The 57,671-nt window shown below is 67.9% G+C and carries 50 protein-coding genes (2 of these 50 only partly in view); 18 read left to right on the top strand and 32 right to left on the bottom strand.

Annotated features, from left to right (window positions below):
- A protein-coding gene (locus AWC31_RS32640; RefSeq protein ID WP_085149337.1) for an MFS transporter crosses the window boundary here: on the top strand, positions 1 to 357 show its 3' end. It extends 879 nt beyond the left edge of the window; 357 of the gene's 1,236 nt are visible here — the last part of the coding sequence; its start codon lies beyond the left edge, outside the window; the stop codon is at positions 355 to 357.
- 392 nt (positions 358 to 749) lie between these two features.
- Here AWC31_RS32640 and AWC31_RS32635 read toward each other — a convergent pair whose 3' ends face one another.
- Together AWC31_RS32635 and AWC31_RS32630 are read right to left on the bottom strand one after the other, a co-directional pair.
- The gene (locus AWC31_RS32635) at positions 750 to 2,084 is read right to left on the bottom strand and encodes a serine-threonine protein kinase (protein WP_234817069.1); all 1,335 of its coding nucleotides are present in this window, start codon (positions 2,082 to 2,084) and stop codon (positions 750 to 752) included.
- Between the two features lie 16 nt (positions 2,085 to 2,100).
- On the bottom strand, positions 2,101 to 3,921 hold the full coding sequence (locus AWC31_RS32630; RefSeq protein ID WP_234817067.1) for a S8 family serine peptidase: 1,821 nt from the start codon (positions 3,919 to 3,921) through the stop codon (positions 2,101 to 2,103).
- A gap of 557 nt (positions 3,922 to 4,478) precedes the next feature.
- Here AWC31_RS32630 and AWC31_RS32625 point away from each other — a divergent pair.
- The 3 genes from AWC31_RS32625 to AWC31_RS32615 all read left to right on the top strand — a co-directional run bounded on the left by AWC31_RS32625 (position 4,479) and on the right by AWC31_RS32615 (position 10,173).
- Positions 4,479 to 6,254 carry a peroxidase family protein gene (locus tag AWC31_RS32625; protein WP_085149334.1) on the top strand — a complete coding sequence of 592 codons (1,776 nt, stop codon included), beginning with the start codon at positions 4,479 to 4,481 and terminating at the stop codon, positions 6,252 to 6,254.
- A 45-nt stretch (positions 6,255 to 6,299) separates the two neighbouring features.
- Entirely contained in the window at positions 6,300 to 7,409 is a 1,110-nt protein-coding gene (locus AWC31_RS32620; protein ID WP_085149331.1) for a catalase family protein, read from the top strand.
- 121 nt (positions 7,410 to 7,530) lie between these two features.
- Entirely contained in the window at positions 7,531 to 10,173 is a 2,643-nt protein-coding gene (locus tag AWC31_RS32615) for a LuxR C-terminal-related transcriptional regulator (protein WP_085149328.1), read from the top strand.
- Between the two features lie 2 nt (positions 10,174 to 10,175).
- Here AWC31_RS32615 and AWC31_RS32610 read toward each other — a convergent pair whose 3' ends face one another.
- Positions 10,176 to 14,213 carry a bifunctional nitrate reductase/sulfite reductase flavoprotein subunit alpha gene (locus AWC31_RS32610; RefSeq protein ID WP_085149325.1) on the bottom strand — a complete coding sequence of 1,346 codons (4,038 nt, stop codon included), beginning with the start codon at positions 14,211 to 14,213 and terminating at the stop codon, positions 10,176 to 10,178.
- 212 nt (positions 14,214 to 14,425) lie between these two features.
- Between AWC31_RS32610 and AWC31_RS32605 the strand changes: the two genes are divergently transcribed.
- From AWC31_RS32605 to AWC31_RS32590, 4 genes are all read left to right on the top strand, one after another.
- Positions 14,426 to 14,782 carry a molybdopterin oxidoreductase gene (locus tag AWC31_RS32605; RefSeq protein WP_067858906.1) on the top strand — a complete coding sequence of 119 codons (357 nt, stop codon included), beginning with the start codon at positions 14,426 to 14,428 and terminating at the stop codon, positions 14,780 to 14,782.
- Positions 14,779 to 17,241, top strand: coding sequence for a nitrite reductase large subunit NirB (gene nirB, locus AWC31_RS32600; RefSeq protein ID WP_085149322.1), 2,463 nt, complete (start codon positions 14,779 to 14,781; stop codon positions 17,239 to 17,241). The genes AWC31_RS32605 and nirB overlap by 4 nt, the downstream gene beginning before the upstream one ends.
- Positions 17,238 to 17,534, top strand: a complete 297-nt coding sequence (locus AWC31_RS32595; RefSeq protein WP_067858912.1) for a Rieske (2Fe-2S) protein — start codon at positions 17,238 to 17,240, stop codon at positions 17,532 to 17,534. Before nirB ends, AWC31_RS32595 begins: the two co-directional genes overlap by 4 nt.
- A 66-nt stretch (positions 17,535 to 17,600) precedes the next feature.
- The gene (locus AWC31_RS32590; RefSeq protein WP_374214049.1) at positions 17,601 to 18,257 is read left to right on the top strand and encodes an NADPH-dependent F420 reductase; all 657 of its coding nucleotides are present in this window, start codon (positions 17,601 to 17,603) and stop codon (positions 18,255 to 18,257) included.
- A 14-nt stretch (positions 18,258 to 18,271) separates the two neighbouring features.
- Here the strand turns inward: AWC31_RS32590 and AWC31_RS32585 are convergent, their stop codons facing one another.
- The 4 genes from AWC31_RS32585 to AWC31_RS32570 are packed head-to-tail and all read right to left on the bottom strand — an operon-like array spanning position 18,272 to position 21,641.
- Positions 18,272 to 18,664: a universal stress protein gene (locus tag AWC31_RS32585; protein ID WP_085149316.1), complete on the bottom strand. Its 393-nt coding sequence runs from the start codon at positions 18,662 to 18,664 to the stop codon at positions 18,272 to 18,274.
- A complete protein-coding gene (locus AWC31_RS32580; RefSeq protein ID WP_067858921.1) occupies positions 18,661 to 20,205 on the bottom strand; it encodes a tripartite tricarboxylate transporter permease in 1,545 nt (514 codons plus the stop codon). The genes AWC31_RS32585 and AWC31_RS32580 overlap by 4 nt, the downstream gene beginning before the upstream one ends.
- Entirely contained in the window at positions 20,206 to 20,691 is a 486-nt protein-coding gene (locus AWC31_RS32575; protein ID WP_207626464.1) for a tripartite tricarboxylate transporter TctB family protein, read from the bottom strand.
- Positions 20,688 to 21,641 carry a Bug family tripartite tricarboxylate transporter substrate binding protein gene (locus AWC31_RS32570; protein ID WP_085149313.1) on the bottom strand — a complete coding sequence of 318 codons (954 nt, stop codon included), beginning with the start codon at positions 21,639 to 21,641 and terminating at the stop codon, positions 20,688 to 20,690. The genes AWC31_RS32575 and AWC31_RS32570 overlap by 4 nt, the downstream gene beginning before the upstream one ends.
- Before the next feature lie 124 nt (positions 21,642 to 21,765).
- Here AWC31_RS32570 and AWC31_RS32565 point away from each other — a divergent pair, with 124 nt between their 5' ends.
- On the top strand, positions 21,766 to 23,400 hold the full coding sequence (locus AWC31_RS32565) for a sensor histidine kinase (RefSeq protein WP_085149310.1): 1,635 nt from the start codon (positions 21,766 to 21,768) through the stop codon (positions 23,398 to 23,400).
- Positions 23,393 to 24,052, top strand: a complete 660-nt coding sequence (locus AWC31_RS32560) for a response regulator (protein WP_085149307.1) — start codon at positions 23,393 to 23,395, stop codon at positions 24,050 to 24,052. Before AWC31_RS32565 ends, AWC31_RS32560 begins: the two co-directional genes overlap by 8 nt.
- Here the strand turns inward: AWC31_RS32560 and AWC31_RS32555 are convergent.
- Positions 24,049 to 25,332, bottom strand: coding sequence for an HNH endonuclease (locus AWC31_RS32555; RefSeq protein ID WP_085149930.1), 1,284 nt, complete (start codon positions 25,330 to 25,332; stop codon positions 24,049 to 24,051). The genes AWC31_RS32560 and AWC31_RS32555 overlap by 4 nt on opposite strands.
- A gap of 68 nt (positions 25,333 to 25,400) precedes the next feature.
- On the opposite strand from AWC31_RS32555, the gene AWC31_RS32550 reads away from it, so the two are divergent.
- Both AWC31_RS32550 and AWC31_RS32545 read left to right on the top strand, forming a co-directional pair.
- Positions 25,401 to 26,123 carry a type 1 glutamine amidotransferase gene (locus AWC31_RS32550; RefSeq protein WP_085149305.1) on the top strand — a complete coding sequence of 241 codons (723 nt, stop codon included), beginning with the start codon at positions 25,401 to 25,403 and terminating at the stop codon, positions 26,121 to 26,123.
- 44 nt (positions 26,124 to 26,167) lie between these two features.
- A complete protein-coding gene (locus tag AWC31_RS32545) occupies positions 26,168 to 26,836 on the top strand; it encodes a phosphoribosyltransferase (protein ID WP_085149302.1) in 669 nt (222 codons plus the stop codon).
- Here the strand turns inward: AWC31_RS32545 and AWC31_RS32540 are convergent.
- From AWC31_RS32540 to AWC31_RS32445, 20 genes are all read right to left on the bottom strand, one after another.
- Positions 26,833 to 27,150: a tumor necrosis factor receptor family protein gene (locus AWC31_RS32540; RefSeq protein WP_085149299.1), complete on the bottom strand. Its 318-nt coding sequence runs from the start codon at positions 27,148 to 27,150 to the stop codon at positions 26,833 to 26,835. The genes AWC31_RS32545 and AWC31_RS32540 overlap by 4 nt on opposite strands.
- A gap of 61 nt (positions 27,151 to 27,211) precedes the next feature.
- Positions 27,212 to 28,021, bottom strand: coding sequence for a DivIVA-like cell division protein Wag31 (gene wag31, locus AWC31_RS32535; RefSeq protein WP_067855520.1), 810 nt, complete (start codon positions 28,019 to 28,021; stop codon positions 27,212 to 27,214).
- A gap of 207 nt (positions 28,022 to 28,228) precedes the next feature.
- A complete protein-coding gene (locus AWC31_RS32530; protein WP_067855595.1) occupies positions 28,229 to 28,519 on the bottom strand; it encodes a YggT family protein in 291 nt (96 codons plus the stop codon).
- Between the two features lie 148 nt (positions 28,520 to 28,667).
- Positions 28,668 to 29,297: a cell division protein SepF gene (locus AWC31_RS32525; protein ID WP_085149295.1), complete on the bottom strand. Its 630-nt coding sequence runs from the start codon at positions 29,295 to 29,297 to the stop codon at positions 28,668 to 28,670.
- A complete protein-coding gene (locus AWC31_RS32520) occupies positions 29,294 to 30,127 on the bottom strand; it encodes a YggS family pyridoxal phosphate-dependent enzyme (protein WP_085149292.1) in 834 nt (277 codons plus the stop codon). Before AWC31_RS32520 ends, AWC31_RS32525 begins: the two co-directional genes overlap by 4 nt.
- Complete coding sequence (gene pgeF / locus AWC31_RS32515; protein ID WP_110775360.1) at positions 30,124 to 30,837, bottom strand: peptidoglycan editing factor PgeF; 714 nt, start codon at positions 30,835 to 30,837, stop codon at positions 30,124 to 30,126. Before pgeF ends, AWC31_RS32520 begins: the two co-directional genes overlap by 4 nt.
- A gap of 35 nt (positions 30,838 to 30,872) precedes the next feature.
- Positions 30,873 to 32,036 (bottom strand): cell division protein FtsZ, encoded by a 1,164-nt coding sequence (gene ftsZ, locus AWC31_RS32510; protein WP_067855507.1) that lies wholly within the window; start codon positions 32,034 to 32,036, stop codon positions 30,873 to 30,875.
- Between the two features lie 188 nt (positions 32,037 to 32,224).
- Entirely contained in the window at positions 32,225 to 33,154 is a 930-nt protein-coding gene (locus AWC31_RS32505; RefSeq protein ID WP_110775358.1) for a cell division protein FtsQ/DivIB, read from the bottom strand.
- Complete coding sequence (gene murC / locus AWC31_RS32500) at positions 33,151 to 34,608, bottom strand: UDP-N-acetylmuramate--L-alanine ligase (RefSeq protein WP_067855501.1); 1,458 nt, start codon at positions 34,606 to 34,608, stop codon at positions 33,151 to 33,153. The genes AWC31_RS32505 and murC overlap by 4 nt, the downstream gene beginning before the upstream one ends.
- Positions 34,605 to 35,819 (bottom strand): undecaprenyldiphospho-muramoylpentapeptide beta-N-acetylglucosaminyltransferase, encoded by a 1,215-nt coding sequence (gene murG, locus AWC31_RS32495; protein WP_165766101.1) that lies wholly within the window; start codon positions 35,817 to 35,819, stop codon positions 34,605 to 34,607. Before murG ends, murC begins: the two co-directional genes overlap by 4 nt.
- Positions 35,741 to 37,336, bottom strand: a complete 1,596-nt coding sequence (ftsW, locus tag AWC31_RS32490; protein ID WP_085149284.1) for a putative lipid II flippase FtsW — start codon at positions 37,334 to 37,336, stop codon at positions 35,741 to 35,743. Before ftsW ends, murG begins: the two co-directional genes overlap by 79 nt.
- Before the next feature lie 2 nt (positions 37,337 to 37,338).
- Positions 37,339 to 38,814 (bottom strand): UDP-N-acetylmuramoyl-L-alanine--D-glutamate ligase, encoded by a 1,476-nt coding sequence (murD, locus tag AWC31_RS32485; RefSeq protein ID WP_110775357.1) that lies wholly within the window; start codon positions 38,812 to 38,814, stop codon positions 37,339 to 37,341.
- 1 nt (position 38,815) lies between these two features.
- A complete protein-coding gene (gene mraY / locus AWC31_RS32480) occupies positions 38,816 to 39,895 on the bottom strand; it encodes a phospho-N-acetylmuramoyl-pentapeptide-transferase (RefSeq protein ID WP_067855488.1) in 1,080 nt (359 codons plus the stop codon).
- Positions 39,892 to 41,403 carry a UDP-N-acetylmuramoyl-tripeptide--D-alanyl-D-alanine ligase gene (locus tag AWC31_RS32475; protein WP_085149281.1) on the bottom strand — a complete coding sequence of 504 codons (1,512 nt, stop codon included), beginning with the start codon at positions 41,401 to 41,403 and terminating at the stop codon, positions 39,892 to 39,894. Before AWC31_RS32475 ends, mraY begins: the two co-directional genes overlap by 4 nt.
- Positions 41,400 to 42,938, bottom strand: a complete 1,539-nt coding sequence (locus AWC31_RS32470; protein WP_085149278.1) for a UDP-N-acetylmuramoyl-L-alanyl-D-glutamate--2,6-diaminopimelate ligase — start codon at positions 42,936 to 42,938, stop codon at positions 41,400 to 41,402. Before AWC31_RS32470 ends, AWC31_RS32475 begins: the two co-directional genes overlap by 4 nt.
- 64 nt (positions 42,939 to 43,002) lie before the next feature.
- The gene (locus AWC31_RS32465) at positions 43,003 to 44,919 is read right to left on the bottom strand and encodes a peptidoglycan D,D-transpeptidase FtsI family protein (protein ID WP_085149275.1); all 1,917 of its coding nucleotides are present in this window, start codon (positions 44,917 to 44,919) and stop codon (positions 43,003 to 43,005) included.
- The gene (gene ftsL, locus AWC31_RS32460) at positions 44,916 to 45,953 is read right to left on the bottom strand and encodes a cell division protein FtsL (protein ID WP_085149271.1); all 1,038 of its coding nucleotides are present in this window, start codon (positions 45,951 to 45,953) and stop codon (positions 44,916 to 44,918) included. The genes AWC31_RS32465 and ftsL overlap by 4 nt, the downstream gene beginning before the upstream one ends.
- Complete coding sequence (gene rsmH / locus AWC31_RS32455) at positions 45,950 to 47,128, bottom strand: 16S rRNA (cytosine(1402)-N(4))-methyltransferase RsmH (RefSeq protein WP_234817066.1); 1,179 nt, start codon at positions 47,126 to 47,128, stop codon at positions 45,950 to 45,952. Before rsmH ends, ftsL begins: the two co-directional genes overlap by 4 nt.
- On the bottom strand, positions 47,103 to 47,534 hold the full coding sequence (mraZ, locus tag AWC31_RS32450) for a division/cell wall cluster transcriptional repressor MraZ (RefSeq protein ID WP_067855592.1): 432 nt from the start codon (positions 47,532 to 47,534) through the stop codon (positions 47,103 to 47,105). The genes rsmH and mraZ overlap by 26 nt, the downstream gene beginning before the upstream one ends.
- Positions 47,535 to 47,948: 414 nt before the next feature.
- Complete coding sequence (locus AWC31_RS32445; RefSeq protein WP_067855471.1) at positions 47,949 to 48,347, bottom strand: SCO2097 family morphological protein; 399 nt, start codon at positions 48,345 to 48,347, stop codon at positions 47,949 to 47,951.
- 234 nt (positions 48,348 to 48,581) lie between these two features.
- On the opposite strand from AWC31_RS32445, the gene AWC31_RS32440 reads away from it, so the two are divergent.
- From AWC31_RS32440 to AWC31_RS32425, 4 genes are all read left to right on the top strand, one after another.
- Positions 48,582 to 49,178 carry a GNAT family N-acetyltransferase gene (locus tag AWC31_RS32440; RefSeq protein WP_085149924.1) on the top strand — a complete coding sequence of 199 codons (597 nt, stop codon included), beginning with the start codon at positions 48,582 to 48,584 and terminating at the stop codon, positions 49,176 to 49,178.
- 35 nt (positions 49,179 to 49,213) lie between these two features.
- Positions 49,214 to 49,918, top strand: coding sequence for an LppM family (lipo)protein (locus AWC31_RS32435; RefSeq protein WP_067855468.1), 705 nt, complete (start codon positions 49,214 to 49,216; stop codon positions 49,916 to 49,918).
- A 118-nt stretch (positions 49,919 to 50,036) separates the two neighbouring features.
- Positions 50,037 to 51,125 (top strand): bifunctional (2E,6E)-farnesyl/geranyl diphosphate synthase, encoded by a 1,089-nt coding sequence (gene idsA2 / locus AWC31_RS32430; RefSeq protein ID WP_085149263.1) that lies wholly within the window; start codon positions 50,037 to 50,039, stop codon positions 51,123 to 51,125.
- An 18-nt stretch (positions 51,126 to 51,143) separates the two neighbouring features.
- Positions 51,144 to 52,667 carry an alpha-(1->6)-mannopyranosyltransferase A gene (locus AWC31_RS32425; RefSeq protein ID WP_085149260.1) on the top strand — a complete coding sequence of 508 codons (1,524 nt, stop codon included), beginning with the start codon at positions 51,144 to 51,146 and terminating at the stop codon, positions 52,665 to 52,667.
- Here AWC31_RS32425 and AWC31_RS32420 read toward each other — a convergent pair.
- Positions 52,654 to 53,058 (bottom strand): Rv2175c family DNA-binding protein, encoded by a 405-nt coding sequence (locus AWC31_RS32420; protein WP_067855457.1) that lies wholly within the window; start codon positions 53,056 to 53,058, stop codon positions 52,654 to 52,656. The genes AWC31_RS32425 and AWC31_RS32420 overlap by 14 nt on opposite strands.
- 36 nt (positions 53,059 to 53,094) lie before the next feature.
- On the opposite strand from AWC31_RS32420, the gene AWC31_RS32415 reads away from it, so the two are divergent.
- On the top strand, positions 53,095 to 54,315 hold the full coding sequence (locus AWC31_RS32415) for a protein kinase domain-containing protein (protein ID WP_085149257.1): 1,221 nt from the start codon (positions 53,095 to 53,097) through the stop codon (positions 54,313 to 54,315).
- A 7-nt stretch (positions 54,316 to 54,322) separates the two neighbouring features.
- On the opposite strand, the gene AWC31_RS32410 is transcribed toward AWC31_RS32415, so the two are convergent.
- The 3 genes from AWC31_RS32410 to AWC31_RS32400 are packed head-to-tail and all read right to left on the bottom strand — an operon-like array spanning position 54,323 to position 57,117.
- Positions 54,323 to 55,714 carry a class II 3-deoxy-7-phosphoheptulonate synthase gene (locus AWC31_RS32410; RefSeq protein WP_067855451.1) on the bottom strand — a complete coding sequence of 464 codons (1,392 nt, stop codon included), beginning with the start codon at positions 55,712 to 55,714 and terminating at the stop codon, positions 54,323 to 54,325.
- A 33-nt stretch (positions 55,715 to 55,747) separates the two neighbouring features.
- A complete protein-coding gene (locus tag AWC31_RS32405; protein ID WP_085149255.1) occupies positions 55,748 to 56,260 on the bottom strand; it encodes a polyadenylate-specific 3'-exoribonuclease AS in 513 nt (170 codons plus the stop codon).
- Positions 56,260 to 57,117 (bottom strand): hypothetical protein, encoded by an 858-nt coding sequence (locus AWC31_RS32400; RefSeq protein ID WP_067855443.1) that lies wholly within the window; start codon positions 57,115 to 57,117, stop codon positions 56,260 to 56,262. Before AWC31_RS32400 ends, AWC31_RS32405 begins: the two co-directional genes overlap by 1 nt.
- Before the next feature lie 81 nt (positions 57,118 to 57,198).
- Between AWC31_RS32400 and AWC31_RS32395 the strand changes: the two genes are divergently transcribed.
- Positions 57,199 to 57,671 carry the beginning of a glycosyltransferase 87 family protein gene (locus tag AWC31_RS32395; RefSeq protein ID WP_085149252.1) on the top strand. 817 nt of this gene lie beyond the right edge of the window, so only the first 473 of its 1,290 coding nucleotides appear in the window; the start codon lies at positions 57,199 to 57,201; its stop codon lies off the right edge, out of view.

Below are 57,671 nucleotides of genomic sequence, written 5' to 3'. Positions count from 1 at the left end.
GGCATGATGGCCTTGACGGCGGCGTTGGTCACCACTTCACCCGTCGGACTTGTCGTCGCCGCCATCATTTCCGGTGCAGGACAAGGCGTCAGCTTCAGCCGCGGCCTGGCCGCCGTCATCGAGGCCACGCCAGCCGATCGGAGCGCCGAAGTCAGCTCAACACTCTTCGTGGTCGCCTACATCGCCATCTCCCTACCCGTCATCGGCGAAGGCTTGGTCGCCGACCGCTGGGGGCTACGCAGCGCCGGCATCGGCTTCGCCGTCACCGTCGGTGTACTCGCCGCCGGTTGCCTCATCGCGCTACTAACCCGGCAGCCGCGCCGCCAGCAGCCAGGCCGCGCACGAAGCTGGTGTTGACATCGCACCCTTCGCCGATGGCCGCGGAAGCCGAAGTGGGCTTCGTCAACGTTCAAGATCGACATGTCAGAGGTATCCGGCGCAAGGTTGTGATGCGTTCGCCGCCTCAATTACAGCAACGCAACCCGTGTCGTAGGTGGACAACTCCCCTCCGGACACACTTTCTTTCTTGCACCGACAGGTGTTATGCCGAGTTAGCCAATTTTTCCGTCGGACATGTTCCTCGATACCGATTCTGCGGAAGCGCGGATCGAGGCGGCGGCAACTGCATGGCCGGATAGATGTGGCGAGATAGGTTTTGACGACCGGCAAACAGAGCGCCTTGCACAATTGCTGCGCACCAGGCTCGACAGTTTGAAGTGATCTTTCAGCACACACCCGACTCCGGCGCTTCACCTCGCCAGGCCGCCTGCCGCGGCCACCACCCAGGTCAGCTCCTTGTGGAAGATGTCACTGTGCGCACCGGACGGCCCGTCGTCCTTGGCGACCACGCCGGACGCATCGAGGTTCAGAATCTGGCCGGTTTGAAACGGGTACACCGCACCGTCGGCACCGAGGCTCTGCGTCGGCGAGTTGAACGCGCCGTGTGATCCCATCGCGCGCCACCGGAACAGCGGATCGGCCGCGGCGGCCGAATCGTCACCCGCGGCGGCCGACGCGAGCGGGTAGAACGTCCCCAAGGCCCGGTCATGGCTCGAGAAGCAGACCGTCAGCGGGCCGTCGATCCGGCTGAGCATGCCGAACAGGGCACCCGAGCCCTTCCGGAACGGCAGCTTCTCGGTGAACGCGAAGCGCGAGTACGCCCCTTGCAGGAGCGTGACCGATTTGACCGGTGAGGGCTGCGCGGCGGTCATCCCGGCCAACGCGTAGGACACCACCCGCGCTCCGAAGCTGTGCCCGACCAGGTGGATGCGCAGACCCGGGAACTTCGCGGTGAATCGGTCGATCACCGGGCCGAGCCCGTCCTTGCCCACCACGCCGGCCCGGTTCTTCATCTTCCAATAGCTGAGCTGGCGCAGCGCCTCCTTGGCGCCGTGCCACAGCTTGGCCGCGAAATCGCCGAGACCCGCCGCACCGCCGCCGTCGTCGCGGAACTCCACCCCGGCGGCCAGCAACTGGTCGGCGAACGTGTTGAACAACTCCGACGGATCCTGGTCGTCGGCGACCATTCCGGGCCCGGCATCGGGTGCGTCGGCCTCACCGTCGCTGAACCCGTCGGGCGTCGCGGCGTTGAACGCCTGCAGCGCCTCGAACAGGTCGGGAATCGCATCCATCGTCGGCGGCGCCGCAAGCAGTTGCGCAAGGGTGTCCAATTCCGCTGTGCCGCTTGGGAACATGTTCTTCAGATCGGCGAGTTCGGCGGGGTCGAGCGAGGGGTCGCCGGCGGCGACGACCCGCTCCTGGCCCAGCGCGGCCGCGCCGCCGCCACCGCCGGCCACCGCTGGCTCGAAGTCGGGTATCGGCTCGTCGCGCCACAGTTGCGACGGCCAGCGCACGCCGACGAATCCGACCGAGCGCGCCGGATCCAGTTGCTTCGCCAGTAGCCGAAACCAGCGGTCGTACAACGACTTCGCGGCCGCCTCGTCGTTGTTCCAGCCGTGCGAGAAGATCACCAGATCACTGAGACCTTCGGCGCGGTCGCCGAGTTCGGTCACAGCCGCGTTGTCGGAGTGCCCCTCCTCGTCGAACACCAGGCGCCAGATCCGGTCGGTCACATCATCGGCCATGGGAAGTCCCTTCGGGTCATACGGATTGCAGTGCGCGCATGAGGTCGACGAGGCCGCTGCCCTGGAATGCGGGGTCGCGCCCCAACGAGGTGGCCGAGTCGACGAAGATGCGCTTGATCGCCTCGGGCTTGCTGATGAACTCGCGCTGTACCGAGAGGAACGCCGCGATCGCGCCGGACACGTGGGGCGCGGCCATGCTCGTTCCGCTCTCTTCGAGGTAGACCGGGACGTCGTCGTCGACATCGATCTGGTTCGTCACGCTGTCGCGCCGGGCTCCCGCCGCGGCCGACGTGATGCGCTCGCCTGGCGCGACCAGATCGGGCTTGCGCCGCCCGTCGCCGGTCGGTCCGCGCGAGGAGAAGTACGAGACCCCGAAGGTGTGCGGGGAGCTGCGGTGGGTCGATCCGACCGTGATGGCGCTCTCGGTGTTGCCTGGATCGTTGATCGTCATGTCGACGGTGAACTTCTGCGAATCCTTGCTGGAAGACGTGCTCAGCGAGACGTATCCGGAGTTTCCGGCCGCGACGACCACCACGACTCCCGAGCGCACGGTCTTGTCGACCTCCACGCACATCGGGCTCTGGCCGCACGCGTACCACTCCGCGTTGAACATATAGCCCAGGCTCAGGTTCACGCCGTGGATACGCGGCGCCCGTTCGCTCCCGGCGTTGAGCTCGCGGACATAGGCGAGGGCCTGCATCACGCGGCTCACCCGCGACACGTCGTCACCGGGGCCGAGCACCTTGAGACTCACGAGCTTCGCCTTCGGCGCCATCCCGGCGAGCCGGCCGGGTTCACTGACATCGCGCGGCTGCATGATGGGGTCGCCGCCACGCTCGGGATCGTTGAGCCGCTTCTCGGCCACCACGAGTTTCTTGTCCGCCCAGTCCACGAGCCCGCCGGCGATGATGCCCGCGACGTGCGTGCCGTGCCCGTCGGTGTCGGTCAGCGGCGCGTCGCCTCCGGTGAAATCCTTGTGCAGCGCGGACACCAGCGGGTCGGTGACGGTGTGGTGGTGCGCGAAGTGCGGATGGGTCTGCTCGATGCCGGAATCCACGACTGCCCAGACGATCTTGTCGCCATAGCTGTCGAAGGAGCGCTGTGCGGCGACGGCCTTGATGGTGTTCGACGACGCGTCGATCTGCGGGGTGACTTCGAAATCGGGCCAGATCCGGTAGATGGCGCGATGCGGCCAGCTCTGCGGCACCGCGTCGGCCGACACCAGCTGCTTGACCTGGGCGGCCGTCAGATCGCCGATCATGAACTGATCGGCCAGCGGCTGCGGCGTGCCCGCGGCGCCGACGAGCTGCCACAGGTCACGGACCCGGTTCATCGCGTCGGCCACCGATGGCTGGAAGCCCAGGTTCAGTTCGATCATGATCGGCATCGGGGACTCGGCAATGGCACCTGCCCTCATCTGCTCACGCAGCGGCGGCGTGATGACGCCGGCCAAAACCGGATCGCGCCTTGGCTTTTCGTCGGGTGGTGGCGCCACGGCGACGCCCTTTGGTGCGGCGGCGGCCGGAACCGTTGCCGTGGCCGCCGCACATGCCCGCTCGACGTCACGCCGCCCGGCCGCCGTCAACGTGAACTCACCGGTGCGGGACCGGCTGACCAAGCGCCGCTTGCGCAGGCTTGCGACGGCATCCTCGACACGGTTGTGCCAGTACGGCTTGTCCTTCTCGTACTGCCGATCCCGTTCGACGAACTCGGAGGCGAATCGCGCCGCCACCGCTTCGGTCACCGCGGCGATGTCGGCGGGCTTGTCCAGGGCCGCGAGGTCGGCAAGCGCGCACTGCACCCGATCGGACCAGATTCGACTCTCGGCTGAGCTCACCGCGCTCCCTCGGCATCGTCGTCGACCCGGCGGGTCCACCCACTCAATGGTGCTATGAGCGGCGGGCGCCCGTCCCGATTTCTCGGTTCCCCGGCGCCGGCGTTTCGCGGCGGCCCGGCCGGCAAATTCGGGTTGTTGGACTAGGGAAATACATTCATGGATAACGTCAATCGGCCAGGTGCCGGTTGTAATCACGGCGTTCGAGCCAGCGTTGCAGGTCGTATACGCCGAACGCGGCGAAGATCAGCGGCAGCGCGGCCAGCCAGCCAGTCACAACCGCTCCTGGTGTTCAGCGGATTTTGTGAACATTTCCGGCACTCCTGACGTTTGATCCACCGATAATCCCGGTGATGCTCGAACCGTACGACCGGAGGACCGCCAATTCACGAGTGGAGCGCTACCTGTATTCGGCGTGCAGTCGCCGGATCGCGCGACCGCGCGCGGCGGCGAGTCGGGCATGTCGCGCCTCGATCGAGTAGCCGACTACTCGTGTCAACTCGCCGCACTCCCCCGAGAATCGTTCTGGGCGGGTCAACGGGCAGGGTCGGGAGGACACGATGAGGATCGCGGCTCTGGCGGCGTGGCTGGCCGAGCGGCTGGACCGGTCCGTCGGGTGGTCCCGCCTGCCCAAGGTGATCGGGCTCGGCGTACTCATCGGCTTGCGCCATCAACTGCGGACCGCGAACCTCTACGACTCCGGCAGCGTCCCCGCCGACACCCCGCGCCCCGCCGACTGCCTGGTCGCGCGCACACGCGACGGCACGTACAACGACCTCGCCAACCCTCAGATGGGGGCCATCGGCTGCCGGTTCGGCCGCAACGTCCCGCCCGCGCACGCCTATCCCGAGACCGGCAGTCGACTGCTCGACCCGAACCCCCGGTTGATCAGCCGGAAACTCCTGACACGCGAGACCTTCGAGCCCGCGACAACACTCAATCTGCTTGCCGCGGCTTGGATCCAGTTCGAGGTACACGACTGGTTCAGCCACGGATCCGTGACGTCGGAGCCGTTTGTGGTGCCGCTGCAGGACGACGATCCGTGGCCGGACCGCCCGATGCGGGTCGAACGCACCGCACCCGATCCCAACCCCGATCCGACCGGTCCCGCCACGTTCACCACACAGGATTCGCATTGGTGGGATGCCTCCCAGATCTACGGCACCACAGCGGAGTTCGTGTCCGCGCTACGCGCACCGGACAAGGGCAAACTGCGCATCGACGACGCGGGCCTGCCGCCGCCGGACGTCGAGGCGCTTCTCGATCTGAACAGCACCGCGGGCAACTTCTGGGTCGGTCTGGCGCTGCTGCACTCACTGTTCATGCGCGAGCACAACGCGATCTGCACCCATCTCGCCGGACACCATCCGCACCTGTCCGACCAACAGCTCTACGACAAGGCGCGTCTGGTCAATGCGGCGCTGATGGCCAAGATCCACACCGTCGACTGGACCCCGGCGATCATCGCGCACCCCACCACGGTGTATGCCATGCGGGCCAATTGGTTCGGACTTCTCGGGGAGCAGATCGGCCGCAGATTCGGGCGGCGGCCCACGCGCAGCGCCCTGCTGCACGGGATTCCCGGCTCACGCACCCGGCACCACGAGGTGCCGTACTCGCTGACCGAGGAGTTCGTCGCCGTGTACCGGATGCATCCCCTCATCCCCGACGAGTTCGCGTTCCGCTCGCTGCGCGACGACCGCGTCACCGCACGCCACGAGTTACCCGACCTGTCGGTGCTCAACGTGCGTGCCCGCCTCGCCGAGACGCCCATGGCCGACCTGTTCTATTCGTTCGGCCGGGCCCATCCGGGCGCCATATCGCTGCACAACTTCCCGCGCCATCTACAGGAGATGCGCCGCGTCGACGGGACACCGGTCGATCTCGCCACTATCGATCTCATCCGGTCCAGAGAGCGGGGCGTGCCACGCTACAACGAGTTCCGCACGCTGTTCCGGCTCAAGCCGGCGGCCACGTTCGAGGAGCTGACCGGCGAGACCACACTGGCGGCAGAACTCCGCGACATCTATGACGACATCGACCTCGTCGACCTGATGATCGGGCTCTATGCCGAGCCGAAGCCACGAGGATTCGGCTTCAGCGACACCGCTTTTCGGGTCTTCATTCTGATGGCGACGCGCCGGCTGGAGAGCGATCGCTTCTTCACCGCCGACTTCCGCGACGAGGTCTACACCACCGCAGGCATGGATTGGATCCGTGACAACGACATGCGTTCGGTGCTCCTGCGTCATTTCCCGGAGCTCGCACCCGCCCTTGCCGGCGTCGCCAACCCGTTCGCACCGTGGCGGGCGGTGGACCAGAAGACGCCGACGTAGTTCACGATTCCTCAACCGAATTCGACAAGGAAAGGCCTCCCGCGCATGACCGAAGCAATCGACAAGATCTGGACCACCCCGCCCATCCCCTACCGTCCCGAACTCGAAAATCCGCCGGCTGACGAAGAGCAACTGATCAACAAGATCATGGCGAAACTGCTCAAGAACAATCAGCGCGCCTACGAGAAGTACAAGCACGGCCTGCGCGATGCGCACGCCAAGAGCCACGCGATTCTGCGCGGCGAGCTCATCGTGAACGACGACCTCAGACCCGAGCTGGCCCAGGGCATCTTCGCCGAACCTCGCCGCTACCCGGTGATCGCCCGGATCTCCAGCACGTCGGGGGTGCTGCGCGGCGACAAGATGCGCGGTGTACGCGGTCTCGGCATCAAGGCGATCGGGGTGGACGGCGAACGCCTGCCGGAGGACGAACCGAGCACGACCCAGGACTTCGTCCTGGTGACCCACGAAGACTTCCTGTTCGCCGACGCCCGCGCCTACGCGGGTTTGGGCATGTTCACGGCAAGTCTGCTCGCGCGGCTTCCCGACACCGCCCTGTGGGCGGGCAGTGAACTCCTCAGCGGGCTCGACAAGCTGGGCCTGCACATACCGGCGAATCTGAAGGTGTTCATCGCGCCGAACCGGCCGATCCTGGGTGAGACGTTCTTCTCGTCGGCTCCCATCCGCTACGGCGACTACGTCGCGAAGTTCAGGTACGCACCGTCGTCGGAGAACGTGAAAGCCCTTGCCGGCGAACTCCTTCCGCGCAATCCGAGCCAAGATGCCCACCGCGATCTGATCATGGAGTTCTTCGAGAACAACACCGCCGAATACGAGTTCGGCGTGCAGCTGTGCATCGACGAGAAGACGATGCCGATCGAGGATGCCAGCGTCAATTGGGACCAGAAGAAGTCCCCGTATCTTCCGGTCGCGAAAATCGTTTTTCCGCCACAGAACCCGTACAGTCCGCTGCGGCGCGCCTACGGCGACGACGTGTTGTCGTTCAACTCGTGGCGCGGTCTGAAGGCACACCAGCCGCTGGGTTCGATCAACCGCCTGAAGAAGCTGGTCTATGAGTCGTCCAGCAATTTCCGCCACGACGTCAACCGGGTTCCCCGGCACGAGCCGTCCGACATCTCGGAGCTGCCCGACTGATGATGGCAAACTCAGAAAGATTTGCTGCATGCCCACGAAAATCCGTCAGAAACGGCGACTTCACGTCGCTGACACCATATTCGGCAGCGATGTCAGCCTACGACACTTAGACTCTGAATCCATGCCTGGTAAATGGCAGTTGCTGGACCGGCCCACGGAGTACGAGGCGATCCGCTCGGCGCTCAGCAGCGAAGACAGTTGCGGCGTCGTCCTCGTCGGTGCGGCCGGTGTCGGCAAGACGACCCTGGCCCGCACCGTCACATCGTCGTTGCGCAAGAAGGTCCACTGGGCCGCATGCACGGAGTCCTCGCGCAGCATCCCGCTCGGGGCCTTCGCGCACTGGGTGCGGCCGTCGGCTTCCCGCGATCCGATCGCACTCATCGGATCCGCACGGGAATCGCTTGTCGCCGACGGTGATCCCGTGGTGGGCATCGACGACGCCCACCTGCTGGACCAGTTGTCGGCGACGTTGCTGCACCAGATCGCGGTGGAGCGCGCGGGGCATGTGGTGGCGACCGTGCGCAGCGGTGAACCGGTGCCGGACGCCGTCACGTCGCTGTGGAAAGACGGCTACCTGCAACGGTTCGAGCTGCAGCCGTTCACGAAGCAGCAGAGCATCGCGCTGATCGAGACCGTGCTCGGCGGCACGCTCGAGGGGCTCAGCGCCGACGTGATGTGGGAATCCTCGGGCGGCAACCCGCTGTTTCTGCGCAACATGGTTGAGGGCGCGGTCGACGCCGGGGCCCTCGCCGAGGTCAACGGCGTGTGGCAGTTCCGCGGACCGGCCGTGATCCCGTCCGGGCTCGTCGAGCTGCTCGACGAGCGGCTGGCGCACGCCGGTGAGGATGTGCTGCACGCACTGAAGCTGCTGTCGCTGTGCGAACCGCTCGACATCGACGCGTTCTCCGAGCTCGCCGGCGAGGAGGCGGTCGACGCGGCCGAGATGCGCGGCCTGATCCGCATCGTCGCCGACGATTCGGACGGTCAGATCACCGCCCGGTTCAGCCATCCGTTGTTCGGCGAGGTGGTGCGCCGGCGGGTCGGGACCGCCTCGGCGCGCAAGCTGCGCGGCCGCATCGCCCAGATCCTGCGCGAACGCGACCTGACGTCGGCCGCCAGCCGTATCCGGTTGGCGCAGCTGTGTGTCCAGAGTGATCGGGGCGCCGAGATCGACTTGTTGATCACCGCGGCGAAAGACGCCGTGTTCCTGTCGAACCTGCCGCTCGGCGAGCAGCTGGCGCGCGCGGCGTTCGATCACGGCGGCGGCCTCGGTGCGGCGGCGCTGCTCTCCCGGGCACTGCTGTGGCAAGGCCACCCGGCACAGGCCGACAGCATCCTGGCCCGCTTCTCACCCGACCACATGGACGAGATGGAGCTCGTGCAGTGGGGGGTTCCGCGGTTGTCGATCCTGTTCTGGTCGATGGGTGACGTCGCACGCGCCAACCAGGTGCTGGAGCTGCTGAACTCGCGGGTGACCCATCCGATCCTCAAGTTGATCGTCGACGCCACCGGCGCCGGAATGGCCATCCACGAGAACAGGATCGCCGAGGGCCTGGAAACCGCCGAACGGGTGCTGGCCAATCCCGAGGCGCCGCGGCAGGCCGTGGATTTCGCCGCGTTCAGCGCCGGCCTCGCGATGCCGGTGGCGGGCCGCGGCAAGGACTTCCTGCCGATCGCGTCGCGGTGCCGGGCACAACGCAAGACCACCGACGGCATGATCCGGATCATGGTGTTCTACGGCGAGGTCCTTGCGCTCGCCTACACCGGCCAGCTCGAGCTGGCCGAGCGGCGGGCCGCCGAGTACGCCGAGTTCTCCTCGGCCGGGCAGTTCGCCGGCTGGGCCATCGCCAAGATCATGGCCGGCGCGGCCGCGACCCACAGCGGCAGGTTCCAGGACGCGATCTCGGCGATCGAGCAGGCGCTGGCGGCGCTCAACGCCGAGAATTCGCTGCCGTGGCAGCTGCCGGGCCGTCTCCTGCTGGCGCGGGCATACGCGGCGGTGGGCAACCCGGCCGATGCCGAGCGGGTGCTGGAGGACGCCAAAGAACACTCGGGCGCGTTCATGGCACTGCACGAGCCGCAGCGGATGCTGGCCAAGGCCTGCGTGGCGGCCGCCAAGGGCGGGCACCGTTCGGCGATCGACCTGTCGCGGGCGGCAGCCGATGCCGCGCGTTCGGCGGGCCAGTACGCGGTCGAAGCCGAAGCCCTGCACCACGCCGCCCGCTTCGGTGACCGCACGGTCGTGCGTCGGCTCCAGGGGCTCGTCGACCGCGTGGACGGCCCGCTGGCCGCCCTTTACGCGCGGCACGCGGCAGCAGTGGCGGCGGCCGACCCCAAGGAACTCGACGAGGTCTCGACGGCCTTCGAGGAGGCGGGCCTGTTGCTGTCGGCGGCCGACGCGGCCGCACAGGCGGTCCCCTTGCACGACAAAGCCGGTCAGCGCCGGCGCAGTACCGAGTCCGCTGCGCACGCACTGCAATTGGCGTCCAAGTGTGGCGGCGCGGCAACGCCGGCCATCCGCTCGGCGGCCCGCCCACTGCCGGTCACGTCACGTGAGCGTGAGGTGGCCGGTCTGGTGGCTCAGGGATTGTCGAATCGCGAGATCGCCGAGCGGTTGACGGTGTCGGTGCGCACCGTGGAGGGACACATCTACCGGGCCGGCATCAAACTCGGTGTGGCCGACCGTGACGACCTCGCCAAGATCGTGTGGAACGACTTGGGGAAGAACGGGCGCAGCAACGGCAACAAGAACGGCAACCCGTAGCGTCAGTACACGTCTCGGACGTAACGCTTCTCGGCCACGAGTTCGCGCTTGTAGTCGCGCGCGCGTTCCTCGGACATCCCGCCGTGCGTGCGGATGATCGTCGTGAGGGCGGCGTCGACGTCCTTGGCCATCCGGCCGGCGTCCCCGCACACGTAGAAATGCGCGCCGTCGTCGAGCCAGCGCCAGACGTCGGCGCCATAGTCGAGCATCTTGTGCTGGACGTACACCCGCTTGGCCTGATCGCGCGAGAACGCGAGATCCAGCCGGTTCAGAAAACCGTCGTGAACCATGTCCTCGAGATCGTCGCGATAGTAGAAGTTCTCGTTGCGATGCTGGTCACCGAAGAACAGCCAGTTACGGCCGGTGTGGCCCAACGCCCGGCGTTCCTGCAGGAATCCCCGGAACGGGGCGATCCCGGTGCCGGGGCCCACCATGATCATGGGTGTGGCGGCGTCCTCAGGCGGCCGGAAGTGCGGGGATCGCTGCAGGAACACCGGTGCGGCGGCGGCACGATCGGCGAGAAAGGTCGAGCACACGCCGCCCCGCACGCCGCCCTGCGCACCGGGGTAGCGCACGACCGACACGGTTAACTGCACCTCATGCGGGCTCACGAGCGGGCTCGACGATATCGAGTAATTACGCGGTGTCAGCCGCACCAGTACCTCTTGCCACTGCTCGGGCTCGGCGTGTACGCCGAACTCGGTCACGATGTCGAGGGCGTTGCGGTTGCGCAGCCACTTCTTCAGCCGTTCACCGGATCCGCGCAGTACCTTCGCCGATCGATCGGTGCACGAATCGGCGACGAACCGCAGCAGATTCGGTGTCACGCGGCAGATGTCGTAGGACGAGATGAGTGCGTCGCGCAGGGACTGCTCGGTGCCGTCGACCTCGACGACGGCGTCCCCGTCGAGCGCGGTCGCCGCGAGCCAGGCATCCACCACGGCCGGATCGTTGGTGGCATACACCCCCAACGAGTCGCCGGCAGCGTAGCTGACGTCGTAGTCCGAGATGTCGAATCCGAACTGCCGCACCTCTTTTGCCGAACCCGGCGCGGTGAGCACCGTGTTACGGCTGAGGGTCGCGAGAATCGGCTTGGCCCTGGTGAATTCGTCGGGTTCGGTTCGGATGACGGTGCTGCCGCCCACCGGTCTGCCGGGCGGCTCGGTGGGTTGACCGGTGAGCAGTTCGGTGACGGTGTCGGCCCACTGTTGCATGGGCCCGTCGTCGTAGACCTCGCATTCGGTGCGATCGAGTAGCTTGGTGGCGCCCAGATCGGCGAGCCGGCGATCCAGCGACTTGGCGTGACCGCAGAAGTTGTCATAGGCCCGGTCTCCGATACCGAGCACGGCATAACGCATTCCGTGCAGTTCGGGTGCGTCGGGCGCTTCGAGGCGACTCCAGAAGTCGGCACCGTTGTCCGGTGGCCCGCCGTCGCCGAATGTGCTGGTGACGACGAGTACGTCGCGTGCGGCGGCAAGCTCCCCCAGCGCCAGCTCATCCATGTTCACCAGCGTCGCCCCGTCGAGCCGGGTGGCGAGTTTCGCGGCGAACTCCTCGGCGTTGCCGGTCTGCGATGCCCACAGCACCAGCGGTCCCGTTGGCACCGATCGCTCCGCGACGCTGGTCCGGGAATAGCGGCCCGCGAGCACACCGTCCACCCACAACCGCACCTTGGGACTCACCGGCGCGGAGCCCGGGAGCACCGGAACACCGGCCGGGCTGTCCGGCAGTCCGGTGAAAAACCCGGCCAAATAGGTCTTCTCGGCCTCGCTGAGACCGGGTTTGAGGTCGGTCGTCACACCGAGTTCGGCAGCCACCGGGTGCGTGTAGCCGGCGCCGCCGACCGATCGTGCGGGGCGCAGGCTGACCGCGCAGACCTTGAACTCGGGCTGCAGCGAGTCGGCATCCACCGCGTCGTTGGTGACCGCATTGACCGTGAGGTACTCGCCGTGTTCGTCGTTCCAGTGAAACGGTGCAAAGCAATTGCCCGGCCGGACCCGGTCGGACAGCACCGCGGGCAGCACCGCACGGCCGCGGCGCGAGGCCACCTCGACCGGCTGGCCCGCGACTATCTCGAGCTCCAACGCATCGATCGGGTGGATCTCGATGAACGGCGCGGGATTGAGCTTGTTGAGCCCGGCGACCTTGCCGGTCTTGGTCATGGTGTGCCATTGGTGTTGCAGCCGGCCGGTGTTGAGCACCATCGGATAGTCGTCGTCGGGAAGCTCGGCGGCGTCCATGTGCGGCCGGGCGTGGAACACCGCCCGTCGTGACGGCGTCGGGAAGGCCAGCCGGGGCCGGTGCCCGGCCTCGTCGACGAACAGGTCCTGGCTGATCCCGTCGTTGAGGTAGCGGATGGGATGGCGGTCGGTGTCACCGCCTGGCGCGTCGGCCGGTGGGCACGGCCACTGCAGCGGTGTCCGGCGCAACCGCTCGTAACTGGCGCCGCGCAGGTCGTATCCCGTCTTCGGGTTGGCGAACCGGCGGATCTCGTCGAAGATCTCCTCGGCACAGGCGTAGTCGAAGTGTTCGGCGAAGCCGAGGTGCGCGGCGATCTCGCAGATCAGTTTCCAGTCCGGGCGGGCCTGCCCCACCGGCGGCAGCGACGGGCTCAACAGTGTGAGGTTGCGCTCGGAATTGACCATCACGCCCTCGGATTCGGCCCACAGCGCGGCCGGGAGCACGATGTCGGCGTAATGGTTGGTGGCAGTCGCGCGGTAGGCATCCTGGACGACGACGAGTTCGGCGGCTTCGAGCCCGTTGATGACGGTCTTGCGGTTAGCCACGCTCGCAACGGGATTGGTGCAGATGATCCAGCAGGCCTTGATATCGCCCGCGGCCATCTGCTCGAACATGCCCACGGTGCCCGGCCCCACCTCCGACCGGATCGTGCCCGGTTCGAGACCCCATTGCGCTTCGACGAACGCACGGTCGTCAGCTGAGAGAACAACGCGCTGCCCGGGCAAACCCGGGCCCATGTAACCCATCTCGCGTCCGCCCATGGCGTTGGGCTGGCCGGTGAGCGACATGGGACCGCTTCCCGGCCGGCAGATGGCTCCCGTGGCCAGGTGCAGATTGCAGATGGCGTTGGTGTTCCAGGTTCCGTGCGTGCTCTGGTTGAGCCCCATGGTCCAGCAGCTCATCCACTCTCCGGCTTCGGCGATCATCGCCGCGGCGGCGCGGATGTCGTCCTCGGGTATGCCGGTGATCTCGGCGACCCGGGCCGGCGGGTAGTCGGCGAGGAACTGCGGCATAACGTCCCAGCCGGTGGTGTGCTCGGCGATGAACTCAGCGTCGATGTCGCCGTTTTCGACCAGGACGTGCAGCAGACCGTTGAGCAGCGCGAGATCGGTGCCCGGCTTGATCTGCAGGAACAGGTCGGCCTTCTCGGCGGTCGCGGTGCGCCTGGGGTCGACGACGATCAGCTTGGCACCGGCCTTGAGCCGATCGGCCATCCGCAGGAACAGGATCGGGTGGCAATCGGCCATGTTCGATCCGATGACGAAAAACAGGTCGGTGCAGTCGAAGTCGCTGTAGGACCCCGGTGGGCCGTCCGCGCCAAGCGACTGCTTGAATCCGGTGCCCGCGCTGGCCATGCACAACCGCGAGTTGGACTCGATGTGCACGGTGCGCAGGAAACCCTTGGCGAGCTTGGTCGCCAGATACTGGGCCTCGATCGACATCTGGCCCGAGACGTACAGCGCAACGGCGTCCGGACCGTGTTCGTCGATGATCGCCCGCAGCCGCCGCGCCGCTTCCGCGACCGCGTCATCGACAGGTGTGGGCGTCAGTTCGTCGTCTCGGGTGGGCCGCAGCAGCGCCGACTTCAACCGGTCGTCGTCAGCCGCCATCATGTCGGCGTGGGTGGCCCCCTTGGTGCACAATCTGCCGAAGTTGGCCGGGTGCAGCTTGTCGCCGGCAACGCGGGCGATGACCGTACGGCCGTCCTCGACCCGGGTGCTCACCTCGATGCCGCAGCCGACACCGCAGTACGAACACGCCGTTCGCCGGGTTGCAGCCAAGGTCGCGCCGTCCGCCATGCCCCCATGGTGGGCGCCGGGTGTTCCGGGTTTTTTCCGGCAGCGTTATCGGCAGGAAAACTGATCCTCACCACCGGCCGACCCTCCTGGTGAGCATTGTTTTCCCAGCTCAGAGCACTGCGACTCCGGTCACAGTTCCGTCGCAGACCGACTCATCAGCGAATCGTCACCGAAACTGTGCGGAAACAAACTGCCCCTAACTTCACAGAAGCATGAGCGATGGCAGCAACCCACGATTCCTGCAAGGTGCCTTCGAATTCGAGGGCAACGGCCTCGACAAGCCCGCCCTGATCGACGAGTCGCTTCGGTACGTGGTTCCGCCGGGCGCCGTCACCCAGCCGGTGTACTTCCGCGGCGGGAATTCCACCGACGAGATGGTCACGGTGGTGCTGTACCGGGACGGCACACCGATGCGGTACTTCCCGATCGCGGCCAAGGGCGCCACCCATGTGGCGCTGCGGGTCGTCGAGGATCTGCTCGGGGACACCGTGCTGGAGTTGTTCATCGCCGCCCCGGCGGCCTGCACGGGCAGTGTGGTCGTCGACCTCGGATTGGTGGAGATCCCGTGAAGCGCCGGCTCGTCGTCGTGGGCAACGGCATGGCAGGGGTGCGCGCGATCGAGGAGATTCTCGCCCGGGGTGGCGGTGCGGCGTTTGACATCACGGTGTTCGGAGACGAGCCCTACGGCAACTACAACCGCATCCTGCTGTCCAATGTGCTTGCCGGAAGCGATGATTCACGCGATATCTACCTCAACCCGATGGACTGGTACGACGACAACGCCATCGACCTGCGCGCCGGGGTCCGGGTGGTGCGCATCGACACGTTCGCCCGGCTCGTGCATGCCGACGACGGGTCGGTGATCCGGTACGACGATCTGATCCTCGCGACCGGTAGCCGGTCGTCCTTCCCGCCGATGGCCGGGCTGTGGGCCGACGACAAGACACTCACCGACGGTGTATTCGGCTTCCGGACCCTCGACGACTGCATGGGCATGATCTCCGAAGCCGCCAACCGCACGAAGGCCGTCGTGATCGGTGGCGGCCTGCTCGGACTGGAAGCCGCCAGGGGCCTGCAGAACCGCGGGCTTGCGGTCGAAGTCGTGCATGCCGGCCCGACGCTGATGAACGCACAACTCGACGACTCCGCGGGCGCGATCCTGCGCCGGTCGGTCGAGCACATCGGGATCACGGTGCACACCGACAAACGCACCACCGAGGTCCGCGTCGACGAGTCCGGGCGACTGTCGGGCATCGCGTTTTCCGACGGCGGTTCGATCGACTGCGACATGTTGGTGATCGCCACGGGCATCCGGCCGAATGTCGGTCTGGCGCAGCGCGCCGGTCTCACGGTCGAGCGGGCGATCGTCGTCGACGACCACATGCGTTCGGTCGACGACGAGCACGTCTACGTGGTCGGCGAGTGCGCCCAGCATCGTGGGCAGGTGTACGGGTTGGTCGCGCCGCTGTGGGAGCAGGCCAGCGTGCTCGCCGATCACATCACCGGAGTCGATACCGCCGCGGCGTATCGAGGTTCGCGCACCGCGACCAAACTGAAGGTCGCGGGCGTCGACGTCGCCGCGATGGGGCTCAAGGCGCCCGAGCTTCCCGACGACGAGTTCGTGCAGTATTCCGAGCCGAAGCATGGCGTGTACAAGACGATCGTCATCCGCGACGGCAAGCTCGTGGGCGCCACCCTGGTCGGGGACGTGTCGAAGGTGTCCTTTCTGACCCAGGCCTTCGACAGCGGCCTGCCGCTCCCTGAGGAGCGGGTCTCGCTCATGTTCGACATCGGCACGCCCGACGTCTCCGTCGGGGTCGCCGAGCTCTCCGACGACGCGCAGGTGTGCAACTGCAACGGGGTTTCCAAGGGGACCCTGGTGAATTGCGTACAGGCCGGCGAGACGTCGCTCACCGGCGTGATGGCGAAAACCAAGGCGGGCAAGGGCTGTGGCTCGTGCAAGGAACTGGTCGGCCAGATCGTCGAGTGGGCAGCCGGTGGCGCTGTCACGGAAGACCCGTCGGCCTCGTGGTACGTGCCGGGTATCCCCTACGACAAGCCGACTCTGATGCGCCACATCCGGGACCTCGAACTTCATTCGGTGTCATCGGTTTTCGCCGCCCTGGCGCCCGACGGCAAGGAGGATGCGAACTCCAAGATGGCCCTGGCCTCACTGCTGGAGACGATATGGGCCGACGAGTTCGTCGACGAACGCGACGCCCGGTACATCAACGACCGCGTGCACGCCAACATTCAGCGCGACGGCACGTTCTCGGTCGTGCCCCAGATGAAGGGCGGCGTGACGAACGTCGCGCAGCTGCGCAAGATCGCCGATGTCGCCGAGAAATACGACGTACCGATGATCAAACTGACCGGGGGCCAACGCATCGATCTGCTCGGCGTGCGCAAGGAGGATCTCCCCGCGGTATGGGCCGATCTGGACATGCCGTCGGGCTACGCGTACGGCAAGAGCTTCCGCACCGTGAAAACCTGTGTGGGCAGCGATTTCTGCCGCTACGGCCTCGGCGATTCCACCGCACTGGGCATCGCCATCGAGGAGCGCTACCAGGGCCTCGCCAGCCCGGCCAAGATGAAGCTCGCGGTCACCGGTTGCCCGCGGAACTGCGCTGAGGCGCTGTGCAAAGACCTCGGCGTGGTCGCGGTGGGCGACGGCCGCTGGGAGATCTATGTGGGCGGGGCGGCCGGTGCGCACATCCGCAAGGGCGACCTGCTGGCCACGGTCGACGATCCCGACACCGTCATCACCCTCACCGGCCGGGTCCTGCAGTACTACCGCGAAAGCGCGAACTGGCTGGAGCGCACGTACAAGTGGGTGCCGCGGCTCGGGATCGAGCACATCCGGGCCGTGGTGTTCGACGAGGAACTCGCCGAAGGCTTGGACGCCCGCATGCAGAAATCCATTGATGCCTACCGAGATCCGTGGCTCGACGGCCGCGAGCCGGCGACGAATGGACAGTTTCGGACGGCGTTGCCGCTTCTGCCGCTCCCCCGGGTTCCGGTCCGATGAGCGACCTCGGGCCGGTCGAACAGATCCCCGTCGGCGAGGGACGCACCTTTGCCGTCGACGGCACGCAGATCGCGGTGTTCCGGTTGCGCGACGGATCACTGCGCGCGATCGACGCGGTGTGCCCGCACAAGGGCGGACCGCTGGCCGACGGGTTGGCCGACGACACCGTGGTGGTGTGCCCGCTGCACGGCGCGACTTTCGACATGTGCAGTGGAACCGAAGCCGCGGGCGAACTGGCGGTGCGCAGCTACCAGGTCACAGCCGTGGACGGGGCGATCCGGCTCACGCTCTGAACGGCACCGTCTGGGAATACCCAGCTGTCTGAGGCAGTTCGGTGACATACCACTCGTCTTGGTCAGCTGAAGGAGCACATCATGCGTTACGCCATCATCGGAGCGGGAAATATCGGTTCAGCCGTTGCGGGACATTTCAACCGCACCGGCACCGACGTCGCACTGGCCGCGTCACGCGGCATCGATGCGGTCCGCGGCACCGCCGAGGCCATCGGACCCCACGTCGTCCCGTCCGACGTCACGGACGCACTGCGAGCCGACATCGTCATTCTCGCCGTCCCGTTCGAGGCGGTACAAGACCTGGTCGGGTCGGTTCCAGACTGGCAGGGCCGCATCATCGTCGACGCCACGAACGCCATCGACTACCGCGACTTCTCACCCGCCGACCTCGGCGGCCAGGCGTCTTCTGACCTTGTTGCCGAGTGGGCCCAAGGCGGCCGAGTGGTGAAGGCCTTCGGCCACACCTGGGCGAGAGTGCTGGCGCGCGATCCCGGCGACGGGCATGGTGGCCGACGCGTGCTGTTCGTGTCAGGCAATCATCCGGAAGCGAATAGCGCAGTAGCCCAGTTGATCTCGGCTCTTGGATTTGAGGCGGTCGACCTCGGGCGCAACGACGGCGGCGGACTGCTACAGCAATTCGGTGGCCCCTTGACTACCAAGAGTTTCATCTCCCAGCCCATCAGCGGATCGAGCCCAGCCGAGATGGACCTTACGCAGCCGTGACGCCGGTGGCCGGCTCAGTATCCCTTCGGCTTGACGGCCAGCACGGGTTTGAGGCACTCCAGCAGCAGCCGCTGCGACACACTGCCGAGCAGCAGCTTGCCCACCGGGCTGCGATGCCTGATGCCGATCACCAGCAGATCGGCGTCGGGACTGTCCATCGCGTTCAGTAGCTCCTCGGCCGCGTCGACACCGACGGGCTGGCGGAGTTCGAAGCTTACGCCGCTCTCCCGCAGCTGCTCCTCGACGTCGTGGATCTCACCGGACCGCGCGAACCGGGCGTCGACGTAGGCGTCTCCCGAGGTCGCGTTGATCACCAGCAGACCGGTGTTGCGTAGCTTGGCTTCCTCGATGCCGTGCTCGATGGCGGCGCGGCCGAACGGGTCTGCGCTGTAACCGACGACAATCATTGCTGGGCCTGCGCTTTCTGCTGTTGATCCGCGTCGTCCTCGACGATCAGCAGGGTCTCCTCGCTGCGGTGCATCAACTTGAGCACCAACGGCATCAGCAGCAGGATCGCCATGAGCACGTAGGTCACGATCGCCACGGGTTCGGTGAACAGACTCGTCCAGTCACCACCGCCGAGTTGCAGGCTCTGGCGCAGTTGTCGTTCGATGCGTGGACCGAGGATGACACCGATGATGAGCGGCAGCACCGGCAATCCGAAGCGGCGCATCATCAATCCCAGCAGCCCGAAGACCAGCAGCAGCGCCAGGTCCAGCGCTTGCACGTTGACGGCGAGCGCGCCGAGCGTCGCGAAGAACAGGATGCCGGCATACAGGTACGGCCGTGGGGTGCGAAGCAGCTTGGCCCACAGCGGCGCCAGGGGCAGGTTGAGCACCAACAACAGGAAGTTGCCGATGAACAGGCTCGCGATCAGGGTCCAGATGAGCAGCGGCTCTTTCTCGAAAAGAGTTGGGCCCGGCTGGATTCCGTACGATACGAACGCGGTCAGCATCACCGCCGCGGTCGCGTTGGTGGGCAGGCCCAGCGACAGCATCGGCACGAGGGTGCCTGCGGCCGAAGCGTTGTTGGCCGCCTCCGGCCCGGCCACGCCCTCGATCGCGCCCTTGCCGAACTCCTCTTTGTGCTTCGACAGCCGCTTTTCGGTGATGTAGGACAGGAACGTCGGCAGCTCGGCGCCGCCGGCCGGCAGTGCACCGAACGGGAAGCCGTATGCGGTGCCCCGCAACCACGGCTTCCAGGACCGCGCGAAATCCTGGCGGCTCATCCACGGCCGGCCCACCGGAATGACGTCGGCGGGACGGCGCCGCAGATGGGCAGCCACCCACAGGGCTTCGCCGAGCGCGAAGATCGCGACCGCGATCACCACGATGTCGATGCCGTCCGACAACTGGGGCAGGCCGAACGTCGCGCGCGGCTGGCCGGTCAGGAAGTCGATGCCGACCACACCGATCGCCAGACCGAGGAACAGCGAGATCGCGCCGCGCAGCTTCGAAGCACCGAGCACCGCGGTCACCGCCACGAGCGCGAACAGCATGATCGCCAGGTACGACGGGGCGCCGAGCGTCACCGCGAAGCGCGAGATCGGCGGTGCGAACGCGGCCAGCAGGGCCGTGCCGATCGCGCCTGCCACGAACGATCCGATGGCGGCGGTCGCCAGAGCCTGCGCGGCCCGCCCGGCCTTGGCCATCTTGTTGCCCTCGATAGCCGTGATCACCGACGACGATTCGCCCGGGGTGTTCAGCAGGATCGAGGTCGTCGACCCGCCGTACATGCCGCCGTAGAAGATGCCGGCGAACATGATGAACGCCGCGCTGGGGCTGACGTTGTAGGTTACGGGCAGCAGCAGCGCCACCGTCATCGCCGGGCCGATGCCCGGCAGCACACCCACCGCGGTGCCCAGCAGCACGCCGATGACCGCGTACAGCAGGTTCATCGGAGTCGCCGCCTCGGCGAACCCCTGCAGAAGCCAGTCGAAGTTTTCCATTTACAGAATCCCGTCCAGAATGCCTGCGGGCAGCGGGATCCCGAGCCCGGAGTAGAACGCGTAGAAACTCGCGACCGACAGCACCGCGCCGATCGCGATGTTGCGGACGTAGTGACGGTTGCCGAGAATCGTTGCGGCCCCGGCGAACAGCAGCGTGCCGGTGATCGCCCAGCCGAGCGGCTCGACGAGCACGATCACCAACACGAACAGGCCGACGAGCAACCCGACCGTGCGCCAATCCCCCGGCGAATTGGGATCGACGTCCTCGCCGGCGTCGGCCTCACCGACCGAGCCGCGGGGAATCGCGACCGCCAAAACCACCGCAAGGGCGATGAGCACGATCCCGATGACGAGTGGGAACAGTTTCGGGCCGACCGGATCGACCTTCGCGAACCCCTCCGCGAGCGTCAGCGCGTCGAAGATCAGGAACCCGCCGACCACGACGAGGACGAGACAGACGAGATACTGCGCCTTGTCGACTTTCACAGCAACCCCAATTCCGTCAGCGTCGTCGAGACGCGGTTGTCCTGATCCCGCAGGAACTGCTCGAATTCCGGCCCGGTCGTGAACGCGTCGCTCCAGCCGTTCTTGACCAGCGCGTCCTTCCACTCCTGGGTGCCGTGCAGATCGGTCAGTGCCTGCACCATGGCCTGTTTGGCATCACCGGATATGCCTGGCGGAGCCAGGATCCCGCGCCAGTTGGTGAAGGTGAGGTCGATGCCGGCCTCCGTGAGCGTCGGCGCGTCGACGCCTTCCACCCGCTCCTTGCCGGAGACCGCGAGCACCCGCACCTGGCCGGCCTCGATCTGGTCGACGAACTCACCGAGTCCCGTCGTACCTGCCGCGATCTTCTTGCCCAGCAGCGCGGTCAGGAGATCGCCGCCGCCGTCATAGGTGATGTAGTTGACGGTGCGCGGGTCGATTCCGACCGCGCGTGCGGTTTCCATCGGGAACAGGTGATCGGGCCCGCCCGGTGAGGACCCACCGCCGATGGTGACCTTGGCCGGATCGGCCTTCCACGCCTCCACCAGATCGCCGATCGTGCGGAACGGTGAGTCACCCGGTACGAGGATGCCTTCCTGCTCCTCGACCATCTTGGCCAGCGCGGTCGCGTCGGAGGCCCGCGCCGACGATCCGTTCGTGTACACCGCGCCCACCACGCCGAGCCCCATCATCATCATGAGGTCGTCGTTGCCCTTTTCGTTCATGAGCCGCGCCATCGCGACCGTCCCGCCGGCGCCGATGACGTTGAAGACCTCGATGCGCCCGGTGATGTCGGTGTCTTCCATGATCTTGACCGCGGTGCGGGCGGTGAGGTCGTAGCCGCCGCCCGGACTGTTCGGCACCATCATGCGCAGCCGGTGCAAACCGCGGGACTCATCGCCGCGAGTGACCCCGCAAGCCGTCGCCAACATGGTCGCGACCAACGCGACCATCAGCGCGGCGCACAATCGTCGAAACGTCACAGCAGTCCCCAATCACTCATATGTGATGCTCAGCAATACTGAACCCAAAGAGTGACTCAGGTCACCGATTCGAACGCAAAGGAAGTATTGGTCATTGAGTTCACCGCAGCCGAGACTGTGGGGCCTGCCGAGAGACCGGACCTTGGCGGGCAGATTCCTGGTGTTCCAGCTTCTCGTGGTCGCGGTCGTGCTCGTCGCGGTGGCCGCGGTCTCGGTGACCCAATCCACCCGCGAGTTCCGCGATGTCCGCGGACAGCGCATGATCGCCGTCGCCGAGAACGTCGCGTCGACCCCGATCGTGCGCGATCGCTACGGCGATCCGTTCGCCGCCCAGATTCTGGCGCCCGAGGTGGACCGGGCGGTCGCGCTGTCCGGGGCCGATCTCGCCGAGATCACCGATCCACAGGGCACCGTACGGACGTCTTCTGATCCCAGCCGGGTCGGGCAGCGCGTCGATCTGGGTCAGAGCCGGGCCGACGAGGGGCGGGCATGGTTCGGCGACACCGATATCGAAGGCGTGCACAGTCTGGTCGGCCAGGTGCCGATTCTGTCGGCCACCGGGCAGCTTATGGCGATCGTCTCGGTGAGCGAACGTTATCCGTCGGTGTGGGAGTTGATCAGCGGCGCCGGCGAGCGGCTGCTGATCTATCTGGGAATCGGCGCCGCGCTCGGCCTGCTGACATCATGGCTGTTGTCCCGGCGGATCAAGCGTCACACGCGTGGACTGGACATCGCCGAGATCGCGAGCCTCGCCGATCACCGGGAAGCGTTGTTGCACAGCATTCGTGAGGGTGTGGTGGCGGTCAACACCGACGGCGTCATCACGGTGCTCAACGACAGTGCATCCGATCTGCTGGGGATCAGCGCCGACACGGTGGGGCGCCGCGTCGACGAAGTGGGCCTCGAACCCGCGGTTGTCGATTTCCTGCTTGCCGCCGACGACGACCGCGCCGACGAACACGACGTCATCATCGCAACGCGGACCCGCGTGTTGGCGCTCAACCGGCGCGCGGCCAGCAGCCAGGGGCAACGCATCGGTACGGTGACCACCATGCGCGACAGCACCGAACTCGCTGCCCTGCAGGCCCAATTGTCTTCCCACCGCAGCGTCACGGACACGTTGCGGGCGCAGACCCACGAGTTCGCCAATCAGCTCCACACCATCTCAGGATTGGTCCAACTCGAGGAGTACGACGCGGTGCGGGATCTGGTCGGCACGCTCACGCGTCGCCGCGCCGAAATCAACGAAGCTGTCACCCAACATATTTCGGACCCGGCGGTGGCCGCCTTGCTGATCGCGAAAACGTCACTGGCCGCCGAGAGCGGCGTGGCGCTGAGCCTGGCCGACGACAGCCACCTCGGCGCGCTCGATCCCGCGCTCGCCACCGACGTGATCACGTTGCTCGGCAATCTGATCGACAATGCCGTCGATGTGTCGGTGGGCTCGACACCCGCGCAGGTGTGCGTACGAATCGACGACGCGGCAGGCTTGCTGCTCGCCGTATCGGATTCCGGACCCGGTGTGCCAGAACATCTTCGGGAGATGATCTTCGCCCGGGGCGTGACCTCCAAGCCCGACGTGCCCGGTGGGCGTGGCATCGGGCTGGCCCTGGTGCGCCTCGTCACCGCGCAGCACGGCGGCACGGTGGAGGTCACCGACGGACCCGACGGCGGGGCGTCGTTCGTCGTCCGGTTGCCCGAGGACACCAAGCGGGCCGTGCATGCGTGACGTACTCGTCGTCGACGACGACTTCATGGTCGCCGAGATTCATCGCCGATTCGTCGAACGCGTCGACGGTTTCCGTGCCGTCGGCGTGGCACGCAACGGCGGTGAGGCGTTGACCGCCGCCACCGAACTGCGACCCGATCTGATCCTGCTCGACGTGTATCTACCCGACATGACCGGGCTGGAGGTCTTGCAGCGACTGCGCGCCGAAGGCAACCTCGTCGGCGTCATCATGATCACCGCCGCGCGTGAACTCGACACCGTACGAGGCGCACTCGACGGTGGAGCCGCCGACTATCTGATCAAGCCGTTCGAGTTCGACCAGCTGCGCGCCAAACTTGCCGCATTCGCGGCCCGCGCTGACGCGCTGGCCGCCGAAGGTGGTGCGAGCCAATCGATGATCGACGCACTGTTCGGCGGAAGCTCAAGCGCGACAGCGCCTTTGCCGAAAGGACTCGGCGCAGAGACCGGCCGGCTCGTCATGGATGCGGTGCGCGCCGCGGGCGAGGTCTCTGCGGCCGAGTGCGCCGAGCTCGTCGGGATTTCGCGGGTGAGCGCACGCCGCTATCTCGAGCACTACCTGAGCACCGGGGCGCTGGAACTGCGCCTGCAGTACGGCACCGGCCGGCCCGAGCGACGTTACCGGGTGACTTAGGCGGCGTCGAAGGTGACCAGGTCGATGGTGATCTGGTCTTCGATGATGCTTACCGTCGTTCTGATGGGCGGTCCGGGTAGTGGTGGGGCGGTGGAGTGGTAGACCGCGCCGGTGGGTGTGCGGTATTGGGCGGTGTGGGTGCCGTGGGTGTCGGTGGTGGTGACCGACCAGCCGGGTGCTTCTTTGGCGTAGTTGCAGGCTTCGCACAGGCCGAGGCCGTTGAGTGCGCTTGTGGGGCCGTCGTGATGGGTGGGGACGGCGTGGTCGTGGTGGCGGATCGGCGCGTCGCAGTACGGGGTGCGACAGGTCTGGTCGCGCAGTTCGAGCAGCCTGGCCAGGCCTTTGGGGAAGATCCGGGCCCGCGACTCCATGGCGAGCAGCTGCCCGCGGGCGGGGTGGCGGTACAGGCGCCGCAGTGTCGCTTTCACCTCGGCGTCGGCGACGGCATCGCCGGTCAGGGTGCGGGCGAAACCCGCGGGCACCGGCCCGTAGTCACCCAGCCAGGCGGCTGCGTCGTCGTCGCCGGCCAACGTGGTGTCGGCCATCACGAGGTTCAGCGCGACCGGTACCGGTTGGGGGGCGGGCCGGCCGGTGACGCGTTCATAGACGGTGTCGGCCATGATCTGGCCGCGGCTGCGGTCGTCGTAGGTGGTGTCGGCGGCGTGTTTGCAGGCGGCATAGACCGCGACGGCTCGGGCGACGGGCAACAACACCGTCACATACGCCATGGTGTCGGGGGCGGGGCGGATCCACACGCCGCGGTCTTGGGCGGCCTTGGCCGACCGTTCGACGACCGCCGCGGCGTCCAGGCGCACCGCGATCTTGCGGGCCTCGGCCTTGACTCGATTGTTGCCCCAGCCCTGCAGGCGGGCGGTGTCGGCGCACAGTTCGCCATCCAACCGGCGCCGGTCCTCCACGTCCAGGCAGGCCGATTCCCGCACGATCAGGGTGGCCCGCCATTCCGAGAGCATCCCCGCTTCCAGGGCGGCCAGGGTGTGGGGCATTTCGCCCACGAGTGCTTTGGCCAGCCCGAGATACTGGTCGCCTTTCTTGGGTGCCTCGCGCCGCGCCAACGCGACCTCGGCAGCCAGGCCCCGTCCGCGTTTGGCGGCCGGCACCCCGTCGGCGGCTTCGCGGGCACGGCGCTTGGCATCCCACAACGCCGTCGCGCGGGCCTGGGCGGCCGCCAGTGCGGGTTTCAACAGTTCGTACTTCTCGACCAGGGCGCGCAGCTCGTGCTCCGACGCCCCCGGATCGATATCGAACAAACTTTCGAACACATAGACGACACTACCCACACCCACCGACAACTGACGTTCGGCTACGTCCGGTCCTGAATAATGCTGACGTGACCCCGCGAGTGCTGTTCATCCGCAACGAACATATGGCGACCGAGGCCCTACTCGGCGAGGCGTTCGCCGAATCTGGTTTCGACATCGACACATTCGATGTGGTCCCGGCCGAGCGGGTGGACTCCCCCGCCGGCGACGTGACGTTCCCCGATCCCGCCGGATACGACGTCATCGTGCCACTCGGGGCACGTTGGCCGGTGTACGACGACGCGCTACGCGAAACGTGGGTCGGAGCCGAGATGGAAATGGTGCGCCGAGCCGCCGATGCCGGAGTCGGCGTGCTCGGTATCTGCTTCGGCGGCCAGCTGCTCGCGCAGGCGTTCGGCGGATCGGTCAGCCGGTCCGACTCACCGGAGATCGGTTGGTATGACGTCGCGACCGACGACGCGGACCTCGTGCCCGGCGGTCCGTGGTTCCAGTGGCATTTCGACCGATGGACATTGCCGCCGGGAGCCACCGAGATCGCCAGGACCGCCCAGGCCTCGCAGGCATTCGTGCTGGGCCGGTCACTCGCGCTGCAATTCCATCCCGAACTCGATTCGGCGCTCCTGGAAGGGTGGCTGGGCGACGACCGTGACGGCGAGGTTGTCGGAACCGGCCGCAGCCATGACGAATTGCGTTTGCGGACAAAGGAACTCGCCGACGACGCGGCGGTCCGGGTGCGCGCGCTGGTCCGTGGCTTCCTCGACAGGGTGGTACGGGCAGAACCTGCGACGTAGGCTGGAACGGTCGGTGGGAGTTTCCGACCGCATCACAGACCGTTATGAGCGCATGGAGTGTCCGACGGGACGTGGCACGCACGTTCCAGGACCGCCGCGAGGCCGGTCAGGTCCTCGCGCAGCGCCTGGTGTCCTATCGGGGTGATCCCGATGTACTGGTCCTCGGCCTGGCGCGGGGCGGGGTCCCGATCGCGTGGGAAGTCGCGTCGTTTCTCGACGCGCCACTGGACGTCTTCCTGGTCCGCAAGCTCGGCGTACCGCAATGGCAGGAACTCGCCATGGGCGCGCTGGCATCGGGCGGCGGCGTGGTGATCAATGACAGTCTGGTCCGCCGGCTCGGTATCAGCGACGACCAGGTGACCGAAGCAATCCGCCGCGAGACCGTCGAATTGGAACGGCGCGAACGCGCATACCGCGGCGATCGTCCCGCGCCCGACCTGACCGACCGAACGGTGATTCTCGTCGACGACGGCATCGCGACCGGTTCGAGCATGCTTGCCGCGGTCCGGGCCGTGCGCGCCGCCCGGCGCGTGGTGGTTGCGGTCCCGGTGGGGCCTGCGACGGTCTGCAGTCAGCTCAACAGCGAGGCCGACGAGGTGGTGTGTGCGAGCACGCCGATGGATTTCGAATCGGTAGGTCAGGCGTTCGCCGACTTTCACCAGGTCAGCGACGACGAAGTGCGTCGCCTGCTGGCCGCGCCGACCACCGGCTAGTTCTTGCGCTCCTCGGTGGGCTCGTCCACCGCGACATCGTCGGAGCGGGGCTCCGGCTCGGCTTCCGTCGGTTCGTCGGGGTAGTCCACCGGCTCGTCGGTGTCCGTCGCGACCGCGTCCTCGGTTTCCTCGTCGGATTCGGCCGCGGCCTTGGTGCCCCGCGAGCGCTCCCGCAGCGCGTCGACGATGAGGAGCACGACGCCGAGCACGCTGGCGCCGATGCAGACCCAGGCGATCAATTCATTACTGGTGACCACGGCGGTCACGAGCGCGGCCAAGCCGATGACGGCAAGCACGAGCGCAATGATCAGCATTGTTCAACCCTAGGTCTGTGGCCCGATGGCCGGGCCGGTTCAGGTCAGCCTACGAGAGCGGTTAGTTGTTGCCTCGGTTGAACTGACCGAACCCGCTCGCGTCGTTATTGGCGCTCGAATCGACCGGCGCGGCCGAGCCACGCTGACCGAGCTCCTCAAGCTGCGATTCCAGGTAGGTCTTGAGTCGGGTGCGGTACTCGCGCTCGAACGTCCGCAGCTGCTCCAACCGGCCTTCCAGCACGGTGCGCTGCTGATTGATCGTTCCCATGATCTCGGAGTGCTTGCGCTCGGCGTCGGCCTGAAGGGCGTCGGCCTTCTCCTGCGCCTGCCGCAGCTGCGTCTCCGACCGGGTCTGGGCGTCGGCCAGCATCGCATCGGCGCGCTGACGTGCCTCGGACACCGTGGTCTCGGCGGTCTTGCGGGCATCGCTGACCATGGCATCGGCCTGGGCGCGTGCATCGGCGAGGAGCTTGTCGGACTCGGCCTTCGCGGTGCTCGTGAGGCGGTCCGCGGTGTCCTGCGCGAGGCTCAGCACGCGGGCCGCGCGAACCGCGGTGTCCTCGCTCGGCGCGGCGGCCGGCTGCGGCGGGGCCTCGTACACCGGTTGCGGAGCCGGGGCAGGCTCTGGCTCGGGCTCGTACAACGGGATCGACTGAGTCGCCTGGGCGCCACCGCCCGCGCGCGCAGACGAGAGCTCGGAGTCGAGCTCAGCGACGCGCTGCCGGAGATCGGCATTCTCTTCGATCAGCCGGGTCAGCTCGTTCTCAACCAGATCGAGAAAGGCGTCGACCTCGTCCTCGTTGTAGCCCCGCTTGCCAATCGGCGGCTTGCTGAACGCGACGTTGTGGACGTCCGCTGGTGTGAGCGGCATTGTCTGCCCCCTTGAAGTCTTGGACCGTCAACCGATCTCAAAGTGTAGAGCCTTGTTTGAACGCAACTGGCGTCCATCCTGTCACACCAGACCCGGCGGTTGCAGTGGAGGTCAATTTTTAAGAGTGAATTTCAATCTTCTTACGCCTTTTTGGACCGTCCGGCAAACGCCTCACGAGGCCGTCGACCGGCCGGCGCGCGGCCGGGTTCAGACCGCCGCGCCGAAGGCGAGCTGCATCCCGATGAACGCCACCAGAAGCAGCACCATGATCGACAGATCGAACCGGACCGCGCCTATCGTGAGCTGCGGAATGAGCCGTCGAAGCAGCTTCACCGGCGGATCGGTGACGGTCATGATGAGCTCGAGCACCACGACCGTGAAGCCCTTCGGGTGCCAGTCCCTGCTGAACGATCGGATGAACTCGACGACCACCCGCGCGATGAGCAGCAGCCAGAAGATGAACAGCGCGAAACCAAGGATCTGAAAGAACAGCGACAACTGAGCCGACCTCACTACAGACAGATGTGTGACATTGGATACAGGTCGCTGTGGGTTGACTGCCGCAGACGCGACGCGACCAACCGGTTATGCGACGCCGCCAGCCTACCCGGCCGTGGTGACCACAACCGGTCGGCGCAGCGACGGACTACTGGTAGGAGTAGAAGCCGGCTTCGGCGATACGGCGGCGCTCCTCGGCGCTGACGTCGACATCGGCCGGTGACAGCAGGAAGACCTTGGTGGCGACCTTGTCGAACGAGCCACGCAGGGCGAAGGCCAGACCAGCCGCGAAGTCGACGAGACGCTTGGCGTCGGCGTTGTCCATCGACACCAGATCCATGATCACCGGGGTGCCGTCGCGGAACCGCTCGCCGATGGTGCGGGCCTCGCTGTAATCCTTGGGACGCAGCGTCGTGATCTTCGAAAGCGGGCTACCGGCCTCGAACAGCTCGGCCATGCGGCGCGGATCCATCGCGAGCGCGCCGCGGGTGGAACCCCGCATCGCACCCAGTCGCGGCGCGGGGCGGTCGAATTCACGCGGACCGCGCATCCGGGGCTCGAACCGGGCCTCGTCGGGATAACCGCCCCGGTAGGCCGGCCCCTCGTCGTACTCGCGGGCCTCGTAGCCGTAGGCGTCTTCTTCGAAACGCTCTTCGCGAGGCCGGCGGGGGTAGCCGCCGCGGGCGACGCCGCGATCGTCGTCCTCGTAGTACTCGTCGTCGTAATCCTCCATCGGTGCCATACCGAAGTAGGCCTTGACCTTATGCAGTGTGCTCATCGCGGCGACCCTTCTGCTGACCGTGGAAGTTCTGATGTCTGTGATGAAGATGTGACTGGAGTGACTACTGGGGGTGACGTTAGCGGCCGCCGACCCATTAACGCGGTACCGACACGCACACACGTCGATCCGTGTTTGACGGCGACTTCGAGGTCGCCGGACATGCCGGCCGACAGCTCCAGCCGCTGCCGGTAGTCGCGCTGAACCCGCTCCCGTTCCGCCGCGAGCCGCGCGAACGCCTCCTCCGGATCGGCGTCCAACGGCGGGATTCCCATCAACCCGACGAACTGCAATCCGTCCGCCGCATGCGCGGCCGCGCACAGTTCGTCGACGAGTTCGGGATCGTTCACGTCCACGCCGCCCCGTTCGGTGTCACCGTCGAGGCTGATCTGTAGGTAGATGCGCAGCGGCTGGGTGCGGACGCCGTCGGCAAGCGCCTCCCCCGCGGCCCGGTCCAGCGCGGTGATGAGGCGCGCGCTGTCGACCGAGTGCGCGGCATATGCCCACGCGGCGACCGCGCGCGCCTTGTTCCGCTGGATGCGGCCCACCATGTGCCAGCGAATTGGCGTTTCGGGCAATTCGGCACGCACCGTCTTTATTTTATTCGCGGCTTCCTGTTCGCGGGATTCACCAAAAGCGAGGCAACCTAATTGGTTGAGAATAAGAATGTCGGTTGCCGGAAAGAATTTCGTCACCGGAAGTAATTCGATTTCACTGACGCGCCGACCCGCCGATTCCGCCGCACGCGCCAGGCGGGCCCGTGCGGCACCGAGCGCGGCAGTCAGTTCGGCCGTCCGGTCGGCATCACGCTGACGCTGCGCGGTACTCATCGAGAACTCGATTCCAGCCACACCAGACAGGCCAGGCGGCCGGTCGGAGCGTCTCGGCGGTGGCTGAACAGATTGGGGTCGTCAACTGTGCACCGCGGATCGACATCGATCGCCTTGACACCCAAAGCCGTTAATTGCCGGGCGATTCCAGCCCGCAGGTCCAAACCGGGCGTACCCCGCGATGTCGTGGTGCGGCTGCCGGGAAGCGCGGCCTCGACCTCGGCGGCCATATCCTCGGGAACTTCGTAATTGCGTCCGCTCACCGCGGGGCCGAGCAGCACCGAGATGTCTTGGACATGCGCACCCGCGGCCAGCATCGCCTCGAGGGTGCGGGCCACGATGCCTTTCTGTGCGCCGACCCGGCCGGCGTGGGCGGCCGCGACCACACCCGCGCGCGCATCGGCCATTAATACCGGGACACAATCGGCGGTTACCACCGCCAAAGCCAAACCGGGAGTGGCGGTCACCAATGCGTCGGTTTTATCGACCGCGGCGGCCTGCGGACCGTCGACCGTGACCACCCGGTCGCTGTGCACCTGATTCATCCACACGACGCCGTCTGCGCCGATGGCCGAAGCCAACCGCTTACGGTTGGCGGCCACCGCGGCCGGATCGTCACCGACGTGGTCGCCGAGATTGAACGAATCGAAGGGCGGCGCTGACACGCCGCCGGCGCGGGTGGTGGTCACGCGCCGTACACGAAGACTCACGATTCCAGTATCCGGACCCGCTGCCGGCGCCCGGCTCAGTGCCGCATGAACGGCGGCACGTCGACATCGTCGTCGGCGATGCCTCCGTCGTTTCCGTCGCCGCCGATACTGACCGTCGCGCCGTTGGTGTGCGCCGGGACGCTCACCGCATCCGTCGGCTCGAACAACGACGTGGTGACCTTGCCCGCCCGGCCCGACGCGATCGGCTGGGTCTGGGCCTGGCTCGGCCCGACGACCGGCTTACGGCTCGGCCCGGTGGTGTCGAACCCGGCCGCGATGACGGTGACTCTGACCTCATCGCCGAGTGAGTCGTCGATCACGGTGCCAAAGATGATGTTGGCCTCGGGATGCGCGGCGTCCTGCACGAGCGATGCCGCCTCGTTGATCTCGAACAGGCCGAGGTCGCTGCCGCCCGCGACCGAGAGCAGCACGCCCTGCGCGCCCTCCATCGAGGCTTCCAGCAGCGGTGAATTGATCGCGATCTCGGCGGCCTTGAGCGCACGCCCGTCGCCACGGGCCGAGCCGATGCCCATGAGCGCCGTACCCGCACCGCTCATGACGCCCTTGACGTCGGCGAAGTCGACGTTGATCAGGCCGGGCGTGGTGATCAGGTCGGTGATGCCCTGAACGCCGTTGAGCAGCACCTCATCCGCGCTGCGGAATGCGTCCATGAGCGACACCGCGGCGTCGCCCATCTGCAACAGCCGGTCGTTGGGGATGACGATGAGGGTGTCGCAGCTCTCGCGCAGCGCGGTGATACCGGCTTCGGCCTGGTTGGAGCGGCGCTTTCCCTCGAACGAGAACGGCCGCGTCACCACGCCGACGGTCAGCGCACCGAGCTTGCGCGCGATGGTCGCGACCACCGGTGCACCGCCGGTGCCGGTGCCGCCGCCTTCGCCTGCCGTGACGAACACCATGTCGGCGCCGCGCAGCAGCTCCTCGATGTCGTCCTTGGCATCCTCGGCCGCCTTGCGACCGACCTCGGGATCGGCGCCCGCGCCAAGCCCACGGGTGGAATCGCGGCCGACATCGAGCTTGACGTCGGCATCGCTCATCAACAGCGCCTGGGCGTCGGTATTGATCGCGATGAACTCGACGCCCTTCAGGCCCTGTTCGATCATCCGGTTGACGGCGTTGACGCCGCCGCCGCCGATACCAACCACCTTGATTACCGCTAGGTAGTTATGCGGGGGGGTCATGGATCGTCTTCCTCCCTGGTTGCCGTTATTGGGCGCCGAACCCCTCTCCTGCAAACTCTCAACCTCAACCATAGGCTTAGAGTTATGTCAAGTAGTTCTGCGCAAACAGAACGGTAGGGGGACAACGGGGCCTATCGCGGCAGGCGCGCCGACGCGTCACGCGGCAATTTCGGAGAATGCGCCCGAAATCACTTGACGGTCGGCAGGTCCGGACTCGAGACGTCGTACGTGCGACCGGGCTGGGTCAACAGCGCCGCGAGCTTCAGCGCCTTCTCCTTGGTGCGGTCGGTCGTCCCCCACACCACGACCCGACCATCGGTGAGCGTCAACGTGATCGACGCGACCGACGGTGCGGCGACCCGGCCGACCTGGCCGACGACCTCCGGAGGCAACGCCAACATCACCTCAAGCGCGGCCTGGGTCGCGGGATCGTTGGGACCGGGGTTGTCGGCATCGAGATACGGCAGTGCCGGCGGCGGGGGTTCGGTCGCGAAGTCGACACCGTCCCGGTCGAACAGGTGCGGACCGTCCGGATAGTCCTTGACCACGACGGGCACCCGCTCGACGACGGTGATCCGCAATGTCGACGGATACTCCCGCTGCACGCGGGCGGTCGCGACACGGCGGATGGTCGCCACCCGTTCGGCCACCGCATCGGTGTTGATCTGCAACAGCGGTGTGCCGGGCACCACCGCGGCCGCCGCGAGCACCTCCTCCTGAGACAACGCAGCCAAACCGGAAACCACCACATTGCGGGCGGACATGATCGGCGTGAAGTACAAGACCAGGCCCAGCGCCACCGCCAGCACGCTGGCCAGAGCCGTCCACAGGAGCACCTTGAGGCCTCGAATCGTACCTCTGGCAAGGGTTTTCGGCGCCTCGGCCGACGATCCGTCGACGCGGCGCTTGGCTTCGCGGCGCGCCTGTTCGATCGCGATGGCGCGATCGCGGGCGGCCCGGCGCTCGGCGCGTTCGCGGCGCGCCCGCCGTCGCGGCCCCTCATAGTCCTCCGAGGCGGCAGGCGGCATCGTCGATTCGGCCTGCGCGTGCTCGGGCTCTGCCGGATTCGATTCGGCGGCAGTGCTTTCGGGGCCGGCCTGGGGACCCGGCTCGGTCACGACGAACCCGTCCCCGACCGTCCAGGGGCGCTGCGGTTGGCCTTGATCTGCAATTCGGTCAAGATCTCGCTTCCCAGCATCGTCACGTCGCCCGCCCCCATGGTGAGCACGACATCACCCGACCGGGCCGACGCCGCCACCGACGCGGCGACCGCCGAGAAATCCGGCACATAGGTCACCGGGACGGTGACGTGCTCGGCGACCGTGGCGCCGCTGATCCCGGGCATCGGCTGTTCCCGCGCGCCGTACACGTCGAGCACGAAGACCTCGTCGGCCGTGCTCAACGCGGCGCCGAAGTCACGCGCGAATGTCGCTGTGCGCGAATACAAATGCGGTTGGAACGCCACGATCGACCGTCCACCGGCCTGATCGGCGACCATGCGGGCCGCCTCCAGCGTCGCCCGGACCTCGGTGGGATGGTGCGCGTAGTCGTCGAAAACCCGAACCCCGCCGACCGAACCGACCAGCTCGAAACGCCTACGGACGCCTTCGAATCCGGCCAACCCGTCGAGCACGACCTCGGCAGGCGCGCCGACCTGGACCGCGGCGAGCACCGCCGCGAGGGCATTGAGCGCCATGTGCCTGCCGGGTACCGCGAGCCGGATGGCCCGTGGATGCGGCTCACCAGCAAGCTGGATGTGTGCCACCGCGCCGGTGCCCTGCTGGTCCCAACTCAGCAGTGTCCCGGCCAAGTTCTCGCCGGTACTGCCGTAGCGCAGCACCCGGATCCCGAGCGCTTCGGTGCGATCGGCGAGCGCGGCCGCGCCTGGATCATCGGTGCAGGCGACGAGCGCGCCGCCGGGTGCGATCCGTTCGACGAACGAGTCGAAGACCGCGGTATAGGCCGCCTCACTGCCGAAGAAGTCCAGATGGTCGGCCTCGATGTTGGTCACCACCGCGATATCCGGCGTGTACTCGAGCAGTGAGCCGTCGCTTTCGTCGGCCTCGGCCACGAAACACCGGCCGCTGCCGTGATGGGCGTTGGTGCCGGCCTCCCCCAGATCCCCGCCGACCGCGAACGACGGGTCGAAACCGCTGTGCTGCAACGCCACGATGAGCATCGACGTCGTGGTCGTCTTCCCGTGGGTCCCGGTCACCATGAGCGTCGTGTACCCGACCATCAGCTTGGCCAGCACCACCGGCCGCAGGATGACGGGGATGCCGCGCCGCCGGGCCTCGACCAGTTCGGGATTGGTCTTGGGTATCGCCGCATGCGTCGTGACGACCGCGGTCGGCCCACCGGGCAACAGGTCGAGTGACGACGCGTCATGGCCGATCCGGATCTCGGCACCCCTGGCGCGCAGCGCCACCACGCTGCGTGACTCTTTGGCGTCGGATCCCGACACCAGGCCGCCGCGGTCGAGCAGGATGCGTGCGACACCCGACATCCCGGCACCGCCGATGCCGACCATGTGCACGCGCTCGAGCTCGGGCGGTAGTGAATTGGCGTTCACTGCGCCCTCTTTCGTTCGGCCCGTGCCACGTCCAGCACGACCTCGGCCACGCGCCGGGCCGCATCGGGATGACCCGAGAGCGCCGCGGCCGCCGTCATCGCCGAGAGTTTGGCGTCGTCGGTGAGCAGGCTGACCACGGTGTCGGCGACGAAGCTTCCGGTGAGATCGGCGTCGTCGACGACGATGCCGCCGCCCGCCGAAACCACCGGGCCCGCATTGAGGCGCTGCTCACCGTTGCCGATGGGCAGCGGCACATAGATCGCGGGCAGGCCGACCGCGGTGACCTCGGCGACCGTCATCGCGCCGGACCGGCAGATCGCCAGATCGGCTGCGGCATAGGCCAGGTCCATGCGGTCCAGGTATGGCACCGCGACGTAGGGGGGTGCGTCGGCCTGTGGCGTTGGCAGCTGCAGCGTGTTCTTCGGGCCGTGCGCGTGCAGTACCGAAATGCCGGCCGCCGCAAGCTTTTCGGCCGCGGCCGACACCGCGCGGTTGATCGACTGCGCACCTTGCGAACCGCCGAACACCAACAACACCTTGGCGTCCTCGGCGAAACCGAAGAACGCGCGGGCCTCGGCGCGCAGGGCCTTGCGGTCCAACGATGTGATCGCGGCCCGCACCGGCACCCCGACCACCTCGACGTCGCGTAGACCGGGATCGGGCACCGCGGAGAGCACCCGGCGGGCCGACCGCGCGCCGACCCGGTTGGCCAGTCCGGCACTCGCGTTGGCCTCGTGGATCACGACCGGCACCGCGCGTCGCCGCCGCGCGATGCCGCCCCTGGCCGCCAGATAGGCAGGCAACGCGACGTAGCCGCCGAACCCCACCACCACGTCGGCCTCGACGTTCGACAACACCGACCGGGTCTGGCGGATCGCCGTGCGCACGCGCAGCGGGAGGCGCACCAGATCTCCGGACGGCTTGCGTGGCAGCGGTACGGGCGTGATCAGCTCAAGGTCATAACCGCGCTGTGGGACGAGCCGGGTCTCCAGCCCGCGCTGCGTACCGAGGGCGGTGATCCGCACAGCGGGGTCGAGTGCGCGCAGCGCATCGGCCACCGCCATCGCCGGCTCGACGTGACCTGCGGTCCCGCCGCCGGCCAGCACGACCGATATCCCCCGAGAACCCTCGCTCACCCGTGACGTTGACCTTCCAGTGTGCGGGCCCGACGGCCCTGGTTTCGCTGGCCAGAACCATATCGGACCGACGATCTACCGGCCGCCACCGGCGGCTGCCCGCCGGTGCGCGCCCGGCGCGCCGGGTTCGTCTTGCGCCTGGCGGTTGACTTGGCCGGGTTGGCGGTCTTCGCGGCCTTGCGGTCGGGCCTGCGCTCCGCTTTGCGCGGCGGCTTGGCCGGGGTGCGGGCCGATTTCGACCGCAGCCGGTCGCGCACGGCCTCCAGGCGGGTGGGCACATAGGGTTCGGGAAGAGGCAGCCGCAGCAGCCGGTTCATCCGGTCGTCGCGTCCGGCGCGAAGCGCCGCGACCGCATCGGGTTCGTGGCGCGCCGCGTTGGTGATCAGGCCCATCATCAGCAGCGTCGTGGCCTGCGACGATCCGCCGGCCGAGATCAGCGGCAGCTGCAGCCCGGTGACGGGAAGCAGACCAACGACGTAGCCGACGTTGATGAACATCTGGCCCACCACCCACAGCGTGGTGGTCGCGGCGAGCAGCCGCAGGAACGGATCGGCCGAGCGGCGCGCGATCCGCATACCCGTGTAGGCGAACAGGCCGAACAGGGCCAGCAGGCCGAGCGCGCCGATGAGACCGAGTTCCTCACCGATGATCGCGAAGATGAAGTCGTTGTGGGCGTTGGGCAGGTAGTTCCACTTGGCGGTGCCCTGGCCGAGCCCGTCGCCGAAGATCCCGCCGTTGGCGAGCGCGAACCGGGCCTGGCGCGCCTGGTAGCCCGAGCCCTGCGCGTCGGCTCCCGGATTGAGCCAGGACTGCACCCGGTCGGACCGGTAGCCCTCGGACACCGCGAGCACCGCGGCCGAGACCATGACCGCGAGCATCGAGGACAGGAACACCCGCAGCGGCAGACCGGCATACCAGAGCAGGCCGAGCAGGATGATGCCCAGCGACACCGTCTGCCCGAGGTCGGGCTGGGCCACGATGAGCGCGAGCGCGATCACCGCGGCGGGCACGAGCGGGATGAGCATCTCGCGCAGCGACGCGCGTTCGAGCCGGCGCGCGGCCAGCAGGTGCGCACCCCAGATCGCGAAGGCGATCTTGGCCAGCTCCGAGGGCTGCATCGAGAAACCCGCGACGACGAACCAGCCGCGAGAACCGTTGGCCACCTTGCCGATTCCCGGAATGAGCACGAGGATGAGCAACACGATGGTGAGCGCGAAGCCGGGGAACGCCAGCCGGCGCAAGGTCTTGACCGGCATCCGCAGCGCGACGTAGAACGCCACCAGGCCGATCGCCGTCCACAACACCTGGCGGCCGAACACCGCCCACGGCGAACCGTCGGCGTCGTAGGAGTACACGCCCGACGCCGAGAGCACCATGATCAGCCCGAGCGTGGTGAGCAGTGCGGTGACGGCGATGATGAGGTGAAACGACGTCATCGGCCGACCGAGCCAGGCGCCGAACCGGGTGCGCGGCAGTTTCGCCGCAGCGGCGGCCTCCGAGGCCCCCTGCGCCGGCGCGGCGGCCGCAGCGCCTTTCACGTCACCCTCGGTTCCGCCGCCACGACGGCGCAACCGGGTGAGGATCCCGCCCACGACTACCCGATCGCGGCGCGGACGGCTGCGGCGAAGGCGTCGCCGCGCTGACCGTAGCCGCTGAACTGATCGAAGGATGCGCCTGCGGGTGCCAGCAACACGGTATCGCCCGGGCTTGCCAGCTCACGGGCGGCCCCGACGGCGGCCGCCATGACCGCATCGGAGACCGACCGGTCCCCAACTTCGATCACACGAGTCACATGAACATCATTCGACTCAGTTGACTCATTCGTCTCAAGCACCCCAGAATCCTCCCCCGTCACAAGCTCTACGACGGGGACATCCGGGGCGTGTCGCGATAACGCCTCGGCAACCAAATACCGATCGCGCCCGATCAGTACGGCGCCTGCCAGCCGATTCGCCACCTGACGTACCAGCTCATCGACCGAAGCGCCCTTCAGCAAGCCCCCGGCGATCCACACCACCCGCTCGTAGGCGGTGATGGACGCCTGCGCGGCGTGCGGGTTGGTCGCCTTGGAGTCGTCGACGTAGCGCACGCCGTCGCCCACCCCGACGACCTCGGCGCGATGCGCGCCTACCTGGAACGACGTGAGTGCGGCCGCGATCGACTGCGGCGCGACGCCGACTGCCCGGGCCAGTGCGGCCGCGGCAAGCGCATTGAGCACACCGACCGGGCCGGCCACACCGAGCGAACCGGTGTCAGCCAACTCGACGCCGTCGCCGAAGGCCCGGTCGACGAGCTTGCCTGCCCGCACGCCGAGTTCGCCCGCGGCAGGCTCACCGAGCCGGAAACCGACGTGCACCGGGGCCGCGGCCGCGGCAAGAAGACCGGCCGCGACCGGGTCGTCGAGGCCGGCCACGGCGACGCGGCCGTCGAGCACCCTGGCCTTGTCGCGCGCGTAGGCGTCCATCGAACCGTGCCAGTCCAGGTGGTCCTCGGCGACATTGAGCACCACGCCCGCCTCGGGGCGCAGCGACGGCGCCCAATGGAGTTGAAAGCTCGAGAGCTCGACGGCCAGCAACTCCGCGGGCCGGTCGAGCACCGCGAGCACCGGCTCACCGATGTTGCCGCACAACAAGCTTCGCCGCCCGTCGGCCACCAGCATGTCGTGCAGCATGGACGTGGTCGTGGTCTTGCCGTTGGTCCCGGTGACCACGAGCCAGCGCCGCGGCGTACCGAACCGGCCCGCCGCGTCCAGCCGCCAGGCCAGCTCGACATCGCCCCAGATCGGCACCCCGGCCGCTGCGGCGGCGGCCGGCACCGGTGCACTCGGCGCGAAACCCGGGCTCGTCACGACCAGCACGAAGTCGGAGATCCGCTCGACGGCGGCCGCCGGATCCATCACCGCCACGCCTTGCTGCGCCAACGCCGTCAGCGCCGTCGGGCTGTCGTCGGTGAGTGTCGCGGCCACGCCAAGCGGCGCCAGTGCCGCCAGAACCGCACGACCGGTGATGCCGGCGCCGGTGACGAGCACCGGCGCACCCGTCGTCAGCGGAGCCAGATCCGATTCGGACACGTCAGGCCCCGACGGCGGTGAGCCACTCGCTGTAGAACAGGGCCACGCCGAGACCGCAGGCGATCGCTGTCAGCAGCCAGAACCGGATGATGACGGTGGTCTCGGCCCAGCCGACCAACTCGAAGTGATGGTGGAACGGCGCCATCCGGAACACCCGGCGGCCCGTCGTGCGAAACGCCATGATCTGCACCACCACCGAGGTCACCTCGGCCACGAACAGCGCGCCGAGGACCACCGCGAGGATCTCGGTCCGGCTCGTCACCGACAGGCCCGCGATGATGCCGCCCAGCGCGAGCGAGCCGGTGTCGCCCATGAAGATCTTGGCAGGCGCGGCGTTCCACCACAGGAACCCGATGCACGCGCCCGCCGTCGCGGCCGCGACGAGCGCCAGGTCCAGCGGATCGCGCACGTTGTAACAGCCGAGGCCAGGCGCCGTCGCGCACGCGTTGCGGTACTGCCAGAACGTGATCAGCACGTAGGCCGCACACACCATCGCCATCGCGCCCGCGGCGAGCCCGTCGAGCCCATCGGTGAAATTCACGGCATTGGACCAGGCGCTGACGATCACCACGCAGAAGATCACGAAGAGCCAGGGCGCCAGCGTGACGGTCGCGATCTCGCGCACGTACGACAGCTCGGCGCTGCCCGGGGTCAGGCCGTCGCCGTTGCGGAACTGCAGCGCCAGCACGCCGAACAGCACCGCGGCGACCAACTGCCCGACCGTCTTCGCGGTCTTGTTCAAGCCGAGGTTGCGCGACCGGCGCAGTTTGATCAGGTCGTCGATGAAACCGACCAGGCCGAGCGCGGTGGCCAGCCCCAGCACGAGCAGACCCGAGGCCGACGGCCCCTCGCCGCCGAGTGCCACACCCACGAGATGCGTGCCCAGATAGGCGGCCCAGATGCCGGCGACGATCGCCACGCCACCCATCGAGGGCGTGCCGCGCTTCTTGGCGTGGCTGGGCGGGCCGTCCTCGCGGATCTCGTGGCCGAGGCCCTGCTTGGTGAACAGCCGGATCAGCGCAGGCGTCAGCAGGATCGACACCGTCAGCGCGATGCCGACGGCGATGAGGATCAGTTTCATACGGCGGCGTCCCCGACGGGCCCGGCGACCAGCGTCTCGGCCAATGCGCCGAGACCGACCGAGTTGGATGCCTTCACCAGCACCACGTCCCCGGGCTGCAGTTCATCCTGCAGCAGAGCCAATGCGGCGTCGGCGTCGGCGACCATGGTGGACTCGGACCCCCACGAACCCTCCATCACCGCGCCGTGGTGCATGGCGTTCATAGTCCTCCCGGATCCCACGACGAGTAATCGAGAGACATCTAAGCGCACCGCGAACCGGCCGATCGCGTCGTGCTCGGATATCGCGTCGTCGCCGAGTTCGGCCATCTCGCCCAGCACCGCCCAGCTGCGCCGCTTCCCGCCGCCCTCGCCTGCGCTTTCCCGAGCCATCCAGGCCAGTGCCTTGAGCCCGGCCCGCATCGAGTCGGGGTTGGCGTTGTATGCGTCGTTGATGATCGTCACGCCGTCGCCGCGCGTGCTCACCTGCATGCGGCGCCGCGACACCGGACCGGCGGCCGACAGTGCCGAGGCCACCTGCGGCAGCGTCGCGCCGCATTCCAGCGCGACCGCCGCCGCACACAGCGCGTTCGACACCTGATGGTCACCGTGCACCGCGAGTTCGATGTCGGCCTGCGCGTGCGCGGTGTGCAGCGTGAACCGCGGCCTGGCGAGTGCGTCGAGCGTGACCGGGCCGGCCCACACATCGGCACCCGGTGACCGCGACACCCGGACCACGCGTGCCGTGGTCTCCTCGGCCATCGCCGCAACCGCGGTGTCGTCGGCGTTGAGGACCACCACGCCCGACGGGCCGACGGCCTGCGGCAGTTCGGCTTTCGTCTTCGCGATGGCCTCGCGCGATCCGAACTCGCCGAGATGCGCGGTGCCCACGTTGAGCACGACCGCGATCGACGGCGGGGCGATCGCGGCCAAGGCCGCGATGTTGCCGCGATGCCGGGCCGACATCTCCAAGATCAGGAAGTCGGTGTCGGTGGTCGCGCGCAACACTGTCCACGGATGGCCGAGTTCGTTGTTGAACGAGCCGGGCGGCGCGATCACCTCACCCAGCGGGGCCAGCACGGCCGCCAGCAGGTCCTTGGTCGAGGTCTTGCCCGACGATCCGGTGACCCCGATGATCGTCAACCCACCGGCCACCAACTCGGCGGCCACCGCGGCGGCCAGCCGGCCGAGCGCGGCCAGTACCGCCGCACCCGAACCGTCGGTGTCGTACTCCAGAGCCCCCGAACCGGAATCCGTGGCGCCGGGCTCGGGCCGGACCACGATCGCGGGCACCCCGACCGGTCGAGCGGCCAGCACCGCGACGGCACCGGCAGCCACCGCGGACGCGGCGAAATCGTGGCCATCCGAGCGGGCGCCCGGCAACGCCAGGAACAGACCGCCGGAGCCGACCGCACGGGAGTCGAATTCGACGGTGCCGGTGACTCGCGTCGCCGCGGCCTGCTCGGGGGTGATGTCGGCCAGCTCACCGCCGACGATCTCGGCGATTCTGGCGATCGTCATCTCGATCACGCGCGTGACTCCAATGCCTCCAGTGCTGCGGCCAACTCGTCGCGGTCGTCGAACGGCCTTGTCTGTCCGCCGGCGGTCTGCCCGGACTCATGACCTTTACCCGCAATCAGCACGATGTCCCCGGGCCCGGCCCACGCCACGGCGTAATCGATGGCTTCCCGGCGGTCGCCCACTTCGACCACCTTCGCATTTCCCTCGGCAGCCACCGCCCCGGCCATGATCGCCGCACGGATGGCTGCCGGGTCCTCGTCGCGGGGGTTGTCGTCGGTGACGACGACGAGATCGGCCAGTTCAGCCGCAACTCGCCCCATGGGCTCGCGCTTGCCCGCATCGCGGTTACCCCCGGCGCCGAACACCACTGCGATCCGGTGGGTCGCCGCGCTCGTCCGCAACGTTTGCAGCACTGCCTGCAGCGCGCCCGGCTTGTGCGCGTAGTCGACAAGCGCCAGAAAGTCCTGTCCCCGGTCGATCGGCTGCAGCCGGCCCGGGACCGTGGCCGAATGCAGACCGGGCGCGGCCTGTTCGGGCGACACCCCGACGGCGTCGAGCAGTGCGAGCGCCAGTGCGGCGTTCGCGACGTTGTAGCGGCCGGGCAGCCCGATCCCCACCTGGTGATGCACACCTGCCGGATCGGCCACCGTGAACTCCTGCGCACCCGGGCCCGCGACGGCGATCTCCTGCACGCACCAGTCCGCGTTCGCACCTTCCGTGCTCACCGTCACGGGGTTTTCGGCACGGGCGGCCATCGCGGCCCCGGCCTCGTCGTCGACGCAGATCACCGACAGCGCCGCGTGATTCGGCGACTGCGGATCGAACAGCCGGGCCTTGGCCTCGAAGTAATCGTCCATCGTGGGATGGAAGTCGAGGTGGTCGCGCGACAGGTTGGTGAACCCGCCGACGGCGAATCCGATGCCGTCGACACGGCCGAGCGTCAACGCGTGGCTGGACACCTCCATCACCGCGGTGTCGACCCCCTCCTCGACCATCACCGCCAGCAGCGCCTGCAGATCGGGAGCCTCCGGCGTCGTCAGCGCGCTCGGAACCGCCCGCCCGTCGATCCGCACGCCGACGGTGCCGATCAGTCCCGCCACCCGGCCCGCCGCGTGCAACCCGGCCTCCACGAGGTAGGTGGTCGTGGTCTTGCCCGACGTACCCGTCACGCCGATGACCCGCAGCCGGTCCGCGGGCCGTCCGTACACGCGCGCCGCCAACTCGCCGAGAACCGACCGCGGATCCGGATGAACCAGGACCGGCACGTCGAGTCGGCCCGCCAACTGCGCGGCCCCGTCCGGATCGGTCACCACGGCCGCGGCACCGCCCGCGACGGCATCCGCTGCGTACCGGGCGCCGTGCGCCGACGAACCCGGCAGCGCGGCGAACAAATCCCCCCGCACCGCGTCCTGACCACGCAGGGTCACCCCGGTCACGAGTATGTCGGGAAGCGCCGAACCGGCAGCGGGGACAGCCCCGACCGCAGCGGCCAGCGGCACGAGATGATGGCCGACGGGACGGCTCGGACGCAGCTTCATGGCCATGCAACAGTACCCATCGGCGGCCCTGCGGCCGCATACCCGTCGGCGCTCGAGCGACCCGTCGGCGTCAGGTCGCCTGCAGGGTCAGCGGACGTCCCGGATCCGACGACAGCGGCACGTTGTGGCGTTGCAGCAACCATGACGCGATGTTGTGGAAGAGCGGCGCCGCCGAGGACCCCGGCGTACCGTCCGCCGCGCGGTGCGGGGCGTCCATCATGATGCCGATGACATAGCGCGGATCGTCGGCAGGCGCGATCCCGGCGAACGTGATCCAGTAGACGTCGTCGTAGTAGCAACCGCACGCGGGGTTGATCTGCTGTGCCGTACCGGTTTTGCCGGCGATCTGGTAGCCCTCGACGGCGGCCTGCGGGCCGGTGCCCTGCTGAGCGCCCATCGGATCGCGCTGCACGATGCCGCGGAACATGTCGCGCACCGTGCGCGCGGTCTCGGGCTTGACCACCTGGACGCCCTCGGGGCGGGGCTCTTCGGTTCGCGTGCCGTCGGCCGCGATGGTCGCCTTGATGATCCGCGGCGGTATGCGCACCCCGTCGTTGGCGATGGTCTGGTACATCGCGGCCATCTGCAGCAACGTCATCGAAAGCCCTTGCCCGATCGGCAGGTTGGAGAACGAGCTGCCCGACCACTGGTCGATCGGCGGCAGCAGGCCCGAGCTCTCGCCCGGCAGGCCGACACCGGTGCGCTGGCCGAGCCCGAACCGGCGGAGCATGTCGTAGAACCGCTCCGGTCCGATCCGCTGGGCCAGCATCAGCGTGCCGACGTTGGAGGATTTTCCGAAGACGCCGGTGGTCGTGAACGGCATGACGCCGTGGCTCCAGGCGTCGCGCACGGTGACGCCGCCCATGTCGATCGAGCCGGGCACCTGCAGCACCTCGTCGGGATTGGACAGCCCGTACTCGATCGCAGCGGCGGCCGTGACGATCTTGTTCACCGAACCCGGCTCGAACGGCGATGACACCGGCAGGTTGCCCATCTGCCGGTTCTCCTGGCGGCCGATGTCCTGGCTCGGGTCGAACGTGTTGTCGTTCGACATCGCCAGCACCTCACTGGTTTTCGCGTCGAGCACGACCGCCGAGACGTTCTTGGCACCGGACGCATCCTTGGCCAACTGCACCTGCTGCTGGACGTAGTACTGAATGTCGTCGTCGAGGGTGAGCTGCACCGTGGAGCCGTTGACCGCGTCGTGCCGGTTGCGGTAGCTGCCCGGGATCACCACGCCGTCGGAGCCGCGGTCGTAGGTCACCGAGCCATCGGAACCGGCCAGCACCGCGTCCATCGAGTCCTCAAGGCCGAGCAGTCCGTGCCCGTCCCAGTCGATCCCGCCGACGATGTTGGCGGCCAGCGAACCGCCCGGGTACTGCCGCAGATCCTGCCGCTCCGTGCCGACTTCGGGAAACTTCTCGGTGATCGCGTCGGCGATCGCCGGGTCGACCGCCCGAGCCAGATACACGAAAGTCTCGTTGCTCCTGAGCTTCTTCTCGACCGTCTTGGCGTCGGGCTTGTTGTTCAACCGCGTGGCAACGTCTTTGGCGATGTCGGTGAGCCTGCGGTCCGGGTCGGGCGCCTCCGGGGACTTGGCCTTGGCCTCGGCGAGCTGTTTGCGGACCCGAACCGGCTGGAACGTCAGCGCACGCGCCTCGATCGTGAACGCGAGCTTGTCGTCGTTGCGGTCGACGATGCTGCCACGCATTGCGGGATCGACGTCGGTGACCTTGAGCTGGCTGGCCGCCTCGGCGCGCAGCCCGGCCGCCCTCGGCACCTGCAGCGTGAACAGCTGAGCGGCCGCGATCAGCAGCACCGCGAACATGACCACGTTTCCGGTCCGGTGCCGGAAGACGAAAGAAGAGCTCTCCAAACCTGTTTCGGTAGCCGCGACGCGCGTGCGCCGCATCCGGGCCGACCGTCCCTGGCCGGCGGGATCCTTTTTCCGCGACCGGGGCGGATTCTGCTCGGACCAGCGCGTCATGCTGCGGGCGGGGTTGCCGGGGTGAACTGCTCGACGGCGGGCGCTGGGCCGGGAGCAATCGGCACACCGGGGGTGGGCACGTGCATGGCACCCGGTGCCTGTGCCGTCTCCGGTACCGGTGGCGCGGCGGGCACGGGCGGCGCCTCGGGCGGCGCCGGGAGCGCCTGCGCGGCAGGCACATCCAAGGGTGCGGCCAACGGCACCGGGCCGGGCGCAGGCGGCTGCGCCCCCGGCACCCCGTGCGGCATCTCGGCGGGCGGCACCGCGGGCAGCGCTCCCGCGGGCTGGCCGGTCTGCGGCACGCGCACCGTCAGCTCACGCGGATCGACGACTCGAGGCGCGGCGGGTGCGGGCGGCGGTGGCGGCGCCTCCTCGGGCAGCGGTGTGTTCAGCGGTGGCGGCGGCACCCCCTCGGCCGGTTTGGGGGTGCCGACCACGGTCCAGTTGCCCGCCGGATCCTGTACCAGGTGCGCGGTGTCGCGCGACGGGATCATGCCGAGGTTGCGCGCGGCCTCGGCCAGCGCCGGGGCGGCCTGCGCCTCGAGCACATCGCGCTCGAGCGCTTCCTTCTGCTGCAGCAGACCCTCGTTGGTCTGCCGGGCGTGGCCCAACTGGTAGGAGCGTTCGGCCGATCCGGTCGACAGCCACAGCGTGATGCCGAGGCCGACGCCCAGCGCCGCGATCACCAACACGACGAACGGGACACGGGCGATCAGCTCCCGCGGATTCAGCTCGACGGAGGCGAGCCGGACCAGCAGCCGTTCCCGCAATGGCGGACGGACAACCTTGGGCGCCTTGGCTTTACGGGCCTTTGCCCGAGCCTTCGCCTGACTGGCACTCTTCGGCCGCACCGGCCCGCTTCTGGGCCGCGGGATCGGCCCGGTCTGTGGCGCCGACCGCAACGGCCGCTGTTCACGGCTGGGCCTGCGCTTGCGCGGCGGCGCGTCGGCATTGCGCCGCTGGGCACCCCGCGCCGGCTGGCGCACGCGCCTGCGGTCGGCCTCGCGCGCTGATTCCGGTCGCTTCACCTTCATGAGTTGCCCCTTCCCCCAACCTTTTCGAGTGCTCGTAGGCGCACCGGGGCGCTCCGTGGATTGCGTTCGATCTCCTGTTCATCGGCCCGCTCGGCCCCGCGGGTCAGGGCCACGAACTCGGGTTCATGACCCGGGAGTTCGATGGGCAGGCCCGGCGGCGTCCGCGACGCGGTGACCGTGCTGAACGCCTGCTTGACGATGCGGTCCTCGAGCGACTGGTAGGCCATGACCACGATTCGGCCGCCGGGCTGCAGAGCGCCCAGCGCCGCCGGGATCGCGATGCGCAGCGAATCCAGCTCCCCGTTGACCGCGATGCGCAACGCCTGGAAGGTGCGCTTGGCGGGGTGTCCCCCGGTCCGCCGGGCCGGTGCCGGAATGGCTTCATAGAGCAGCTCGACGAGTTCGCCGGTCGTCGTGAACGGCTGGGAGGCTCGGCGCCGGACGATCTTGTCGGCGATGCGGCCCGCGAATCGTTCCTCGCCGAAATCGCGCAGCACCCTGGCGAGCGACTTGGCGTCATAGGTGTTGACGATCTCCGCGGCCGTCAGCGGGGCATCGGGATCCATCCGCATGTCCAGTGGCGCGTCGGTGGCATAGGAGAATCCCCGCTGCGCCTGGTCGAGTTGCATCGACGAAACCCCGAGGTCGAACAACACGCCGTCGATGCGAGGCACGCCCGAATCGGCGAGGGCCGAGGCGATTCCGTCGTAACGCGTGCGCACGAGCGTCACCCGGTCGCCGAACGGGGCGAGCCGGGCGCCGGCGATGGCCAGCGCATTGGGATCACGGTCGAGGCCGATCAGGCGTAGGCCCGGAAAGTCGGTGAGGAAGCGTTCGGAATGACCGCCGGCTCCCAGGGTCGCGTCGACGAGGACCGCGTGGGTGCCGTCGGCGTGCTTGCGGCTCAATGCCGGTGCCAACAGTTCGACACAGCGTTCCAGGAGAACCGGGATGTGCCCGTGTTCCTGGGGATCTGGGGAGTCGTGAACCACTCCAACACCTCCGCTAGGGACAGCCCCTGCAGCGTGGTCTCTGTCCGAATCAATGGACCTGGCGTTGGGGAAGTACGCCAGGGCCGATTCGGGCAGAGGCCGCGTTGCACGGGCTAGGTCCGGGGCCCCCGCCGGGTGGCGGGCCGTATCAGCCTCATCAGATGATGTCGCGCAGAGTTTCATCAGTGGCCGCGGAGAAGTTTTCTTCGTGGGTCTGCTGGTACTCCTGCCAGGCTTGGGCGTCCCAGATCTCCAGGTAGTCGACCGACCCGATCACCACGCAATCCTTGGACAGGTTCGCGTAGCGCCGATGGTCCGCCGACAGGGTGATCCGGCCCTGCGCGTCGGGGTGCTGCTCATCGGTTGCCGCGGCCAGGCTGCGCAGGAACGCACGGGCCTCCGGATTGCTCCGGGACGCCTGCGATGCGCGCCTGGCCAACTTCTCGAACTCGTCGCGCGGGTAGACGGCAAGGCTGTGATCTTGGCTCTTGGTGACCATCAACCCTCCTGCCAGCGCGTCGCGGAACTTGGCGGGCAGCGTGAGCCGCCCCTTGTCATCGAGCTTGGGCGTGTAGGTACCCAGAAACATCTGGCCACCTCCCGCCACCCGGTTCGGATCCCGAGTCGCTTCGCCTTCGCCGAGCGGGGCTCCGGTTTCCCCGCTGGCCGCCACTTTACCCCACGATCCCCCACTTTGCTCCATTTGATGCCACCACTTCGGGATTTCGCCCCACAATCGCCCCCCGACCGGACCTCAGCCGACGTTTTCTGGCCGCCCGTTCAGCCGTCGGCGCGGAAAAACCGCAGGTCAACACCGAGGCGGCCCGGGTGGGGCGGAGTGGGGGGCGGAAAGTGGGGCGAAGCCGAACCGTTACGCACACCGGCGTGCCGGGAGTGCGCTGGGCGCTGTTCCGGCGTGTCGCGAAACGGGGGCTGCGCACAAAAACCTGGCATAAAAAAAGGGGTAGCCCTCGTGGGCTACCCCTGGGACCGCTCGAGCGGTCTACTCGTCGAACCGACGGCGGAAGCGGTCTTCCATGCGGTTGGTGAACGAACCGCCGCCACGCTGGCGCCGCTGACGTGGCGTCGCGCCCGGTGCGGCGGACCGATCACGTCCGGCGACCCGCGGGCCGGTGATCGCGAACACCACGCCGCCGAACATCACGATGAAACCGATGACAGACAGGATCGGGAACCCGCCGATCATCGTGGCCTTGACGGCGACGCCCACCACGAGCATCGCCAAGCCCACGATGAACAGCAGCGCGCCCTGCAACCTGCGGCGCGCCGACGGCGCGCGTAGAGTCCCACCCCGGACGCTCGAAGCGAACTTGGGGTCCTCGGCATAGAGCGCGCTCTCGATCTGGTCGAGCATGCGCTGCTCATGATCGGAGAGTGGCATTCGTCCCTCCTTGCCGACGCCGCCGTCGCCTCGTCAAAGTCGTGTGTACACCCGCACTTACGGGCACCTAACAGTAATGATACGAGGTCGATCCGAGCCGTACCACCTTGTTCGCACTCGATTGTAGGCCTTCGGCGTTGGTGGGATGGAGCGCCTCACCGCCGGATAATGACTCCGATAATGAGTTCGCAAGGGCTTCGACCGGACAGCAGGCGCATGGGGAAGGCAACAGAATTGGCGGCGTATCTCATCGATCTGTCGCCGGACGATATGCAGCGCCGGCTCCCCGATGCGCTGCGCGTCTACGTCGATGCCATGCGCTACCCCCGCGGCACCGAGGAGCAGCGGGCCGCGCTGTGGCTCGAACACACCCGCCGAAGCGGCTGGAAAGCCGTGGCCGCCATCGACATCGCCGGCCCGAACAGCGCTCCCACCAGCGCGGACTTGGCTACTGCGCCGCTACTGGGCGTGGCGTACGGCTACTGCGGGGCACCCGACCAATGGTGGCAACAACAGGTCGTCGCCGGCCTGCGCCGCGTCGGCGCGAGCCCGGCGCGCATCACCGAACTCATGACCAGCTACTTCGAACTCACCGAGTTGCACATCGATCCACGCGCCCAGGGCCACGGCCTCGGCGAGGCGCTGGCCCGACGACTCCTTGCCGGCCGTGGTGAATCTCACGTCCTGTTGTCGACCCCGGAGATCAACGGCGAGGCCAATCGCGCCTGGAAGCTGTACCGACGCCTCGGCTTCACCGACGTGATCCGCGGCTACCACTTCGCGGGCGACCCGCGGGCGTTCGCGATCCTCGGGCGCAGCCTCCCCCTGTAACTCCGGGTCGAATATCGGCAGCCGGATCTGGCACGATGACTCGCGTGCGCGTCCGACGACCCAGCCATCGCAGCCGCCGCAGGCTGCTCGCGCTGGTGATGTTGCTACTGCTTCTGCCGATGGCGGTCGGGTGCGTACGCGTCCGGGCATCCATCACGGTGTCGCCCGACGATCGCGTGTCCGGTCAGATCATCGCCGCCGCCAAGCCGCGCGACGCCGACGACAAGGGCCCCCAGCTACTCAACAACCTGCCGTTCGCCACGAAGGTCGCGGTCTCCGAGTACAGCCGCGACGACTACGTCGGCTCGCAGGCGGTGTTCTCCGACCTCACGTTCGCCGAACTGCCGCAGCTCGCCGGCATGAACCGGGACGCCGCGGGTGTCGACATCTCGCTGCGGCGCGCGGGCGATCTGGTGATCCTGGAGGGCCGCGTCGATCTCACCTCGATGAACGACCCGGAAGCCGACGTGCTGCTGACGGTGTCCTTCCCCGGCGAGGTGACTTCGACCAACGGCGACCAGGTCAGTTCCTCGATCGTCGAGTGGAAGCTGCGGCCGGGCGTGGTCAGCACCATGAACGCCCAGGCGCGCTACACCGATCCGAGCGCCCGGTCCTTCACCACAGCGGCCATCTGGCTCATCGTCGGCGCGATGTTGGTCGCCGGGGTCGTCGGCTGGCTGGCCTGGGCCAGCCGCGACCGCTCCCCCAAACCGGGCGATCCGGTCAGCACCACCGACTGACCCCGCACGCCCGCGGCGGCGCGTAGGCATCTCGCTTGCTACAAAACCGGCGGCACGCTTTACGCTGAATGCACTCGGGGGCCATCGGAGCACACAGAGAAAGGGGCGGGCGCTGAGCGTGGAAGCAGCGGCACCGTCAGCCGTCGAGTTGGCCAGCGCCGTCACCGACCAGTTGCGCGAGTATCTGCACGAGCGTCGACGTGACTGCGCGTATATCGGATCGGATTACGCAGAGCTGACCGCGGCTCTTGAGGAGTTCGTGTTACGCGGCGGCAAGCGGCTCCGCCCGGCCTTTGCCTACTGGGGCTGGCGGGCCGTCGTCGAACCGCCCGACGCCCCCGCCGATCCCGGCGTGCTGCGACTGTTCGCCGCGCTGGAATTGCTGCAGGCGTGCGCCCTGGTGCACGACGACGTCATCGACGACTCGGCCACCCGCCGTGGCTTTCCCACGGTCCATCGCCTGTTCACCGAGCAGCACACCGGCCGTACGTGGCGCGGCTCGGCCAAACAGTTCGGCCTGTCGGCGGCGATCCTGGCCGGCGACCTCGCCCTGGCGTGGGCCGACGACGTCGTCGCCGGCGCCGATCTACCCGTCGACGCACACCGGCGCGTCCAGCAGGTGTGGCGTGACATCCGCACCGAGGTGCTCGGCGGCCAGTACCTCGACATCGTCGCCGAATCCAGTGGCGCGGAGTCGGTGGCATCGGCGATGAACGTCAACACCTACAAGACCGCGTCCTACACCGTCGCCCGGCCACTGCAGCTCGGGGCCGCGGCCGCCGCCGACCGCCCGGACGTGCAGGAGATCTTCCACCGGATCGGCAACGACCTCGGGGTCGCCTTCCAGCTGCGCGACGATGTGCTCGGGGTGTTCGGCGATCCGGCCGTCACGGGTAAGCCGTCCGGCGACGACCTGCGCTCGGGCAAACGCACAGTTCTGCTGGCCGAGGCCCTCGAGCTGGCCGACAAGTCCGACCCCGCGGCAGCCAAGTTGCTGCGCACCTCGGTCGGCACCGAGTTGTCCGACGGACAGGTCGGCGAACTGTGCCGGGCCATCGAATCGGTCGGCGCCCTCGCCGCCGTCGAGGAGCACATCGAGCTGCTCACGAGCCGCGCGCTCGACATACTCGCGGCCGCCCCCGTCCATGCCAGGGCGAAGGCCGGCCTGTCCGAGCTCGCCCGATGGGCCGCCAACCGGTCGGTATAGGGGTATGACTCCGCGCCCATGACGCCCACCGGAATCCAGACCCCGAACAGCGGGCTGGCACAGCATGTCTCGCGCTTCGGCGCCTTCGCCGTCTCCGCCGAGGCGCGCCCGGCCCGACTCGGATGCCTTGGCGCGGCATTACTGACGATCGGCGGTCTCGGCGCGGGAAGCACCCGATTGCACGATCCGCTGCTGGAATCGCTGCACCTGTCCTGGCTGCGGTTCGGTCACGGCCTCGTGCTGTCGTCGATACTGCTGTGGACCGGTGTCGCGCTCATGCTGATCGCGTGGTTGTGGTTGGGGCGCCGCGTGATCGACCGCACCGCCACCGAGTACACGATGGTGGCCACGACCGGCTTCTGGCTTGCACCGCTGTTGCTGAGTGTTCCGCTGTTCAGCCGCGACACCTATTCCTATCTGGCGCAGGGCGCACTGCTGCGCGACGGCTTCGACCCCTACGTCGTGGGCCCGGTCGAGAACCCGAATTCATTGCTCGACAACGTGAGTCCGATCTGGACGACGACGACTGCGCCCTACGGTCCGGCGTTCATCCTCGTCGCGAAGTTCGTCACGATCCTCGTCGGCAACGATGTCGTTGCCGGAACCATGCTGTTGCGCCTGTGCATGCTGCCCGGTCTGGTGCTGCTGATCTGGGCGACGCAACGCGTGGCACGCCACATCGGCGCGAGCGGGGCCGCGGCACTGTGGGTCTGCGTGCTCAACCCGCTCGTGATCATTCACCTGATGGGCGGTGTCCACAACGAGATGCTGATGGTCGGCCTGATGATGGCCGGTATCGCGTTGACGTTCGAACGTCACCCGGTGTGGGGTATCGGCCTGATCGCCGTGGCGGTCGCCGTGAAAGCGACCGCAGGCCTTGCCCTTCCGTTCATGGTGTGGGCGTGGATGCATCAGCTTCGCGATCGCCGCGACCTCCCGGCCGTCCGCGCATTCGCCCTGGCGACCGCGGCTTCCATCGTGATCTTCGCCGCGGTGTTCGCGGTGATGTCGTTGCTGGCCGGCGTCGGGTTGGGCTGGCTGTCGGCGCTCGCGGCCGGCAATGTCAAGATCATCAACTGGCTGACCGTGCCGACGGCTGTCGCAAACTTGATCAACGTGTTCGGCGGCCTGGTGCTGCCGGTCAACTTCTATGCGGTGCTCGGCGTGACCCGGATCGTCGGGATCGCGATCATCGCGGTCTCACTTCCGTTGCTGTGGTGGCGTTTCCGCCATTCGGACCGCGACCTGCTGACCGGTATCGCGCTGGCGATGCTGGTTGTGGTGTTGTTCGTGCCCGCCGCGCTGCCGTGGTACTACACGTGGCCGCTCGCGGTCGCGGCCGCGCTGATCCAGACCCGTCCGGCGATCGCCGCGATCGCGGCCGCGTCGACCTGGATCATGGTGATGTGGAAACCCGACGGCGCACACGGCATGTACTCGTGGGCGCACGTGCTGCTGACCACGGCATGCGCTGCGGTCGCGTGGTATTCGCTCTCCAGGGCGCCGGAGCCGGCGCCGGATCCGGACCCTAGTAAGCCATAGCCTGGGCCCGGCGCACGACCTCGCGAGCCTGGTGTGAGTGCAGCGCGTCGACGGGCCTGGCATTGTCCTGGCGGTCGGTGCTGCCGTCCCTCGTGATCGTCAGCGACGGGTCGGGGGTGAACAGCCAGCGCACGATCTCGGTGTTGCCGTAGCCACCGTCGTGCAGGACGACGAGCAGCCCGGGCAGGGCCTTGACGACGTGCCCCGTGTCGTCGAAGAAGATCTTCGGCACCACCACCGCGCCACCGCGGCGCACGGCAACCAAATGGCTCTCGCGCAGCTGTTGGTGCACTTTGGTGACCGGGATGCCGAGCAACCCGGCGACCTCGGCTAGGTCATAGACGGCCTCATCGGGATCCAAAACGTCATCCGCGGCCGGAACACTGCTCACCGCACTGATTCTAGGGGGCCGCGGCCGACTCGTAACATGTGTTCGGTGGAGCAGCAATCGGATCCACTCGTCGGCACCGTCCTGGATGGGCGCTACCGCGTGGACACGCCAATCGCCACCGGCGGGATGTCGACGGTCTACCGCGGGCTCGATACGCGGCTCGACCGTCCCGTCGCCCTGAAGGTGATGGATTCGCGCTACTCCGGTGACGAGCACTTCCTGACCAGGTTCCAGCGCGAGGCCCGCGCCGTGGCCCGGCTCAAGGCCCCCGGCCTGGTCTCGGTGTACGACCAGGGCATCGATCGCCAGCACCCGTTTCTGGTCATGGAACTGATCGAGGGCGGCACCCTTCGTGAACTGCTGACCGAACGCGGACCCATGCCCCCGCACGCGGTCGCCGCGGTCCTGGAGCCGGTCCTCGGCGGGCTGGCGGTCGCACACCGGGCGGGTCTGGTCCATCGCGACATCAAACCCGAGAACGTGCTGATCTCCGACGACGGCGACGTGAAGATCGCCGATTTCGGGCTGGTCCGCGCGGTCGCCGAAGCCAAGATCACCTCGACCAGTGTGATATTGGGCACCGCGGCCTACCTGTCGCCCGAACAGGTCGCCACCGGCGATGCCGATCCCCGCAGCGATGTCTACGCGGTCGGCATCCTGACCTACGAACTGCTGACCGGCACCACACCGTTCACCGGTGATTCCGCCCTTGCGGTGGCCTACCAGCGGATGGACAACGACGTGCCGGCACCCAGCACCGTAATCGCCGGGGTACCAAGGCAATTCGACGATCTGGTGCGTCGCGCGACCAACCGGGACCCAGCCGGACGCCATGCCGACGCCGACGCCATGGGCGCCGAACTCGACACCATCGTCACCGACCTCGGCCTGCCGGCCTTCCGCGTTCCGGCACCGCGGAATTCGGCACAGCACCTGGCCGCGACCCGGTTCCACAGCCGCCAGGACGCGACCACCGACGTCACCGCACCGCCGCGCCCGGCGCCGCCCCGACAGGCCACCCGCGAGATCACCCGGGACCAGCACGACTGGGCCCCGATCCCGGCCGAACCCGACGACGCCGACGAATACACGGGCGTGGCAAGCCAATTCGCCGGGATCGAGATGAGCGAGTTCTACTGGGCGCAGCAACGTGCCAAGCGCGCGCTGCTGTTCTGGGTGGTGGCGGTCCTGACGTTGACCGGGTTGGCCGCGGCCGCCGCGTGGACGCTCGGCAGCAACATCGGCACCCTGATCTAGGACGCCGTCAGTCGCGCAGCATCTCGGCGACCAGGAACGCCAGCTCGAGACTCTGCTGGGTGTTCAGCCGCGGATCGCATGCCGTCTCGTAGCGGCCCGACAGGTCCGAATCCGAGATGTCTTGTGCGCCACCGAGACATTCGGTGACGTTCTCGCCGGTGATCTCGACGTGGATACCGCCCGGGTGGCTGCCCAGGGCGTGATGCACCTCGAAGAAGCCCTGCACCTCGTCGACGATGCGGTCGAAGTGGCGGGTCTTGTAACCCGTGGACGACTCATGGGTGTTGCCGTGCATCGGGTCGCACTGCCAGATCACCTGATGGCCGGTGGCCTGGACCTTCTCGATGATCGGCGGCAGCAGATCGCGCACCTTGTTGTTGCCCATCCGGGTGACCAGCGTGAGCCGGCCCGGCTCGTTGTGCGGGTCGAGGCGTTCGACGTACTCGACCGCCAGTTCGGGTGTCGTGGTCGGCCCGAGCTTGACGCCGATCGGATTGGCGATGACTTCGGCGAACGCGACGTGGGCGCCGTCGAGCTGGCGCGTGCGCTCACCGATCCACAGATAGTGTGCGGACTGGTCGTAGAGCTTGGGCTGCTCACCGTCGACACCGTCGGCGAGCCGCAGCATGGCGCGCTCGTAGTCGAGCACGAGCGCCTCATGGCTCGCGAAGATCTCCGCGGTCTGCAGGTTGCGGTCGGCCACGCCGCAGGCCGACATGAAGCTCAGGCCGCGGTCGATCTCACCGGCGAGCGCCTCGTAGCGGGCCCCGGCGGGCGAGGTGCGGACGAACTCGCGGTTCCAGTCGTGCACGAGGTGCAGCGATGCCAAACCCGAAGACGTCAGCGCGCGCACCAGATTCATGGCAGCGCTGGCGTTGGCGTAGGCCCGCACGAGCCGCGACGGGTCGTGCGCACGGACGGCGGCGTCGGGCGCGAAGCCGTTGATCATGTCGCCGCGGTAGGACTTCAGCCCGAGCGCGTCGACATCGGCCGAACGCGGCTTGGCGTACTGCCCGGCAATGCGGGCGACCTTGACCACCGGCATGCTCGCGCCGTAGGTCAGCACGACCGCCATCTGCAGCAGGGTGCGGATGTTGGCCCGGATGTGCGGCTCGGTGTTGTCGACGAACGTCTCGGCGCAGTCGCCGCCCTGCAACAGGAACGCCTTGCCCTGCGCGACGTCGGCGAGCAGCCCCTTGAGCTTCTGGATCTCCGAGGGCACCGTGACCGGCGGCACGCTCTCCAGGACCGTGCGCATGGCCTTGGCCGCGTCCGCGTCCCAGCTGGGCTGCTGGGCGGCCGGCTTGGCCAGCGCCGAGTCCAGCCGTTGCCTGAGCTCGTCGGTCAGCGGCGGCAGCGGCGGCAGCTGGTCGATGGGGATGTCGACGGTCCAGTTCACCCGTTCATGGTAGCCGCCGGTCAACGCCTGTTCTCAGGCCTGTGCGGTGCCTCGGTCCGACGCGAGCGCAGCGCCAGTCATCAGCTGGAACCGATGCAGATTGTGCTTCGCGTCGACGAGCGCGTCATGCGCGTCGCGGGGACGCGGGGGCATCCGCGGCGACCCGCGCTCTTCCCAGAACTGGCGCAGCTCGCGCGTGAACCGCGGGATCGCCGGGGGTAGATCGGTCATCGGACCCCACAGCTGACACAGCACCACGTGGTCGTAAGCCCCGACCCAGGCCCACAGCTCGATCGGCTCGTCGCCGTCGATGTCGAAGAAGTCCTCGAGCTCGGTCCGGATCTGGCGGCGCGAACGCCACAACTGCGACGAGGGCGACGGCAGCTTCGGCAGCACGTGCTTGCGCACCCACCGGCCCGCCCGGTCCGGGTTGAACTCGGTCGAGATCGCGTAGTACTCGCGGCCGTCCTCGGCGGCGACGCCGATCGAGATCAGCTCGATCGTGCGGCCGTCGTCGATGAACTCGGTGTCGTAGAAGTACCGCATCAGGCGCTCCGCCCCACGGCCGGCGCAGGCGCGGCGTGGATTTCCTTGTCGAGCTGCTCGTCGACCGTGGCGTCGTCGGGAAACTTCGGCATGCCGGTGATCGCGTCCTGCAACCACAACTTCGCCTGGACGACCGGGCGGCGCAGCCAGCGTTCCCGTTCCAGCGCCCGGTGCATCTTGCGGGGCCGGCTCGTATATCGCCAGCGGGCCCACGGCGCATGCGGCCGCGACAGCCGGATCGCCCCGACGAACAGCAACGGGGTTATGAACATGCCCACCAATCCAGTCCACACCTTGCCTTTGAGCAGCACCACCACCGCGAGCAGCAGCGTCAGTACCGCGATGATGATCACGGTGGCACGAGCGGCCAACGTGTGGTCCTCGCGCCAGATACCGATATCAAAGAATGACAGCGGGTTGAATCCGAGGATCAACAGCCCGGCGACGGCCACCGCAGCGAACACCGCATCCACCGACGTGCGGCCGTCCTCGGCCCAGTACACGTCGGACAGATGCAGGATCAACGCGAATTCGTCGAGCACGAGCGCGGCACCGACGCCGAAGAAGGTCGCCGCCACCGTGAACTCCGCCACCCCGCCGTTTACCGCGAGCGTCACCATGGTTACCCCGGAGACCATCACCAGCACGACACCGATCACCACATGGTGAATGTGCAGTGAGCCGTGACCGAGGTTGCGCGGCTGCCACCACTTGGGCGGCCGGTCGCTGTCGGCGTGTCGACGGATGTAGCGCACCACCGTGCGGGTGACGAAGAAGGTGAGGATGAAGGCCAGCAGGCAGCACATCAACGGCAGGCGATCGCGGGTGATGAAATCGAGGCTGACGGTCGCGTGCACGCTGAAAACTTACGCCGACCTGCGCGCGTCGGGGCCGGGGATGCGGCTGGACGCGGTGGCCACCGATAGTCTGTTGAGAACATGAGTAAGCGGCAGTCGCCCGGTGGGGCTGGTTGGGCTGGTTGGGCACCCTCCATCGCGTGGCGGATATTTCAGCTGCTGACACTCGCGGCGCTCGTCTGGGTCGGTTGGCGTCTGCTCGGCCGCGTGCCCTACCGCATCGACATCGACGTGTACCGGATGGGCGGGCAGGCCTGGTTGGACGGCCGTCCGCTCTACGCCGACGGGGCCATCTTCCACACGCAGGGCGGGTTGGACCTCCCGTTCACCTATCCCCCGCTCGCCGCCATCGCGTTCGCGCCGTTCGCCTGGCTGTCGCTGCCGGTCGCGAGCTCGGCGATCACCGTCACGACGCTGGTGTTGCTGATCGTCTCGACGGTCATCGTGCTGACGCGCCTGGACGTCTGGCCGCACACCTCGATCACCGCCGAGCCCGCGTGGATGCGCCGGTGCTGGCTGGCCGCGGCGGTCGTCGCGCCCGCGGTGATCTATCT

Source organism: Mycolicibacterium wolinskyi, from assembly GCF_002101965.1.
GTDB classification, from domain to species: Bacteria; Actinomycetota; Actinomycetes; order Mycobacteriales; family Mycobacteriaceae; genus Mycobacterium; species Mycobacterium wolinskyi.
This window is presented reverse-complemented; position numbering and strand designations above follow the sequence as displayed.

Bases quoted from the DNA above. Each gene is read 5' to 3' on its own strand.
- AWC31_RS32635 (WP_234817069.1), bottom strand. From the start codon at position 2,084: ATGGCCGATGATGTGACCGACCGGATCTGGCGCCTGGTGTTCGACGAG.
- AWC31_RS32625 (WP_085149334.1), top strand. From the start codon at position 4,479: ATGAGGATCGCGGCTCTGGCGGCGTGGCTGGCCGAGCGGCTGGACCGG.
- AWC31_RS32620 (WP_085149331.1), top strand. From the start codon at position 6,300: ATGACCGAAGCAATCGACAAGATCTGGACCACCCCGCCCATCCCCTAC.
- AWC31_RS32615 (WP_085149328.1), top strand. From the start codon at position 7,531: ATGCCTGGTAAATGGCAGTTGCTGGACCGGCCCACGGAGTACGAGGCG.
- AWC31_RS32610 (WP_085149325.1), bottom strand. From the start codon at position 14,213: ATGGCGGACGGCGCGACCTTGGCTGCAACCCGGCGAACGGCGTGTTCG.
- AWC31_RS32605 (WP_067858906.1), top strand. From the start codon at position 14,426: ATGAGCGATGGCAGCAACCCACGATTCCTGCAAGGTGCCTTCGAATTC.
- AWC31_RS32595 (WP_067858912.1), top strand. From the start codon at position 17,238: ATGAGCGACCTCGGGCCGGTCGAACAGATCCCCGTCGGCGAGGGACGC.
- AWC31_RS32585 (WP_085149316.1), bottom strand. From the start codon at position 18,664: ATGATTGTCGTCGGTTACAGCGCAGACCCGTTCGGCCGCGCCGCCATC.
- AWC31_RS32580 (WP_067858921.1), bottom strand. From the start codon at position 20,205: ATGGAAAACTTCGACTGGCTTCTGCAGGGGTTCGCCGAGGCGGCGACT.
- AWC31_RS32570 (WP_085149313.1), bottom strand. From the start codon at position 21,641: ATGGTCGCGTTGGTCGCGACCATGTTGGCGACGGCTTGCGGGGTCACT.
- AWC31_RS32560 (WP_085149307.1), top strand. From the start codon at position 23,393: ATGCGTGACGTACTCGTCGTCGACGACGACTTCATGGTCGCCGAGATT.
- AWC31_RS32545 (WP_085149302.1), top strand. From the start codon at position 26,168: ATGAGCGCATGGAGTGTCCGACGGGACGTGGCACGCACGTTCCAGGAC.
- AWC31_RS32540 (WP_085149299.1), bottom strand. From the start codon at position 27,150: ATGCTGATCATTGCGCTCGTGCTTGCCGTCATCGGCTTGGCCGCGCTC.
- wag31 (WP_067855520.1), bottom strand. From the start codon at position 28,021: ATGCCGCTCACACCAGCGGACGTCCACAACGTCGCGTTCAGCAAGCCG.
- AWC31_RS32525 (WP_085149295.1), bottom strand. From the start codon at position 29,297: ATGAGCACACTGCATAAGGTCAAGGCCTACTTCGGTATGGCACCGATG.
- AWC31_RS32520 (WP_085149292.1), bottom strand. From the start codon at position 30,127: ATGAGTACCGCGCAGCGTCAGCGTGATGCCGACCGGACGGCCGAACTG.
- ftsZ (WP_067855507.1), bottom strand. From the start codon at position 32,036: ATGACCCCCCCGCATAACTACCTAGCGGTAATCAAGGTGGTTGGTATC.
- mraY (WP_067855488.1), bottom strand. From the start codon at position 39,895: ATGAAACTGATCCTCATCGCCGTCGGCATCGCGCTGACGGTGTCGATC.
- AWC31_RS32470 (WP_085149278.1), bottom strand. From the start codon at position 42,938: ATGGCCATGAAGCTGCGTCCGAGCCGTCCCGTCGGCCATCATCTCGTG.
- AWC31_RS32465 (WP_085149275.1), bottom strand. From the start codon at position 44,919: ATGACGCGCTGGTCCGAGCAGAATCCGCCCCGGTCGCGGAAAAAGGAT.
- ftsL (WP_085149271.1), bottom strand. From the start codon at position 45,953: ATGAAGGTGAAGCGACCGGAATCAGCGCGCGAGGCCGACCGCAGGCGC.
- rsmH (WP_234817066.1), bottom strand. From the start codon at position 47,128: ATGAAACTCTGCGCGACATCATCTGATGAGGCTGATACGGCCCGCCAC.
- mraZ (WP_067855592.1), bottom strand. From the start codon at position 47,534: ATGTTTCTGGGTACCTACACGCCCAAGCTCGATGACAAGGGGCGGCTC.
- AWC31_RS32445 (WP_067855471.1), bottom strand. From the start codon at position 48,347: ATGCCACTCTCCGATCATGAGCAGCGCATGCTCGACCAGATCGAGAGC.
- AWC31_RS32435 (WP_067855468.1), top strand. From the start codon at position 49,214: ATGACTCGCGTGCGCGTCCGACGACCCAGCCATCGCAGCCGCCGCAGG.
- AWC31_RS32425 (WP_085149260.1), top strand. From the start codon at position 51,144: ATGACGCCCACCGGAATCCAGACCCCGAACAGCGGGCTGGCACAGCAT.
- AWC31_RS32415 (WP_085149257.1), top strand. From the start codon at position 53,095: ATGTGTTCGGTGGAGCAGCAATCGGATCCACTCGTCGGCACCGTCCTG.
- AWC31_RS32405 (WP_085149255.1), bottom strand. From the start codon at position 56,260: ATGCGGTACTTCTACGACACCGAGTTCATCGACGACGGCCGCACGATC.